At 69.8% G+C, this 46,927-nt stretch carries 50 protein-coding genes (1 of these 50 cut by a window edge); 32 read left to right on the top strand and 18 right to left on the bottom strand.

Translation table 11 applies throughout. The features are described 5' to 3' along the window. Nucleotides 1–56: 56 nt before the first annotated feature. Nucleotides 57–587, bottom strand: a complete 531-nt coding sequence (locus AB0B61_RS31670; protein ID WP_358439549.1) for an N-acetyltransferase — start codon at nt 585–587, stop codon at nt 57–59. Between the two features lie 521 nt (nt 588–1,108). On the opposite strand from AB0B61_RS31670, the gene AB0B61_RS31665 reads away from it, so the two are divergent. From AB0B61_RS31665 to AB0B61_RS31650, 4 genes are all read left to right on the top strand, one after another. Then, complete coding sequence (locus AB0B61_RS31665) at nt 1,109–2,338, top strand: transposase (protein ID WP_358439546.1); 1,230 nt, start codon at nt 1,109–1,111, stop codon at nt 2,336–2,338. An 86-nt stretch (nt 2,339–2,424) separates the two neighbouring features. Beyond that, complete coding sequence (locus AB0B61_RS31660; protein WP_358439544.1) at nt 2,425–3,654, top strand: Tm-1-like ATP-binding domain-containing protein; 1,230 nt, start codon at nt 2,425–2,427, stop codon at nt 3,652–3,654. Nucleotides 3,655–3,708: 54 nt separating this feature from the next. Continuing rightward, nucleotides 3,709–4,530 (top strand): phosphoenolpyruvate hydrolase family protein, encoded by an 822-nt coding sequence (locus tag AB0B61_RS31655; protein WP_358439541.1) that lies wholly within the window; start codon nt 3,709–3,711, stop codon nt 4,528–4,530. Between the two features lie 9 nt (nt 4,531–4,539). Beyond that, the gene (locus AB0B61_RS31650) at nt 4,540–4,947 is read left to right on the top strand and encodes a cupin domain-containing protein (RefSeq protein WP_358439539.1); all 408 of its coding nucleotides are present in this window, start codon (nt 4,540–4,542) and stop codon (nt 4,945–4,947) included. 126 nt (nt 4,948–5,073) lie between these two features. Here the strand turns inward: AB0B61_RS31650 and AB0B61_RS31645 are convergent, their stop codons facing one another. Beyond that, nucleotides 5,074–5,958, bottom strand: coding sequence for a CAP domain-containing protein (locus tag AB0B61_RS31645; protein ID WP_358439536.1), 885 nt, complete (start codon nt 5,956–5,958; stop codon nt 5,074–5,076). A 447-nt stretch (nt 5,959–6,405) separates the two neighbouring features. On the opposite strand from AB0B61_RS31645, the gene AB0B61_RS31640 reads away from it, so the two are divergent. Next, nucleotides 6,406–6,771, top strand: coding sequence for an ArsC/Spx/MgsR family protein (locus AB0B61_RS31640; protein ID WP_358439534.1), 366 nt, complete (start codon nt 6,406–6,408; stop codon nt 6,769–6,771). 6 nt (nt 6,772–6,777) lie between these two features. Here AB0B61_RS31640 and AB0B61_RS31635 read toward each other — a convergent pair whose 3' ends face one another. The 3 genes from AB0B61_RS31635 to AB0B61_RS31625 are packed head-to-tail and all read right to left on the bottom strand — an operon-like array spanning nt 6,778 to nt 8,630. Then, nucleotides 6,778–7,347: a hypothetical protein gene (locus AB0B61_RS31635; protein ID WP_358439531.1), complete on the bottom strand. Its 570-nt coding sequence runs from the start codon at nt 7,345–7,347 to the stop codon at nt 6,778–6,780. A gap of 3 nt (nt 7,348–7,350) precedes the next feature. Next, nucleotides 7,351–8,253, bottom strand: a complete 903-nt coding sequence (locus AB0B61_RS31630; protein ID WP_358439528.1) for a hypothetical protein — start codon at nt 8,251–8,253, stop codon at nt 7,351–7,353. Between the two features lie 14 nt (nt 8,254–8,267). Continuing rightward, complete coding sequence (locus AB0B61_RS31625) at nt 8,268–8,630, bottom strand: YbaB/EbfC family nucleoid-associated protein (RefSeq protein WP_358439526.1); 363 nt, start codon at nt 8,628–8,630, stop codon at nt 8,268–8,270. Nucleotides 8,631–8,908: 278 nt separating this feature from the next. Between AB0B61_RS31625 and AB0B61_RS31620 the strand changes: the two genes are divergently transcribed. From AB0B61_RS31620 to AB0B61_RS31610, 3 genes are read left to right on the top strand one after another with little or no spacing between them, the layout of a single operon-like run. Beyond that, the gene (locus AB0B61_RS31620) at nt 8,909–10,051 is read left to right on the top strand and encodes a sugar ABC transporter substrate-binding protein (RefSeq protein WP_358439523.1); all 1,143 of its coding nucleotides are present in this window, start codon (nt 8,909–8,911) and stop codon (nt 10,049–10,051) included. Beyond that, on the top strand, nt 10,044–11,012 hold the full coding sequence (locus AB0B61_RS31615; RefSeq protein WP_358439520.1) for an ABC transporter permease: 969 nt from the start codon (nt 10,044–10,046) through the stop codon (nt 11,010–11,012). The genes AB0B61_RS31620 and AB0B61_RS31615 overlap by 8 nt, the downstream gene beginning before the upstream one ends. Beyond that, nucleotides 11,009–11,770, top strand: coding sequence for an ATP-binding cassette domain-containing protein (locus AB0B61_RS31610; protein WP_358439517.1), 762 nt, complete (start codon nt 11,009–11,011; stop codon nt 11,768–11,770). Before AB0B61_RS31615 ends, AB0B61_RS31610 begins: the two co-directional genes overlap by 4 nt. Before the next feature lie 70 nt (nt 11,771–11,840). On the opposite strand, the gene AB0B61_RS31605 is transcribed toward AB0B61_RS31610, so the two are convergent. From AB0B61_RS31605 to AB0B61_RS31595, 3 genes are read right to left on the bottom strand one after another with little or no spacing between them, the layout of a single operon-like run. Next, nucleotides 11,841–12,623: a CPBP family intramembrane glutamic endopeptidase gene (locus tag AB0B61_RS31605; RefSeq protein ID WP_358439514.1), complete on the bottom strand. Its 783-nt coding sequence runs from the start codon at nt 12,621–12,623 to the stop codon at nt 11,841–11,843. Beyond that, nucleotides 12,620–13,213, bottom strand: coding sequence for a YciI family protein (locus AB0B61_RS31600; protein ID WP_358439511.1), 594 nt, complete (start codon nt 13,211–13,213; stop codon nt 12,620–12,622). Before AB0B61_RS31600 ends, AB0B61_RS31605 begins: the two co-directional genes overlap by 4 nt. A 38-nt stretch (nt 13,214–13,251) precedes the next feature. Next, on the bottom strand, nt 13,252–13,722 hold the full coding sequence (locus AB0B61_RS31595) for a VOC family protein (protein WP_358439508.1): 471 nt from the start codon (nt 13,720–13,722) through the stop codon (nt 13,252–13,254). A gap of 82 nt (nt 13,723–13,804) precedes the next feature. On the opposite strand from AB0B61_RS31595, the gene AB0B61_RS31590 reads away from it, so the two are divergent. The 4 genes from AB0B61_RS31590 to mmsB all read left to right on the top strand — a co-directional run bounded on the left by AB0B61_RS31590 (nt 13,805) and on the right by mmsB (nt 18,832). After that, the gene (locus AB0B61_RS31590) at nt 13,805–14,773 is read left to right on the top strand and encodes a WYL domain-containing protein (protein ID WP_358439506.1); all 969 of its coding nucleotides are present in this window, start codon (nt 13,805–13,807) and stop codon (nt 14,771–14,773) included. A gap of 120 nt (nt 14,774–14,893) precedes the next feature. Then, nucleotides 14,894–16,030 carry a multiple monosaccharide ABC transporter substrate-binding protein gene (gene chvE / locus AB0B61_RS31585; RefSeq protein WP_358439503.1) on the top strand — a complete coding sequence of 379 codons (1,137 nt, stop codon included), beginning with the start codon at nt 14,894–14,896 and terminating at the stop codon, nt 16,028–16,030. A 4-nt stretch (nt 16,031–16,034) separates the two neighbouring features. After that, nucleotides 16,035–17,573: a multiple monosaccharide ABC transporter ATP-binding protein gene (mmsA, locus tag AB0B61_RS31580; protein ID WP_358439500.1), complete on the top strand. Its 1,539-nt coding sequence runs from the start codon at nt 16,035–16,037 to the stop codon at nt 17,571–17,573. Next, a complete protein-coding gene (gene mmsB, locus AB0B61_RS31575) occupies nt 17,570–18,832 on the top strand; it encodes a multiple monosaccharide ABC transporter permease (RefSeq protein ID WP_358439498.1) in 1,263 nt (420 codons plus the stop codon). Before mmsA ends, mmsB begins: the two co-directional genes overlap by 4 nt. A 42-nt stretch (nt 18,833–18,874) precedes the next feature. Here mmsB and AB0B61_RS31570 read toward each other — a convergent pair whose 3' ends face one another. Further along, nucleotides 18,875–19,714: a PaaX family transcriptional regulator C-terminal domain-containing protein gene (locus tag AB0B61_RS31570; RefSeq protein WP_358439561.1), complete on the bottom strand. Its 840-nt coding sequence runs from the start codon at nt 19,712–19,714 to the stop codon at nt 18,875–18,877. Between the two features lie 118 nt (nt 19,715–19,832). Between AB0B61_RS31570 and AB0B61_RS31565 the strand changes: the two genes are divergently transcribed. Then, complete coding sequence (locus tag AB0B61_RS31565) at nt 19,833–21,332, top strand: long-chain fatty acid--CoA ligase (RefSeq protein WP_358439495.1); 1,500 nt, start codon at nt 19,833–19,835, stop codon at nt 21,330–21,332. Between the two features lie 84 nt (nt 21,333–21,416). Then, nucleotides 21,417–21,701 carry a winged helix-turn-helix domain-containing protein gene (locus AB0B61_RS31560; RefSeq protein WP_358439492.1) on the top strand — a complete coding sequence of 95 codons (285 nt, stop codon included), beginning with the start codon at nt 21,417–21,419 and terminating at the stop codon, nt 21,699–21,701. A 67-nt stretch (nt 21,702–21,768) separates the two neighbouring features. Here AB0B61_RS31560 and AB0B61_RS31555 read toward each other — a convergent pair whose 3' ends face one another. After that, the gene (locus AB0B61_RS31555) at nt 21,769–22,590 is read right to left on the bottom strand and encodes a hypothetical protein (protein WP_358439489.1); all 822 of its coding nucleotides are present in this window, start codon (nt 22,588–22,590) and stop codon (nt 21,769–21,771) included. A 220-nt stretch (nt 22,591–22,810) separates the two neighbouring features. Here AB0B61_RS31555 and AB0B61_RS31550 point away from each other — a divergent pair, with 220 nt between their 5' ends. Beyond that, nucleotides 22,811–23,698 (top strand): AfsR/SARP family transcriptional regulator, encoded by an 888-nt coding sequence (locus AB0B61_RS31550; protein WP_358439486.1) that lies wholly within the window; start codon nt 22,811–22,813, stop codon nt 23,696–23,698. A 29-nt stretch (nt 23,699–23,727) separates the two neighbouring features. On the opposite strand, the gene AB0B61_RS31545 is transcribed toward AB0B61_RS31550, so the two are convergent. Next, nucleotides 23,728–24,726: a helix-turn-helix domain-containing protein gene (locus tag AB0B61_RS31545; protein ID WP_358439483.1), complete on the bottom strand. Its 999-nt coding sequence runs from the start codon at nt 24,724–24,726 to the stop codon at nt 23,728–23,730. A gap of 71 nt (nt 24,727–24,797) precedes the next feature. Here AB0B61_RS31545 and AB0B61_RS31540 point away from each other — a divergent pair, with 71 nt between their 5' ends. Further along, nucleotides 24,798–25,112, top strand: coding sequence for a cupin domain-containing protein (locus AB0B61_RS31540; protein ID WP_358439481.1), 315 nt, complete (start codon nt 24,798–24,800; stop codon nt 25,110–25,112). Nucleotides 25,113–25,131: 19 nt separating this feature from the next. Beyond that, nucleotides 25,132–25,575, top strand: coding sequence for a protein-tyrosine phosphatase family protein (locus tag AB0B61_RS31535; protein ID WP_358439478.1), 444 nt, complete (start codon nt 25,132–25,134; stop codon nt 25,573–25,575). Between the two features lie 9 nt (nt 25,576–25,584). Here the strand turns inward: AB0B61_RS31535 and AB0B61_RS31530 are convergent, their stop codons facing one another. The 3 genes from AB0B61_RS31530 to AB0B61_RS31520 form a co-directional block, all read right to left on the bottom strand. Continuing rightward, entirely contained in the window at nt 25,585–26,178 is a 594-nt protein-coding gene (locus AB0B61_RS31530; protein WP_358439558.1) for a DUF305 domain-containing protein, read from the bottom strand. A 110-nt stretch (nt 26,179–26,288) separates the two neighbouring features. Next, complete coding sequence (locus AB0B61_RS31525) at nt 26,289–27,452, bottom strand: histidinol-phosphate transaminase (protein ID WP_358439475.1); 1,164 nt, start codon at nt 27,450–27,452, stop codon at nt 26,289–26,291. Between the two features lie 115 nt (nt 27,453–27,567). After that, nucleotides 27,568–29,082, bottom strand: coding sequence for an FG-GAP repeat protein (locus AB0B61_RS31520; RefSeq protein ID WP_358439472.1), 1,515 nt, complete (start codon nt 29,080–29,082; stop codon nt 27,568–27,570). Between the two features lie 108 nt (nt 29,083–29,190). On the opposite strand from AB0B61_RS31520, the gene AB0B61_RS31515 reads away from it, so the two are divergent. From AB0B61_RS31515 to AB0B61_RS31470, 10 genes are read left to right on the top strand one after another with little or no spacing between them, the layout of a single operon-like run. Then, nucleotides 29,191–29,958, top strand: a complete 768-nt coding sequence (locus AB0B61_RS31515) for a GntR family transcriptional regulator (RefSeq protein ID WP_358439469.1) — start codon at nt 29,191–29,193, stop codon at nt 29,956–29,958. Nucleotides 29,959–30,011: 53 nt separating this feature from the next. After that, on the top strand, nt 30,012–31,301 hold the full coding sequence (locus AB0B61_RS31510; protein ID WP_358439466.1) for a substrate-binding domain-containing protein: 1,290 nt from the start codon (nt 30,012–30,014) through the stop codon (nt 31,299–31,301). A 2-nt stretch (nt 31,302–31,303) separates the two neighbouring features. Further along, nucleotides 31,304–32,215, top strand: coding sequence for a sugar ABC transporter permease (locus tag AB0B61_RS31505; RefSeq protein WP_358439463.1), 912 nt, complete (start codon nt 31,304–31,306; stop codon nt 32,213–32,215). Further along, nucleotides 32,212–33,012: a carbohydrate ABC transporter permease gene (locus tag AB0B61_RS31500; protein WP_358439460.1), complete on the top strand. Its 801-nt coding sequence runs from the start codon at nt 32,212–32,214 to the stop codon at nt 33,010–33,012. Before AB0B61_RS31505 ends, AB0B61_RS31500 begins: the two co-directional genes overlap by 4 nt. Beyond that, entirely contained in the window at nt 33,009–35,009 is a 2,001-nt protein-coding gene (locus tag AB0B61_RS31495; RefSeq protein ID WP_358439458.1) for a hypothetical protein, read from the top strand. The genes AB0B61_RS31500 and AB0B61_RS31495 overlap by 4 nt, the downstream gene beginning before the upstream one ends. Beyond that, a complete protein-coding gene (locus tag AB0B61_RS31490; protein ID WP_358439455.1) occupies nt 35,006–35,860 on the top strand; it encodes an ROK family protein in 855 nt (284 codons plus the stop codon). Before AB0B61_RS31495 ends, AB0B61_RS31490 begins: the two co-directional genes overlap by 4 nt. Continuing rightward, on the top strand, nt 35,857–36,621 hold the full coding sequence (locus AB0B61_RS31485; protein ID WP_358439452.1) for a sugar isomerase domain-containing protein: 765 nt from the start codon (nt 35,857–35,859) through the stop codon (nt 36,619–36,621). Before AB0B61_RS31490 ends, AB0B61_RS31485 begins: the two co-directional genes overlap by 4 nt. Beyond that, nucleotides 36,618–37,310 carry an SDR family oxidoreductase gene (locus tag AB0B61_RS31480; RefSeq protein WP_358439449.1) on the top strand — a complete coding sequence of 231 codons (693 nt, stop codon included), beginning with the start codon at nt 36,618–36,620 and terminating at the stop codon, nt 37,308–37,310. The genes AB0B61_RS31485 and AB0B61_RS31480 overlap by 4 nt, the downstream gene beginning before the upstream one ends. Next, a complete protein-coding gene (locus AB0B61_RS31475) occupies nt 37,307–38,524 on the top strand; it encodes an FAD-dependent oxidoreductase (RefSeq protein ID WP_358439447.1) in 1,218 nt (405 codons plus the stop codon). The genes AB0B61_RS31480 and AB0B61_RS31475 overlap by 4 nt, the downstream gene beginning before the upstream one ends. Then, complete coding sequence (locus AB0B61_RS31470; protein ID WP_358439444.1) at nt 38,521–39,465, top strand: hypothetical protein; 945 nt, start codon at nt 38,521–38,523, stop codon at nt 39,463–39,465. Before AB0B61_RS31475 ends, AB0B61_RS31470 begins: the two co-directional genes overlap by 4 nt. Here AB0B61_RS31470 and AB0B61_RS31465 read toward each other — a convergent pair. Further along, nucleotides 39,462–40,289 carry an alpha/beta hydrolase gene (locus AB0B61_RS31465; protein ID WP_358439442.1) on the bottom strand — a complete coding sequence of 276 codons (828 nt, stop codon included), beginning with the start codon at nt 40,287–40,289 and terminating at the stop codon, nt 39,462–39,464. The two genes, AB0B61_RS31470 and AB0B61_RS31465, sit on opposite strands and share 4 nt — an antisense overlap. 75 nt (nt 40,290–40,364) lie before the next feature. Here AB0B61_RS31465 and AB0B61_RS31460 point away from each other — a divergent pair, with 75 nt between their 5' ends. Continuing rightward, nucleotides 40,365–41,663: a M28 family peptidase gene (locus AB0B61_RS31460; RefSeq protein ID WP_358439439.1), complete on the top strand. Its 1,299-nt coding sequence runs from the start codon at nt 40,365–40,367 to the stop codon at nt 41,661–41,663. 25 nt (nt 41,664–41,688) lie between these two features. On the opposite strand, the gene AB0B61_RS31455 is transcribed toward AB0B61_RS31460, so the two are convergent. Next, nucleotides 41,689–42,318 carry a helix-turn-helix domain-containing protein gene (locus tag AB0B61_RS31455; protein WP_358439436.1) on the bottom strand — a complete coding sequence of 210 codons (630 nt, stop codon included), beginning with the start codon at nt 42,316–42,318 and terminating at the stop codon, nt 41,689–41,691. 100 nt (nt 42,319–42,418) lie between these two features. After that, on the bottom strand, nt 42,419–45,052 hold the full coding sequence (gene rph / locus AB0B61_RS31450; RefSeq protein WP_358439432.1) for a rifamycin-inactivating phosphotransferase: 2,634 nt from the start codon (nt 45,050–45,052) through the stop codon (nt 42,419–42,421). Nucleotides 45,053–45,209: 157 nt separating this feature from the next. Here rph and AB0B61_RS31445 point away from each other — a divergent pair, with 157 nt between their 5' ends. Further along, nucleotides 45,210–45,815, top strand: a complete 606-nt coding sequence (locus tag AB0B61_RS31445; RefSeq protein ID WP_358439429.1) for a TetR/AcrR family transcriptional regulator — start codon at nt 45,210–45,212, stop codon at nt 45,813–45,815. A 112-nt stretch (nt 45,816–45,927) separates the two neighbouring features. Here AB0B61_RS31445 and AB0B61_RS31440 read toward each other — a convergent pair whose 3' ends face one another. Continuing rightward, nucleotides 45,928–46,200: a hypothetical protein gene (locus tag AB0B61_RS31440; protein ID WP_358439426.1), complete on the bottom strand. Its 273-nt coding sequence runs from the start codon at nt 46,198–46,200 to the stop codon at nt 45,928–45,930. Between the two features lie 2 nt (nt 46,201–46,202). Between AB0B61_RS31440 and AB0B61_RS31435 the strand changes: the two genes are divergently transcribed. The 3 genes in view from AB0B61_RS31435 to AB0B61_RS31425 are tightly spaced (at most 41 nt apart) and all read left to right on the top strand, a layout consistent with a single transcriptional unit that may run on beyond the window. After that, nucleotides 46,203–46,481 carry a hypothetical protein gene (locus tag AB0B61_RS31435; protein WP_358439423.1) on the top strand — a complete coding sequence of 93 codons (279 nt, stop codon included), beginning with the start codon at nt 46,203–46,205 and terminating at the stop codon, nt 46,479–46,481. Then, nucleotides 46,478–46,834 carry a metalloregulator ArsR/SmtB family transcription factor gene (locus AB0B61_RS31430; RefSeq protein WP_358439420.1) on the top strand — a complete coding sequence of 119 codons (357 nt, stop codon included), beginning with the start codon at nt 46,478–46,480 and terminating at the stop codon, nt 46,832–46,834. Before AB0B61_RS31435 ends, AB0B61_RS31430 begins: the two co-directional genes overlap by 4 nt. Before the next feature lie 41 nt (nt 46,835–46,875). Continuing rightward, on the top strand, nt 46,876–46,927 hold the 5' portion of the coding sequence (locus AB0B61_RS31425; protein ID WP_358439417.1) for a hypothetical protein. 95 nt of this gene lie beyond the right edge of the window; the window shows 52 of its 147 coding nt (coding positions 1–52); the start codon lies at nt 46,876–46,878; the stop codon falls past the right edge of the window.

Raw genomic sequence — 46,927 nt, 5'->3', positions numbered from 1 at the left:
CGTACCAGCTGAACTGGTACGGCGGCGCGGCTTTTTCGTGCCGGCTCAGCGCGGGATCACACGCCGAACGGCGGCGCGTAGCGGATCGTGCCCGCCGGTAGCGGGCTCCCATCCAGCGACATGGCCATCAACGCCTCGTCGGGCACGTCGAAGGACACGCCGATGCCGTGCCCGGAGGCGATCGTGAACCCGAAGCGCGGGTAGTACTCGGGATGCCCGAGCACGACCACGACACTCTCGCCCAGCTCGCGGGCCGCCTGGAGCGCCGCCCGGGTGACCACCGCGCCCGCCCCCTGCCTCTGTACGGCCTGCGACACGGCCACCGGCCCGAGGGCCAGCGCGGGCGCCTGCCCGACGTGGCAGCGGGTGAGGAGGGCGTAGGCGACGATCTCCCCGTCAGGGGCGACCCCCACCCAGGACAGGCCCGGAATCCAGGCCGGGTCGAGGCGCAGCGCCTCGACGAGGTCGGCTTCCAGCGGGGTGGGGAAGGCCGACAGGTTCACCGCGCGGATGGCAGCGGCGTCTTCGGGCGCTTCCGCCCGCGTGGAGATGTTGAACGGCATGATGTCGAGCGGTGTGGTGTTCAACGGAACCCTTCATCGGAAGAGAGGGCTCCCGCGGAGAACGGCCGAGCTCAGCGGCAGTGACCGGCTCCCGGGCAGCCCGGAAGGACAGAGGAGGAGATGCCGCGCACAACAGCGGCCACCCAACGGGCGGTCATACGCTCCTCGCTCCCTTCCTGCTCAACCGGCATACAAGCCGTCGTTTCCACCGACGTCGATCAAGGTACCGCATGGCTACCCGATGTGTCGCCCCGCACGGCCGAGGTCATCCGCTCTTCGCCGGATGTCGGGGGTTCGTCGTCCTGCAGGGTTCGCATCGGTGACGTCGAAGCTCAGCTCACCGGGCACATCGATGCGGGGCTCAACGTGGGCCGCACGCCAGTGGGATCGTCCAGGTGATCATTCATCTGAATAGTGGCGCGGAGACCCGATCCTTCAGGGTCAGGAGGGGAGCGCCACCCCTCCTTTCGAAAACAGTATGGAAACTATCGGTCACGTTCGGTAACGTGTGCGGTGGGTGAGAGCGCTGTTACAGGAGGTGCGCGATGGCGATCCGCCGCTCCGCCACCAAACGCCACGGCCTGCCCACGGTCGTGCAACTGCGGCTCGCGCCCGCCCCGGCTCAGGCCGAGGCGCTGGCCGCGGCGGTGCTGCTGTGCAATCAGGCGGCCACCGTCGTGTCCCGGCTGGCCTGGCAGCACCGCGTCTTCACCGTGCTGGAGCTGCATCGGCTGGCCTACTACGAGGTGCGCGGGCAGCTGGCCGGGCTCGGCGCGCAAGCCGCCATCCGCGCGATCGCCCGGGTCGCCGGCGCCTACGCCAACCGGCGCGCCAGCAAGAAACGCGCCCACATCTTCCGCCCGTACGGCGCTGTCCCCTATGACGCCCGGCTGATGAGCTTCAACCGGGACGCCCGCACGGTGTCGCTCTGGACCCCCACCGGCCGCGTCACCGTCCCCTACACCGGCCGGCCAGAAGACCTCAAAGCCATCGAGGCACTGCCTTTCGGCGAGGCCGACCTGATCTGCCGGTGCGGCGTGTGGCTGCTGCAGGTCGCGGTCACGCTGGCGAAGCCGGTGGTGCGTGAGCCGGTCGGCGGCTTTATGGGGGTGGATCAAGGGGTGGCGAACCTGGCGGTCACCTCCGATGGCGTGGTGCTGCCCGGCCCGGCGCTGCCGGGGCCGGTCGGCGGCAACGGCCACGTCCGCACCCTGCGGCAGCGCCGCCACCGCCAACGCCGACGGCTGCAGAAGAAGGGGACGTCTGCGGCGCGGCGGGTGCTGCGCCGCCTTGCCGGGCGTGAGCACCGGATGATGACCGACCTCAACCACCAGATCAGCACGTTCGTGGTGCGTGAAGCCGAACGCACCGGCCGCGGCATCGCCCTGGAGGACCTGCAGGGCATCCGCGGCCGGGTAAGGGCTCACCGGTTCCAGCGGCGCACCCTGCACAGCTGGGCATTCGCCCAGCAGATCACGTTCACTCGCTACAAGGCCGCCCGGGCCGGGATCGCCTTCCTGCTGGTCGACCCCGCCTACACCTCGCAGACGTGTCCGGAGTGCGGGCACATCAGCAGGACGAACCGGCCGGCGCGGGGCCGGTTCGTCTGCAAAAGGTGTGGCCTCGCTGGGCACGCCGACCACATCGCAGCCCGCAACATCGCCACACGCGGCATAGCGGGCTGGGCTGACATCAACCAGCCACACGCTACCGGCCTCCCCTCAGCCAGACGGGACCGTGAGAGCAAACCACCAGCTTCAAACGGTGGTAGTTGATTGCGTCCAGTACGCGGGCTTCCCAAGGGCGATCAACGCGATCAATGTGGCGAAGAAGGTCTTCGAACAGAGGGGTGTGGCGTGAGATGCCGACCGTCGTACTGATCGGGACGCTCGACACCAAGGGCGAGGAGTACGCCTGGCTGCGCAACCGGCTGGTGGAGCTGGGCAGCGACGTGCTCGTGGTCGACGCCGGAGTGAACGAGCCCGGCGAGCCGCTGCTCGCCGACGTCTCCAACGCGCGGGTGGCCGAGGCGGCGGGAGGTGACCTGCGGGCGCTCCAGGAGGGGGGCGACCGCGGGGCCGCCGTCACCGCCATGGGCGAGGGCGCGGCGGCGATCATGGCCGGGCTGTACGCCGAGGGCCGGGTCGACGCGGTGCTGGCCGTGGGCGGCAGCGGCGGGTCGTCGATCGCCGCGCGGGCCGTCCGCGATCTGCCGATCGGCCTGCCCAAGCTGATCGTGTCCACGATGGCGTCGGGTGATGTGTCGCCTTATGTCGGGGCAAGGGACGTCACGCTGATGTACAGCGTGGTCGACATCGCCGGCGTCAACCGGGTCTCCCGGGCGATCCTCGGCAACGCGGCCGCCGCGTCAGCGGGCATGGCCAAGGCACACCAGCTGGCCAGGGCGGTGCGTACGACGCAGAGCGACGAACGGCCGCTGATCGGCGCGTCGATGTTCGGCGTGACCACGCCCGCCGTGGACGCGGCGCGCGAGCGGCTGGCCGAGCTCGGCTACGAGGTGCTGGTCTTCCACGCGACCGGATCGGGCGGCCGGGCGCTGGAGGGGCTGGCGGCGAGCGGGCTGCTGGCCGGGGTGCTGGATCTGACCACCACCGAACTGGCGGACGACCTGGTCGGCGGGGTGCTGTCGGCCGGCCCGGACCGGCTGACGGCGGCGGGCGCGCACGGCGTGCCGCAGGTGGTCGCCCCTGGCGCGCTGGACATGGTCAACTTCGGCCCGCGCGACACCGTGCCCGAGCGGTTCGCGGGCCGGCTGCTGTACGTGCACAACCCGACCGTCACGCTGATGCGCACCACGCCGGAGGAGATGGCCGAGCTGGGCGCCCGGGTGGCCGCCAAGCTCGGCGCGGCGAGCGGTCCGACGGAGCTGTTCGTCCCGCTGGGCGGCGTGTCCGCCCTGGACGCGCCGGGCATGGACTTTCACGATCCCAAGGCCGACGCGGCCTGCTTCGAGGCGCTGGCCGCCTTTCCCGCGACCACGCGGTTCGACCTGCACATCAACGATCCGGAGTTCGGCCGGGCGATGGCCGAGCGGCTGCATCGCCTGATCTCGGGAGAGGATTCCGCATGACCAGGCAGCTCGGAGGGGATGCCTCGTGACCAGGCAGCTCGGAGGGGATGCCTCATGACCAGGCAGGAGGTGCTGGCCAGGCTGCGCCGCACCGTCGCGGAGGGGCGGCCGGTGATCGGCGCGGGCGCGGGCACCGGCCTGTCGGCCAAGTGCGCCGAGGCCGGCGGCGTCGATCTGATCATCATCTACAACTCCGGCCGCTATCGGATGGCCGGGCGCGGCTCGCTGGCCGGGCTGCTGCCCTATGGCGACGCGAACCAGATCGTCGTCGAGATGGCCGCCGAGGTGCTGCCCGTCGTCGCCGACGCCCCGGTGCTCGCGGGTGTCTGCGGCACCGACCCGTTCCGGGTCATGCCGCGCTTCCTCGACCAGCTGGCCGCGATGGGCTTCGCGGGCGTCCAGAACTTCCCCACCGTGGGCCTGTACGACGGCGTCTTCCGGCAGAACCTGGAGGAGACCGGCATGGGCTACGAGCTGGAGGTGGAGATGGTCCGGCTGGCCCACGAGCGCGACCTGGTGACGGCCCCGTACGTCTTCGACGAGGACCAGGCCCGCGCCATGGCCGAGGCCGGCGCCGACGTGCTGGTCCCGCATGTCGGGCTGACCACCAAGGGCAGCATCGGCGCGGGCACCGCCCTGACCCTGGACGAGGCCGTGACCCGGGTGCAGGCCATGCGCGACGCGGCGGCGGCCGTCCGGCCCGACATCCTCGTGCTCTGCCACGGCGGCCCGATCGCCGAGCCCGCCGACGCGGCCCATGTCCTGTCGCGTACCGAGGGCGTGGTGGGCTTCTTCGGCGCCTCGTCCGTCGAGCGGCTGCCCACGGAGCGGGCCATCACCGAGCAGGTACGAGCCTTCAAGGCGCTGAACTTCTGAGGAGCTGCCATGCACGTCAGTCCGGACGCCGTGCCCACGATGGCCTTCGACTGGGGGTCCATCAAGTGGTTCGTCACCCCGTCGGCCATCGAGGGGGCGAGCAGCACGCTGGGCGAGGTCATCATCAATCCCGGGCAGGGACACGCCCGGCACAACCACCCGACGGCCGAGGAGATCATCTACGTCATCTCGGGTGAGGCGTCGCAGATGGTCGACGACGGTGAGCCGTTCGCGATCAAAGAGGGTGACACCGTGCACATTCCGGCGGGGGCCTACCACTCGACGTTCAACTCGACCTGGCGGCCGTTGCGGCTGATCGTCACGTACACGCCCGGTGGCGAGGAGAAGGCCCTGGAAGGGGCCCCCGACCTGCACCTGCACGAGCCCGGCAGCGTTGCGGAGTGGCGTCAGGCCTGACGAGCGCCCAGCCGGGTGGCCCGGCGAGCACTGACACGGCGAGCACTGACACGGCGAGCACTGACACAAGGTGATGCCCCGCGGCCGGGCGGCCGGCCGCGGGGCATCGTTCTGCTCGGGCGGCCGCTACTTGGCGGCGAAGTCCTGGGTCCAGTAGATCTGGCCCTTGGAGTTCTTGGCCGCGCCGACACCTATGAGGTTGTACTTGCAGTTCATGATGTTGGCCTTGTGGCCCGCGCTGTTCATCCAGCCGGTGACCACCGAGGCCGGGGTCGGCTGGCCCATGGCGATGTTCTCGGCCCAGCCCGTTCCGCCGGTGAAGCCCGCCCCGCGGATGCGGTCCATGAAGCTGCGGCCGTCCTGCGAGGTGTGGCTGAAGTAGTTCTTGGTCGCCATGTCGGAGGAGTGGCCGAAGGCGGCCTTGTGCAGCTGCGCGTCGTGCTTGAGCGGCTTGCAGCCGCCCTTCGCCCGCTCCGCGTTGGTCAGCCGCAGGACCTCGTTCTCGTCGGCCGTTCCCACCGCGTCAGTCGGCGGATTGGTCGTGTTGGTGGGAACGGGAGTGGGAGTGGTGACCGTCGGCGACGGTGATGGCGTCGGCGTGGTCGTGTCGGTGGGAGTCGGAGTCGGCGTGGTCGGCGTGCAGGACGACAGCCGGACCGGCCGCGACTTGCCGGAGTTGCCGGCGTAGTCGGTGGCGACCGCGTAGTAGACACCGGGAGCGCACAGCATCGAGACCGTGACCCGGGGGCTGATGCCCCTGCCTGACGCGCTCTTGACGACCCGGTCGGGACCGGCCACCGCGCGCATGACGCGGACGCGGACGAGGGCGCTGCCCTCGCAGCCGCGCCTGGTGGCGGATGTCTGGATCTTTCCGGCGGCGGTGACCTGCGGCTTGGCCACGGTCACGCGGCATGCGGGTTGCGGCACCGTCGCGGCGTGAGCCGTGGCGACCGGCGCACCGAGGGTGGCCAGGCTCACGACACACGCGAGTACCCCTAGGGGTCTACGCATATGGGTGTCCTCCGTATGGATGGACGGCGGGTGGGCGTTCCGCATTCTGTCGGTGCTAGGCACCCTTTGTCATGAAATTTCGGACATCAATGTGTGATGGGGGTAAACCAGAGGGAGGCCTGAGGCGTCGGGAGCCCCTGCTCGGCCGGGGATTTGCGGCCGTAAGAGGTGGTTTGGGATTTTACTTAAGTGACGCCCGTTTTGTCACTCTCTGTGACCGAGGTGCTCTATGCCGTGGTGGGCGAGGCGGCTGAACCCCGGCTCGACGCGGCGCGTATCCGGGTTGCGGAAGCCGTACAAGCGGTGTCGCAGATTGACGTGGTAATCCGTATGGCTAACACTTGCTAGTGAAATAGGGGGTTGGCCACGTCCAGTGCGCCCCCTGTTTCTCCATGGGACGCCTTGCCGGATGGCTCCGCGCTCCTCGCATCCCCAAAGGAAGTCAGCATGGAGATCTGGATCAACCCCGACTGCTCCAAGTGCACCTCCGCGCTCGAACTCCTGGACACCGAGAACGCCGAATACACCATCCGCCGCTACCTCGACGACCCGCCCAACGAGCTCGAACTGCGCGAGGTGCTCACCAGGCTGCGCCTCGAACCGTGGGACATCACCCGGTTCGGCGAGGCCACGGCCACCGATCTCGGCATCGCCGGTTGGCCCCGCGACGCGGCCAACCGCAACCGCTGGATCAAGGCGCTGGCCAGCCACCCGATGCTCATCCAGCGCCCGATCATCACCGCCGGGGACGGGGCGGCCGTCGTCGGCCGTACCCCGGAGGCCGTCCGCTCGGTGCTGTCGCGCTCGTCCTGACCGCCGTTAACGGTGTGGCTCGCCCCAGACCGGCTGATCGGGGTCGGGGGTGGGGAGTGCCGCGAGGACGGTGGTCACGTTCTCCCAGTCGGTGACCTCGGTCCGGTCGGCCACGAGCCGCAGGCGCTTCGGGATCTCGTGATGGGCGTCCTGGAGGGCGTCGATGCCCTCGATGATCTGACCTGACACGGCCTCGTAGCCCACGCGGCCGCCTTCGCCCTTGAAGAAGGTGGTCCCCAGTTTGTCGTCGCCCCAGAAGTTGCCGATGGCGTTCAGCTCCGCCGCCGCGGCGTTGACGAATTCGCCGAGGTCGTGTTTCTCGGTGTCGAAGCCCGTGGCGGCGGACCTGATGTGACCTGGGTAGATCTCCATCGGAAGGCGGAGCCGCATGCCCGGCCGCACGTCGTGGGGGCTGTCGAGGATGTCGCGGTTCGCCTGGTAGATGCTCTCCCAGCGTGAGGGGTCCTCGAAGAGCCGCTCGGCGATCTCCCAGAGTGAGTCGTAGTCCCCGCCGGGCGGCGTGATGGTGACGGTCTCCGGCCGCTCCGGCGGCTTGGGGTCAGGTTCAGGAGCCATGCGTCATCCCGCTGGTTTGTGGGCCATCGTGAAATAGAGCAGCACCCTGCCGAGCGTCTGTTTCCAGGTGGGGACGAGGTCCCCGCCGCTCTCCCCGTTCAGGGCGTCGTACGTGGGGCCGTAGGTGGATCCGCCTACCATCCGGCTGATGAAGTACTGCACATCGGCGTTCTTGCTCACCGCTCTGGCCGCCGGCATGGCGGCGTCAAAGGCGCCGTAGAACGCGACCGACGCGGTGAACTCCTTCAGCATCTGCTTCCCGTTGTCGCCCCACGAGCCCGGGTCCTCGCCGCGCAGCGCTTTGACCCCGGCCACCACGCCCACGTCGCCGACCGCGAAGAAGGCGCTGCCGATGCTGTACTCGGTGAGCTTGCTCAGCACGATCCGGGCGATGTTGTGTTCGAGCAGTTTCGCCAGCAGGCCCGCCTCGGCCCGCCGCATGAGGAACTGGGTGAGCTGGTAGGCGGCCCCGGCCTGCCAGGGAAAGGTGGTGATGAACATGAAGCTGGCGAGGTTGGCCAGGGCGAGGGTCCAGTACGCGTGCTGCGCCTTCTCGATGGCCTCCGCGTACTCCAGGCACGCCTCGCTGTTCTGCCGGCAGCGCTGGGCGAGCTTGTCGGCGTAGCCCAGCGCGGGCGGGTTCGGATAGAGCCCGGCGGTCACGGCCTTCTTGTAGGCCTCGATCCCTTCGCCGCCGTTGCGCTTCCACACCGCCTCGGCGAACGGGTAGGTCCGGTTCTGGCTCTGCTCGAGCCGGTCCGCGAGCCGCGCCCAGACGGCGGCGGCCTGCCGGGTCTTGGCCGGATCGCCGTCCGGGTAGTCGACCGCGAGCATCTTGAACACGAAGGCGCCGATGCCGACCGCACCGACGCCATAGATCGCACCGCGTGCGGGACTGATGGCCATGGGAGATCAGCCGGCTACCGGCTGTCCCGGGGGCGACGGGTCGACCCCAGCACGGTGTCCGCGATGAACGGATCGACCAGGTCGGTCATCTCCTCCTCCGCGTTCCGCGCCGCGGCCCCGGCCGCTTCGAGGATCGCGGCGGCCAGCTCGTCGGAGCCCAGCCGCATGGCGCGCGGATCGATCGTGAGGCCCACGAGCGCGCCGGTCGGCGCGGTCTCGGCGACCACCCGCCCGTCCGCCGCCTCACCCCGGCCGCGCACCTCGGTGATCCGGTCCCTGAGCTGCTCCACCTGCGCGACGTCCGCGTTGAACTGCGCGAGCAGCCGCTCGATCTCCGGATCTCCGCTTCCCCGGAGCGCGTCTGCGGGCGATGTCATCGGGTCTCCCAGAGGTCGGTGCGCGTCGGCAAGGCATGACATGAGTACGTCCCCACGAGGCTCGTCTCACACACCCGCCTCGCGTGTCACGTAGATCGTAGCCCCTACAAATGGAAGGTTAACGGTCGGAAATAAAGGATTTACCAACGCTCCCGGCAGGTCAGTCCAGGATGACCCATTGACACCCTCCTAAAACCTTTTAGCTTTTTCATTGGGCGTGCTGACGGGGGGAAGCGACCACCCCTGGACCCATCCGTCAGGAACTAGAGGTCGAGCACATGGAAAAGATCCCTCCCAAGGTCGAAGAGGCAGTCGAAACCCTCAACCTCAACCCGGTCGCCCGGCGGCGCCTGCTCTCCGGCGCCGGTCTGGTCAGCGCCTCGGCCGCGGCGTCCGCGCTGCTCGCAGCGTGCACCTCCAGCCAGGGCAAACCCGCCGCGTCCGGCGGCTCGGGCGCTTCCGGGGACTTCCCCGCGACGCCCAAGTGGAAGTTCGTGCTCGTCTGCCACGTCACCACGAACCCGTTCTTCACCCCCACCCAGTACGGGGCGCAGGACGCGTGCGCGCTGCTCGGCACCGACTTCCAGTGGACCGGCTCGAAGGACTCGATCGTGGCCGAGATGGTCAACGCCTGCAACACCGCCATCTCGGCCAAGGCCGACGGGCTCGCGGTGGCGGTGGTGGACAAGGCCGCCTTCCGCGAGCCGGTCGCCAAGGCGCTGGACGCGGGGATCCCCGTGGTGTCGTACAACGCCGACGGCGCCCGTGACGACAAGGGCAGCGCGCGGCTGGCCTACATCGGCCAGGGACTCTACGAGTCGGGGTACGCCCTCGGCCAGCGGGCCCTTCAGCAGGTGGACTCCGGCGAGATCGCCGGATTCATCGCCACCCCCGGCGCGCTCAACATCCAGCCGCGGATCGACGGCGCCCAGCAGGCGATCAAGGACTCCGGGAAACCCGTCAAGTTCACTCCGGTCGGCACGAACGCCGACATCACCAAGGGCCTGTCGATCATCGACGCGTACGCCCAAGGCCACGCGAACCTGGCCGGGATGCTCGCCGTCGACGCCGGATCCACCCAGTCGATCGGGCAGACGGTCAAGAAGTACGGCATGCGGAGCAAGGGGCTCAAGGTCGCCGGCGGCTTCGACCTCGTACCCGAGACCCTGACGGCGATCAAGAACGGGGACCTCGACTACACCATCGACCAGCAGCCCTACCTCCAGGGCTTCCTGCCCGTGCTCTACCTGTACCTCTACAAGCTGTCCGGCGGGCTGCTCTTCCCCTCCGAGACCAACACCGGCCTGCTCTTCGTGACGAAGGACAACGTCGGCCCCTACCAGACCACCAAGACCCGCTTCGAGGGCTCCGACACCGCGCAGAAGCTCGTGCCACGCTCCGGTGCCATCCCTCATGCGTAGGATCCGCGAGGAGTTCCTGCGGCACCGGGAGGCCAGTGTCCTGGTGGTCGCGATCGGCCTGGGACTGTACTTCGTGTCGGTGACGAACGTCTTCGTCTCCTACGACAACCTGGTCAACATCTCCCAGGCCACCGCTCCCGCGGCGATCGTCGCGTGCGGCACGGTCCTGCTGCTGGTCAGCGGCGAGATCGACCTGTCGGTGGGGGTGGTGGCGGCGCTGGCGCCGTTCATGATGCACTACGCCATCGACTTCTGGGGGGTGCCCGCGATCCCGGCGATCCTGCTGGCGCTGCTGACGGGGACCGCGATCGGGTTCGGGAACGGGTTCGTCACCGTCGTGCTGCGGGTGCCGTCGTTCGTGACCACGCTGGGCACCTTCTACGCGGTGACCGGTGTGGTGCTCACCACCTCGCACGCCTATCCGGCCGAGATCCCCGCCGCCGTGGACGGGACGATCGGGCAGTGGCTCGGCGCGGCGAACTGGGCGCACCTCGGCTGGGCCCTGGCCATCGTGACCGTGCTGCACATCCTGCTGACCAGGACCCGGTGGGGGCTGCACACGATCGCGGTCGGCGGCAACCCGCTGGGCGCCTCGGAGGCGGGCGTGCGCACCGGCCGCATCAAGATAGGAAATTTCATGATTGGCGGGACGTTGGGAGCGTTCGCCGGGCTGATCGAGGCGTTCCGCATCCACACCATCGATCCGAACATCGGCGGCGGCACCGGACTGATGTTCACCGCGGTCTCGGCGGCGGTGATCGGTGGCACGGCGCTCGCGGGCGGGTCCGGGACCATCATCGGCTGCGCGCTCGGGGCGCTGGTGCTGGCCGAGCTCCAGAACGGGATGAACCTCATCGGCATCTCCGCCAACCCGTACTTCCTCATCCTGGGTGCCGCGATCCTGCTGTCCATGATCGCGAACGTCTCGTTGACCCGGTTGCGAAGGGCGGGACGGACATGACCGCGATCCTTCGTACCGAGTCCCTGTCCAAGCGGTTCGGCGCGGTCACCGCGCTCCAGGAGGTCAGCCTGACCCTGGAGCAGGGGGAGGTGCTGGGGCTCATCGGCGACAACGGCGCGGGCAAGTCCACGCTGGTCAAGCTCCTGTGCGGGTTTCACCAGCCCGACTCGGGCCGCATCCTGCTCGACGGCGAGGAGATCGCGCTGAAGTCCGTACGGCAGGCGCGATCGCTGGGCATCGACATCGTCTACCAGGACCTCGCCCTGATCAACGAGCTCAGCGTCTACCACAACATGTTCCTGGGCCGCGAGCACGTCGGGTTCGGGCGGCTGCTGAGCAACCGGCGCATGCGCCGGCTGGCCGCCGAGCACCTGGAGGCCATGGGGGTCCGCATCCCCTCGGTCGACGTCGAGGTGGCCAAGCTCTCGGGCGGGCAGCGGCAGGCGATCGCCGTGGCCCGCTCGGTTTACTCGCGATCGAGGATCCTGCTGCTCGACGAGCCGCTGGCCGCCATGGGCGCCAAGGAGGGCGCGCTGATCCTCGACCTGGTCAGCGATCTCAAGGCGCGTGGCGAGGTGTCCATCGTGATCATCGCCCACAACTACGCCCAGATCCTGGAGGTCTGCGACCGGGTCAACCTCCTCCAGCACGGCACGATCACCTTCGACAAGCCCACGGCGCGGACCTCGCTCCAGGAGCTCACGGACCTGGTCGTGGCGGAGTATCGCCGAGCCCGCACGAGAGGAGCACCGCAGTGACGCCCGCACGGCAAGGTGAGCGGGCTCAGGGGAGCCGGCTCGCCCCCGCTCGGGTGAGCGGGTTGCCCGCTCAGGGGAGCCAGCTCACCTTGCCGTGCAGGGCGGCGTAACCGGCGAAGGCGACGGCGTCGATGAGCGTGTGCGCGACGACGAGCGGCATGGCCCGCCCCCAGCGCTGGTACAGGCGGCCGAACACCAGCCCCATCACCACGTTCCCGACGAAACCGCCGAACCCCTGATAGAGGTGGTACGAGCCGCGCAACAGCGCCGCCACCACGACGGAGCGCCAGGGCGTCCATCCCGCCTGCTCCAGCCGGTGCAGCAGGTAGCCGCTGACGAGCACCTCTTCGAGCACGCCGTTCTGCGCGGCGGCCAGCAGCAGGACCGGGATCCGCCACCACACGTCGGGCAACTGCCCGGCGACCACCGAGAGGTTGATCCCGATGGCGTACACGACCAGGTAGAAGGCCAGCCCGGACCCGCCGATCGCGGCCGCCAGCAGGGCGCCGCGCACCAGGTCGCGGCGCGGCTCGCGGAGGTCGACGCCGATGGTCCGCATCGACTCGCCGGAGCGGACCAGCAGGTAGGCGACGAGCGCGACCGGGGCCACGCTGATCGCGATGTCGACGAGCTGCAACGTCAGGTCCAGCCAGGGCCGCCCCGGAGCCAGCGACCGGACGAGCACGGCCTGCTGGCCCTTCAGCTCCTCGGGCGCCGTGAGCGCGCCGATCAGCCGGACGAGCGCCAGGAGGCCACTGGCCCCCAGCGAGACGGAGAACACCACGATGATCTCGGCCTTGATCAGCCTCGGCCCGAGAGTCGGCAGTGGTGTGGCGGGGGACTGCGCGGTCATGGCCGCGATGCGGGAGGTTGAGGATCCGTCGGCCAGCTGTCCGGCCGCCCGCCGAAGTCATAGTCGTGGACCTCGATGTCGGCGTACCGGTCCGGGGTCAGGATGGCGCGTGCCGCGTCCTGGTCCGGCGCCCGGAGCAGCGCCGCCGTGCCCAGCCAGGTGGTGCCGTCGTCGGCCAGCAGCGGCCCGTACGCGATCAGCTCGTCCCGGCCGGGCGGCACGGTGAGATCGGCGGCCTGCCCTGAGCCCAGGCCGAGCACCAGGTATTTGCCGCCATCGGTCCGGCCACCGGGGAAGTCCCACATGGTGCGCCCCAGCAGGTTGCGCCACCGGCGCACCAGCACGTCACGGTAGACGCCGGCCTGGTAGTTGGGCTCGTCGAAGGCGAACGCGCGGGCGGCGGCGGCATCCGGCAGGTCGAGGATGTGCACGCTGCCGGTGGGCGTCTCGTCGTCGCCGGCGGCGAAGGTCGGGCCGCGGGCGATCATCTCCTTCGCGTACCCGTCCATGTACGACCAGTGCTCCTCCAGCAACTCGTCGCGCAGCGCCACCGAGCCGGGCCGATCGCGGTGGTAGCAGAAGAACTCCATCCCCACAGTGTGTACTACCTGGATCCCGGCGATAGCCGTCAGCGCGGGAAGAAGTCGGCGCTCTGGACATACTCCATCGCCTTGGCGAACGCCGGGTCGCTGAGGCGCGCCTCGAGCTCCTCCGGTCCGACCTCTTCGACGCGGGTCTGGATCCACCACAGGTTGCCGAGCGGGTCGCGCACCCGTCCCACCTTGTCGCCCCAGTACAGGTGGGTGACCTCGGTCACCGAGGTGCCGCCGGCCGCGACGGCCCGCCGGTGCACGGCGTCGGCGTCGTCGACGTACAGGCGCAGGAACGCGGGCGTCGGCGGCCAGTCCGGCACCGCGTCGAACAGCATCACCACCGCGTCGCCGATCCGGACCTCCGCATGACCGATGCGGCCCTCCTCGTCGGTCACCCGGCCGAGCTCCTCGGCGCCGAACGCCTCCTTGACGTAGTCGATGAACCGGGCGCTGTCGCGGCAGGCGACGAACGGCGTGACGGTGGTGTAGCCCTCGGGAACGGCCATGATGTCTCCTTCGAAAGCGGGTAATGCCACGCTAGAGGGCATGTAGGTCAATTCCTGTCCCACATGCGGGCATGCTGGATCCATGGCGTCCTCACGGCTGCTCGACCTGCTGTCGCTCCTGCAGATCCCGCGCGAATGGCCGGGCGGTGAGCTGGCCGAGCGGCTCGGCGTCAGCCGCCGTACGATCCGCCGCGACATCGACCGGCTACGCGGCCTCGGCTACCCGGTGGACGCCACGATGGGCGCCGACGGGGGCTATCGCCTGGCCGCGGGTACGGCCATGCCGCCGCTGCTGCTGGACGACGACGAGGCCGTGGCCATCGCGGTCGGGCTGGCCACGGCCGCCAGGAACCCGGTGCGGGGCATCGCGGAGGCGTCGGTGCGGGCCCTGGCCAAGCTGGGGCAGGTGCTGCCCGCCCGCCTGAGACATCGGGTGAGTTCGCTGACCTCCGCCACCGTCCCGCTGCCGGCCGCGGACGGCCCCGACCTCGATCCGGAGCAGCTGACCACGCTGGCCGCGGCGATCGCCAACCGCGAGCGGGTGCGGTTCGGCTACCCGTCCGCCGACGGGGCCGACGGTTCGCGGCTGGTCGATCCGTACCGGCTCGTCCCCGCCGGTCGCCGCTGGTATCTCCTGGGCCACGACAACGACCGTGACGACTGGCGGATCTTCCGCATTGATCGGATCTCCCGCCTGACGGCGACCGGCGCGCGCGTCACGCCGCGTGACCTGCCCGCCACGGACGCGGCGGCTTATGTCGCCGACCGGCTCTACTCGCTGACCCCTACCTACGAGGCGGTCGTCACCCTGCACGCCCCGGCCGCGGACGTGGCCCGGCGACTGGGTGCCGGTGTGGGGGAGCTCACCCCGATCGACGAGCGGACCTGCCGGCTGCGCTGCCACGCCGACACCCTGGAGTGGCTGGCCTTCCGGCTGACACTGCTGGCCTGTGACTTCGAGGTTCACGAACCCGTCGAACTCACCGGGCATCTGCGCGTGATCGCCGCCCGATTGGCCCGCGCCGCAGGCCCAGGGCCACTTCAACTGTGAAGGTTGTGTTACGTCTACGTTATCGGCTGCGCTTGACACTGGAAATGTTAGCGATAACACTCGCGGGATCGGCTGTCTCCCGTGACGCACGGGCACCTCCCCATTTCCGCAAGGAGAAACATGAGATTTCCACGATTCGCGACCGTGGTCTCCGTCCTGGCGCTTGCCACGGTCGCGACCGCGTGCGGCTCGGCCGAGAAGACGGTCGACAAGGACGCCGCCGCGAGCGCATCGGCCGGCTCGGCCGGCGCCCTGGTGGGCGTGACGATGCCGACCAAGTCGTCGGAGCGTTGGATCCACGACGGTGACAACGTCAAGACCAGCCTGGAGAAGCTCGGCTACAAGGTCGACCTGCAGTACGCGGAGAACGACATCCCGACCCAGGTCAACCAGATCGAGAACCAGATCACCAAGGGCGCCAAGCTCCTGATCATCGCCTCGATCGACGGCACGGCCATCACCACGCAGCTCCAGGAGGCGGCCGACAAGAAGATCCCGGTCGTCGCCTACGACCGGCTCATCCGTAACAGCCCGAACGTCGACTACTACGCCACCTTCGACAACTTCAAGGTCGGCGTGCAGCAGGCAACGTCGCTGCTGGTCGGGCTGAAGCTGCTCAACGCCGACGGCTCCGCGGGCAGCGCCAAGGGCCCGTTCAACGTCGAGCTGTTCGCCGGTTCGCCCGACGACAACAACGCGACGTTCTTCTTCAACGGCGCCATGTCGGTGCTCAAGCCGTTCATCGACAAGAAGACGCTCACCGTCAAGAGCGGCCAGACCGACTTCAAGACCGTCGCCATCCTGCGCTGGGACCCGGCCACCGCGCAGAAGCGCATGGAAGACCTGCTGACCAAGACCTACAGCGGCGGCACCAAGGTCGACGGCGTCCTGTCGCCCTACGACGGCCTGTCGATCGGCATCCTGTCGGCGCTCAAGAGCAACGGCTACGGCACCTCCGGCCAGCCGTACCCGATCGTGACCGGTCAGGACGCCGAGCTCGCGTCGGTGAAGTCGATCATCGCGGGTGAGCAGTACTCCACCATCTACAAGGACACCCGGCAGCTGGCCGACGTGACCGTGAAGATCGCCGACACCGTGCTCAAGGGCGGCAAGCCCGAGGTCAACAACACCAAGGACTACGACAACGGCAACAAGGTCGTGCCGTCGTACCTGCTCCAGCCGCTGATCGTCGACAAGACCAACTACGAGAAGGAACTCGTCACCACCGGCTACTACACCAAGTCTCAGCTGGGCTGACGTCATGACTGATGACATCCTGCGGATGCGCGGGATCACCAAGACCTTCCCCGGAGTAAAGGCGCTGCAAGACGTCAACCTGTCCGTACGGCAGGGCGAGATCCACGCGATCTGCGGCGAGAACGGCGCGGGCAAGTCCACGCTCATGAAGGTGCTGTCGGGCGTCTACCCGCACGGTTCCTATGAGGGCGAGATCTTCTTCGAGGGAGATCCGTGCCGGTTCGCCGACATCCGTGACAGCGAGCACCGCGGGATCGTCATCATCCACCAGGAGCTGGCCCTGTGCCCGCAACTGTCCATCGCCGAGAACATCTTCCTCGGCAACGAGCAGGCCACTCGCGGCCTGATCGACTGGAACCGGACCAACCATGAGGCGGCTGAGCTGCTGAACCGGGTCGGGCTGCGGGAGAACCCCGTGTCGCTCATCTCCGACATCGGGGTCGGCAAGCAGCAGCTCGTGGAGATCGCCAAGGCGCTGTCCAAGCGGGTGCGCCTGCTCATCCTCGACGAGCCGACCGCGGCGCTCAACGACGAGGACTCGGCGCACCTGCTCGACCTGCTGCGCGGCCTGCGTGACGAGGGCATCACGTGCGTGATCATCTCGCACAAGCTCAACGAGGTCATCGACATCGCCGACTCGATCACCATCCTGCGTGACGGCCGGACGATCGAGCGGCTCGACATGGTCACCGACCACGTCACGGAGGACCGCATCATCTCCGGCATGGTCGGCCGCGCCCTGGAGAACCGCTTCCCGCCGCACGAGCCGAACATCGGCGAGGAGGCGCTGCGCATCGAGGACTGGACGGTGCACAGCCCGGCCCAGCGTGGCCGGGTGGTGGTCTCCAACGCCAACCTCACCCTGCGCAAGGGCGAGATCGTCGGCCTGGCGGGGCTCATGGGGGCCGGCCGTACGGAGCTGGCCATGAGCGTCTTCGGCCGCACCTACGGCACCGACATCTCCGGCCGCATCTACAAGAACGGCCAGCAGGTAGAGATCCGGTCGGTACAGGACGCGATCCGCCACGGCATCGCGTACGCCACCGAGGACCGCAAGAGGTACGGCCTCAACCTGATCGAGGACATCAAGCGGAACGTCTCCGCCGCCGCGCTCCCGAAGCTGGCCCGCCGTGGCTGGGTCAACGACAACGAGGAGCACCAGGTCGCCGAGGGGTTCCGCAAGAGCATGAACATCAAGGCGCCCAGCGTGCTGAGCGTCACCGGCAAGCTCAGCGGCGGCAACCAGCAGAAGGTCGTCCTGTCGAAGTGGATCTTCACGGACGCCGACGTGCTCATCCTGGACGAACCGACCCGGGGCATCGACGTCGGGGCCAAGTACGAGATCTACTCGATCATCAATCGGCTCGCCGACGACGGCAAGGCCATTCTGGTCATCTCATCGGAGCTGCCGGAACTACTGGGCCTGTGCGACCGGATCTACGCGCTGTCGGCCGGCCGGATCACCGGTGAGGTCCCGCGCGAGGAGGCCACGCAGGAGGGCCTCATGCAGTACATGACGAAAGGACAGGACGAGATCCGATGAGCAGCAGTACCTCATCCACCGCCGCGGGGCCGGCGCCCATCGGGCAGGAGCCGCCTCCGCCGCGGGAAGCGGGCAAATCATCGTGGCTGTCGTTCAACGTACGGCAGAGCGGGATCTATGTCGCGTTCGCGCTGATCGTCGTGCTGTTCGCCTTCCTCACCAACGGGGCGCTGCTCCAGCCGCAGAACATCTCCAACATCATCGTCCAGAACTCCTACATCCTGATCCTGGCCATCGGGATGATCCTGATCATCATCGCCGGGCACATCGACCTGTCGGTGGGCTCCGTCGTGGCCGTCACCGGGGCCATCGCCGCCGTGCTGATGGTCAACTACGGCGTGCCGTGGCCGCTGGCGCTGGTCATCACGCTGGTCGCGGGCGGGCTCATCGGCGCGTGGCAGGGGTTCTGGATCGCCTACTACGGCATCCCGGCGTTCATCGTGACGCTGGCCGGCATGCTGCTGTTCCGCGCGCTCACGCTGACCGTGCTGGGCAACCAGGGCATCGGCCCGTTCCCTGACGCCGTCCGTACGCTGTCGAACGGCTTCACCGACGGCTACTTCGGCAACGTCCCGCTCGGCCCGCTGGGCGGCGCCGACGCGTTCAGCCTGCTGCTCGGCCTGGTGGCGGTGGCCGGCATGGCCGCCAGCCAGTGGCGCAGCCGGAAGGCACGGCAGGGTTACCGCCAGAGCGTGGACCCGCTGCCGATCTTCCTGCTCCGCATCGTCGCGGCCGCCGCGGTGATCCTCGCCGTGGTGGTGCAGCTGGCCAGGTTCAAGAACCTGCCCTGGGTGCTGATCCTGCTCGCGGCGCTGGTGCTGGGCTACTCGCTGCTGACCAGCCGCGCCGTGTTCGGCCGGCGGATCTACGCCATCGGCGGCAACCTGCAGGCGGCGCTGCTGTCCGGCGTCAAGGTCAAGTCCGTCGTCTTCTGGATCTTCGTGAACATGGGCGTCCTGTCCGCGCTCGCCGGGATCATCTTCGCCGGCCGGCTGAACCAGGCGGGGCCCACGGCGGGTAACTCCTTCGAGCTGGACGCGATCGCGGCGGCGTTCATCGGCGGTGCGGCCGTACAGGGCGGCGTCGGCAAGGTGGTCGGCGCGGTGACCGGCGGTCTGATCATGGGCGTCATCAACAACGGCATGTCGCTGGTCGGCGCGCCGAGTGAGCGGGTCATGCTCGTCAAGGGCGCCGTCCTGCTGGCCGCGGTCGCCTTCGACGTGTGGACCAAGCGCCGGGCGGCGGCCGGCACCCGCTGATCGGTTCAGCTCACCTCGGCTGAGGTGAGCTGGGCTGGGTGGTCAGCGGGTCGCCGGTGCGGTGAGCGCCAGTTCGTCCAGCACGGTGTCGGCCAGCGCCCTGGCGCTCGGCGCGTAGTCGCGGGCCAGGGCGCGGAACACCTGCTCGGCCCGGATCGCCGGCCAGTCGGCCGGCAGGTGTTCGGCCGGCAGGTGCGGGTCCTGGCGGACCAGCTGCAGCCAGTCGGTGTGCAGGAGGAGCTGCCGGGCCAGGTCGTCGGCCGCGAAGGGGAGCGGGCGCGGGGTGTCCCAGCGGTCGAGGAAGGCCCGGTAGCGGGCGGCGATCCGCTCGGTGCTGAACGCCTTGCGTACGAGGTCGGCCGTCTCGGTCGGCTCGAACGCCCGCGCCGTCAGAACGGTGATGTGATCGCCGAGTTCGAGCGGCGCGAGGATGCCCGCGACGTCCTTGGCGCCCGGCGCGATCCACAGCCCGCTCTGCAGCAGCCCGAACCCGGCCCAGATGAGCTGAGAGCGGAGGTCGTGCCGGGTGCTGCGCAGGCTGTCGGGGATAGAGAAGCCCACCAGGGTCCAGGCGCCGTCCCAATCCCGGTTGACCGCGCCGGTCTCCCAGACCCGGCGGCGCCCGTCGTCGAGCACCTCCGCCGCGTGCTCGGTGAGCCCGAAGTACATCCTGCGCCCCTGACGGTGCCGGGCCAGCAGGCCCCGCTTGACCATGCGGGTGAGCGTCGAGCGCACGGCCTCCTCGGTGACGCCGAGCCGGGCGAAGACGTCGATGACGCTGCCCGAATAGACGGCGGTGTCGCGCCCCAGCACGTAGACGCCGAGAAAGCTGAACATCAGGGACTGCGGACGGGCCGTCAGAGCGTCTCCATCGCCGAGCATCACAGCACAGAGGGTAGACGGATCCGTCACAGTCGGCAAAACTCTGACTCAGGTTGAGAAACTGCCCCATGTGTATGGGGTAGGTATCGGACTGACCGATGCGAGAGGCCGTACGCCCATGGAGAACGCGGGAGTGGGAGGGTGGCCGGCTCGCCGGGCCCAGATGACGCCGGACCGTACGGCGTTCGTCTTCCAGGGCCGGGCGGTCACCTACGCCGAGGTGCACACGCGTACGACGAAGCTGGCCGCGCGCCTGCTCGAGGCCGGGGTGGGAGCCGGAGACCGGGTCGCCTACCTCGGCGCGAACCACCCCGCGCTCGCGGAGACCATGTTCGCCACGCACCTGCTCGGCGGGATCTTCGTACCGCTGAACTTCCGGCTGACCGCGCCCGAGATCGGCTACATGCTGGACGACTGCGGCCCGGCCGTCCTCATCTACGCGCCCGAGTGCGCCGAGGTGGTCCGGGCGCTCTCCGGCACCAACGCCCTGCTCGTGCCGCTGGAGCCGGACTTCGAGAGCTGGCTGGCCGAGGGGGATTCCGCGCCGATCGACGTACGCGTCAGGCTCGACGACCTCGCGCTCATCCTCTACACCTCCGGCACCACCGGGCGGCCCAAAGGCGCTCTGCTCAGCCACGCCAACCTGGTGTGGAACACCTTCAACATGCTGATCGGCGTCGACGTGACGAGCGACGTGACGACGCTGATCGGCGCGCCGCTCTTCCACGTCGCGGCGCTGAACCAGACGCTGCTGCCGACGTTCGCCAAGGGCGGCTGCTCGGTGATCATGCCGTCCTGGGACGTGGACGGGTGCTACGACCTCATCGAGAAGCACCGCGTCACCTGGATGTTCGGCGTCACCACGATGTTCGCCGCGTTCGCCCGGTCGCCTAGGTGGGCCACGGCCGACCTGTCGTCGCTGCGCAACCTGATGTCGGGCGGCGCGCCGATCCCGGCCGCGCTCATCCGTACCTACCAGGAGCGGGGCCTGGTGTTCTGCCAGGGCTACGGGCTCACCGAGACGGCGCCGGGCGCGACCTTCCTGGAGGCCGGGCAGAGCGTGCGCAAGGTGGGCTCGGCCGGGGTTCCGGTGTTCTTCACCAACGTACGCGTGGTCCGGCCCGACCTCACCGGCACGGCCATCGGCGAGCCGGGCGAGGTGCTGGTCCAAGGGCCGAACGTGACCCCCGGCTACTGGCAGAACCCCGAGGCGACCAAGGCGGCGTTCGTGGCGGGCGGCTGGCTCCGTACGGGCGACATCGGCGCGTTCGACGGCGAGGGCCATCTGTACCTCGTGGACCGGGTCAAGGACATGTACATCTCGGGCGGGGAGAACGTCTATCCGGCGGAGGTCGAAGGCGTGCTCTTCGAGCACCCGGCCGTGGCGGAGGTCGCCATCGTCGGGGTGCCGGACGCCACCTGGGGCGAGGTCGGGCGGGCCTTCGTGGTCTGCCGGGCGGCCGTCACCGGCGAGGAGCTGCGGGAGTTCCTCGACGGGCGGTTGGCCAGGTACAAGATCCCACGCTACTTCGACCTGGTGGACGACCTGCCCCGGACCGGCTCGGGGAAGCTCCAGAAGGCCGAGCTGCGGGGCCGCCCGCTCAACCGGCCCGGCTGAGACGCGGATCACATATCCCGGACGGATGTCACACCTGGCAGGCCCACACGGCTCTATGGAGGTGATCGCACATAGATAGGCCCAGTGAAAGCGCTGGCCAACGACAAGCGACTGCTGATCCTCGAATGGCTGCGCGAACCTGAGCGGCACTTCCCGCCGCAGCGTGACGGTGACCTGGTCAGTGACGGGGTCTGCTCGCTGTTCATCGCGGAGAAGCTCGGTGTGAGCCAGCCGACCTGCGGCGGGCATCTGAAGGTGCTCAGCGTGGCGGGGCTGGTGCGCGGCAAGAAGATCAAGCAGTGGGTGTTCTACCAGCGGGACGAGGGGCGCATCGCGGCGGCCAAGGAGGCGCTGGGCGGCGACTGGTGAGGCGCTTGGACAGGGGGCAGGGAGCACGGGCCCTTGGCCGATGCTCCCTTTTGCGTGCGGCACTCCGTTACGGGCACGGCACGATCTGGTCGGCGGGACCGCCGATCTGAGTCCAGTTGGTGCCGACTCCGGTCCACTTGTAGACGGCGTTGCGATTGGGTGACAGGCCGTAGATGGCGTTGTTGCTGACCGCCCAGCTATAACCGGGGCCGCCTATGTGCTGCCAGTTGAAGGGCGAGTTGAGGTAGGCCCAGATGCTGCTGCCGTTGGGCGAGGTGGCGAATACCCCGAAGCCTCCCCCGTACAGCCAGTTGGCCGGGCCGCCGATCTGGGTCCAGTTGGTGCCGACTCCGGTCCATCTGTAGACGGCGTTGCGGTTGGGTGAGAGGCCGTAGATGGCCTGGTTGGTGACCGCCCACGTAGCGCCGGGGCCGCCTATCTGTTGCCAGTTGAAGGGCGAGTTGAGGTAGGCACGGATGCTGCTGCCGTTGGGCGAGGTGGCGAATACCCCGAAGCCTCCCCCGTACAGCCAGTTGGCCGGGCCGCCGATCTGGGTCCAGTTGGTGCCGACACCGGTCCATCTGTAGACGGCGCTGCGGTTGGGTGAGAGGCCGTAGATGGCCTGGTTGGTGACCGCCCACGTAGCGCCGGGGCCGCCTATGTGCTGCCAGTTGAAGGGCGAGAGGTAGCGGTGAATGCTGCTGCCGTTGGGCGACGTGGCGAACAGGCCGATGCCTCCGCCGTACAGCGTCCCAGCCGGGCCGCCGATCTGGGTCCAGCTGGTGCCGTAGCCGTTGTAACGCCACACGGACGTGCCGCCTGGAGCCAGCGAGCAGATGGTGTTGGTGGCGGCGGCGGCCGGCGTCGCCACCAGTCCCACCATGGCCATGACCAAGGCAAAGAGCCCGGCAAATGTCCGGATAGTGCGTGTCTTGCCCGAAGCTCGACCGGGGTTGAATGTCACGCTCATGCTGATCCTTTCTGGTTGGAAACTCCGTCAGGTTGGCATCACGGGCTGTAACGGGGCTCCAACCAGGCTGGAACGCGTTATGTCACCGACGACGTAGCGCGAGAAGGCCGACGGGGTTGGCGTTGGAGAGGGGATCGGAATGCGGGTGAGACTGCTGGGGCCGGTCGACGTGCTGGTCGACGACGTCCCGCGACCGGTGCGGGGACTTCGCCGCACGGCCGTGCTCGCCGCGCTCGCGCTGCGGCCCGGTGCGGTGGTCAGTGTCGACCGGTTGGTCGAGGCGGTCTGGGGTACGGCCGCACCGGCCTCGGCCGCCACAACGGTGCAGTCCCATGTCTCGTACCTACGCGGCGTGCTGAACCGCCGGGAGGCGATCACGGCCCGCAGGCCCGGCTATCTGCTGGACCTCGACGAGCTAGAGCCCACGGACGTCCAGGCCGCCGAGCGCCTCATCCGGCAGGGGATGGAGTCTGCCGCGGCGGACGCGCGGGCCAGCCGGCTGCAGGCCGCGGTGGCGTTGTGGCGGGGGGCGCCGCTGGCGGAACTGACCGGGCTGGCCTGGTTCGACGAGCAGGCCCAGCGGCTGGAGCAACTGCTGTTGCAGGCACGGCACGCGCTCATCGACGCCCGGATGGCTCTCGGACAGCATCTCCAGCTCGTCCCCGAGCTGTCAGATCTGAGCAGGCAGCACCCGCTGCACGAACAGGTTCATGCGCAGCTGATGCTCGCGCTGTACCGGGCCGGCCGGCAGTGCGAGGCTCTGGCCGTGTACCAACGGCTGCGCCGTACCCTGGCGGACGAGCTGGGCATCGATCCCAGTCAGCCGCTGCGGGAGCTGGAGATCGCTGTGCTGAGACAGGATCCGGCCCTGGACCTGCCTTCTTCGCCGTCGCCCGCCTACTTGACGCGAAGCCACCCCACGGCTGCCAACCGCTCCGGTCGTCCTGGTGATCTCGGGCACGGCTGGGGCCGGAAAATCCGCCGGTGCCCCCGTGGACGCGGCCAGGGTCATCCGCACCCTTCGTGACGCGAGCGGATCTCGTCCGGTATAGGGGCTCAGGTTCGGTCTCCCCGGTCGGACAGCGGAATGGTCTCAGACTCGGTACGCGTGCGCAGACGGAAGGCGCGCCGGTAGGCGGCGGGGGTGGTGCGCAGGACGTCGTGGAAGCGGCGGCGCAGGTTCGTGGCCGAGGAGAGGCCCATCCGGGCGGCGATCGCGTCCACGGACAGGTCCGTCTCCTCCAGCAGCGCTCGCGCCCCGGCGATCCGCTGCGCGAGCACCCACTGACCGGGACTGACGCCGAGCTGGGCGGCGAACATCCGGGCCAGCGTCCGGGCCGACACCCTGGCGCGGGCCGCCAGGTCGTCGACGGTCAGCGGTTCGCCGAGCCGTTCCGCGGCCCAGGCCAGCAAGGGGGCGAGGGAGTCGGGCACCCGGTCCGGCGATGGCGCGATGGCGTACTGGAGCTGCCCGCCCTCCCGGTGTGGCGGCATGACCATGTGGCGGGCCACCTTCGCGGCGTACGCGGCCCCATGGTCGGCCCGGACGAGATGCAGGCACAGGTCGATCCCCGCGCTGGTGCCGGCGCTGGTGGCCACGTCGCCGTGGTCCACGTACAGCACGTCGGAATCGACGGTGACGGCGGGGAAGCGTTCGGCGAGCTCGGCCGCCAGCCGCCAGTGGGTGGTGGCCCGCCGTCCGTCGAGCAGCCCGGCCTGCGCCAGGACGAACGCGCCCGAGCAGATGGCGGCGATCCGCGCGCCGCGCGTGTACGCCCGGCGGAGCGCGGCGAGCACGGCCGCCGGGGCCGTACGGGCCTGCCAGCCCGGGATGACGACCGTGTCGGCGTTCTCCAGCGCGGTCAGGCCCTCGGTGACCGTGATCGAGTAACCGGCCAGGGTGGGCACCGGTCCCGGTGTCTCGGCGCAGACGCGGAAGTCATAGTGGCGGACGAGCCCCGGCCGTACGGTGGCGAACACCTCGGCGGCGCAGCTCAGCTCGAACGTCGCCTGGGGCGGGCTGGCCAGCGCGACGACGCGATGCTCTGACGACATGGCAGAAAAGTACTCTATGACGTCTTTTCTGGCACTGGGTGGGTGCCCGTCGCGCTCGCCAGGATGGTGGCATGGAAACGGACCGGCAGGCATTGCACATCGACGACGTGGAACCGGTGGAGGTGGCGCCCGGCATCATCAGGAGGCGGCTCACCGCGACCGGGCTGGCGCGGGGCTGGCTCATCGACTTCGCCCCCGGCACGCAGTGGCCCGAGGTGGACGTACACGAGGGGGAGGAGCGTTACTACGTGCTCAGCGGCGAGGTGATCGAAGGCGAGACGCGGTACGTGGCGGGCAGCTACGTGGTGTTCGCAGCGGGCAGCCGTCACCAGCCGCGGACCGAGACGGGGGCGCGCATGCTCGGTATCAACCTCCTGGTCAGCTGATAGCGGCAAAATGGGGGACATGACCGACTCGCAGCTTGTGGGAGCGATCTGCCTCCCCGATGGAACCCATGTTCGCGGCCGTGGCCTGTTGGCCGAGCCGCCTACGGGGCCCGCCCCCGACTACGGCCTCTACCTGGGAACCTCGAAGTTGCGGCGGCGTGGCGGGGCCGGGCTGTCGTGGCCGCACGACTGGATCGACTGGCCGGACTTCCTGCTGCCGCGCGACCGCGACGGCGCGGTCGGCCTGATCCGCTCGTTGCACGAGCAGGCCAAGGCCGGTCGCCAGGTAGAGGTGGCCTGTGGACATGGCGTCGGCCGGACCGGCACCGTGATCGCCTGCCTGGCCGTGCTGTCCGGACTGTCGCCGGACGAGGCGATCACCTGGACACGGGAGCATCACAACCGGCGGGCGGTCGAGACCCCGTGGCAGCGCAGGTGGGTGACACGCTTCCCGGTGGGATGAGCGCCCGGCTCAGAGGCGGTCGACGATCGTCTGGAGCTGGGCGACCTCGTCCCGCTGGTGGGTCGCCATGTGCGTGGCTACCTTCTTGACCTTGGGGTCGGCCCCCTCGGCCTCCTGGGTACGGACCATCTCGATCGCGCCGTTGTGGTGCACGATCATGTGCCGGGCGAACAGCTTGTCGAACTTCTTGCCCTTGGCCTTCTTGAGCTGCTCCATGGCCTCCTCGGAGATGAGACCCGGCATCTCATGACCCACATGGCTGGACATCGCGGGTTTGTTCCACGCCGTCAGCCAGCCCTTCATGGTCTGGATCTCCGGCTCCTGGGAGGCCTTGATCTTCTCGGCGAGCTCCGTGACCTCGATGTCGCTCGCCCGCGACGTCGCCAGGCCGGCCATCTCCACCGCCTGCTCGTGGTGCGGGATCATCATCTGCGTGAACATGACGTCGGCGTCGTTGAACACGACCGACGGTGACGCGGCCGTCGTGGCGGCGGCGAGCCCGCCGCCCGACCTGCCGTCCTGGCCGGTCATGTCGTTGCCTCCGCACGCCGTGAGCAGGGCGAGTGTGCCCGTGGCGGCGGTGTAGGAGATCTTGCGTTTCATGCGCACCGCGACGTGATCCCTTCTCGGTCCAGTCGGCTTACGGGTAGGGCGTGGTGCCGCGCCCGGGTGGACGGGCGCGGCACCACGAATGTGGGGTGATCGCCGGTGAGTCAGGCGGACAACGGGTTCACGGCCCGGTGGTGCAGCCCGGTGACGGGGATCTCGTGCAGGCTCCCGGAGTACAGATACTGGGTCATGCCGACCAGTAATCGCCGTACGTCCTCCTGCGGCCGGACCACCAGGCGAAGGAACTGGCTGGTCGTGCCCAGCTTGTTGCCGCACTCGCGGACGTACACGCCGTGCTCGGAGAGCAGGTGGTCGCGCAGCGGCACCCCGTCGTGCCCCGGGGGCAGCTTCACCAGCAGGAAGTTGCCCTGGGAGGCGTAGACGGTCAGCTCCGGCATCGCGCTGAGCTGGTGGAACATCGCCCGCCTGTCCTGGCCGAGCCGCCTGAGGCTCTCCTGGTACTCGGGCCGGCACTGCTTCATCATGAACACCACGACCTCGGCGAACGAGTTCAGGTTCCACTTGGGCAGCGCGTCGCGTACCTTCCCGGCCAGCGCCGGGTTGGCGACCATGTAGCCGAACCGGATGCCGTGCAGCCCGAAGTTCTTGCCCAGGCTGCGCAGCACGATCACGTTGGGCCGGACCGCGGCCTCCGCGGCCACGCCCGGGTACGGCTCGGCGTCCACGAACTCGCCGAACGACTCGTCGACGATCACCAGATCCAGGTCGATGAGCAGGTCGAGCAGGCGCAGGACCTCGTGCTTGGGCAGGTACCCGCCGTCGGGGTTGTTGGGGTTGCAGATCACCGCCACGCGGGAGCCGCGCATGCGGACGAAGCGCACGAAGTCATTGACGTCGAGGCCGAAGTTGTGGCTCTCCATCAGCGGGTACATGTCGACCCGCTTCCCGGTCTCCATCGGCTGGTCGGTCCAGCGGCCGAAGGTGGGGATCGGCACCGCCAGGCTCTCCTTCACCAGCAGGTGGTCGATCCAGGTGATCAGCTCGGTGGACCCGTTGCCCATGGCGACCGTCTTGGGGTGGAGTCCGAGGGTGGAGCAGAGCTCCGCCGTGATGGTGTCCGCGTCACTCGGATAGAACTTGAGGATCGTCTCCAGGTTCCTCCCCAGATGCTCGAATATTTCCGGGGTCGGGAAGTAAGGGTTACACGGGATGCAGAAGTCCACCGGGGCAAGCTGCCCCGATGAGCCGCGCAGCAGTGAGAAGTACGAAGGGCTGTGCGCCTGCGCTCGCAAAAGGCTGAGCTCCACGACACCTCCTGGGGCACGTGTCCGGACGTGAGTAGGTACGCGGGGCTTTGGGAGTCGGTTCAGCCGAAACTGATCTTTCGGCCCGCGCCTTCGTCGAGGAAGCCCGTTGTCGGCCCTATTTGGCGGACCACATTCCCAGGTGGGAGCCCGTGTCGGATGCCTGGATGGCGGCCGGGTCGAACGAGAGGCCGCCTTCGGCGGTCAAGCCGCCGGGTGAACCGGGCAGCACCCAGGCCGCTCCGGTCTCGGCAACTGTGCGGCCCTCTCCGGCGCTCGGCTTGGCCCGGCCGTCCTCTCCAGGGGAGCCGACGCCTGGCTTGGCCCCGCTGTCCTCTCCGGGGGCGCCCACACCGAGGTCGGCGCGGCCGTCGCCGTTGAGGTCGAGCAGGCTGACGGAGGCGCCGAACCGGTCTCCGTCCTCGGCGGTCCCGGGAACGCCTGGGCTGGCCTGGGTGAACAGCCGCGCCCCGGTCGGGCCGCCCCTGCCGCCTCTGAACAGCAGCACGGCGCCACCACCGGTCTTGCCGGGCACGCCCGCGGCGATGTCGGCGTACCCGTCGCCGTCCACGTCTCCGGTGGCGAGGTCGAAGCCGAACTGATCTCCTCGCGCGCCGATCCCCGGCACGCCGGGGCTGTCCTGGGTCAGGGTGCGGGTGCGGCGGCCGGGACCGTCCGCCGAGCCGTACAGGACCTTGATGGTGCCTTCGTCAGCCTTCAGGGTGTCGACGAAGCCGCTGGGGATGACGCGCAGCACCAGGTCGCCGTAGTGGTCGCCGTCGAGGTCGCCCACGCTGCCGGTGGCGGCCGCGTCCAGCCGCCTCGGCCGCCCGGCGAGCCCCTGCGGGCCGCCCTTCCAGAACAGGGACGGCTCGGCCGTCTCCTCCCAGGCGTGCGTGGTGACCAGGTCGTCCTTGCCGTCGCCGGTCAGGTCGCCGGCCACCAGCCTGGTCGGATGCTCGTAGGACCCGTCCAGGACGACCTTGCGGGCCGGGCGGCCGGCACGCGGGAACGGGCCGTGGAAGACGTTCACCAGCCCCCGCTCGCTGGTGGCGGCCAGGTCGTCCTTGCCGTCGCCGTCGAAGTCGCCGACCGCCAGCTCCTGGCCCTCGGTCCGGTCGACCAGGTCCGGCGGTACGTCGGTGCGCGGGGGGTCGATCAGCGGGGTGCCCAGCGCCAGCCCGTCCTTGCCGCCCCACAGCAGGGTGACGAACCGCCGGTCCAGCTCGAAGGGGTTGTACGAGCTGACCGCCAGGTCGGTGTAGCCGTCGGCGTCGAAGTCACCGGCGGCGGTGCGGGCCCCGAACGCGTCCCCGGCCACGGGATCGCCGGCCACGTTGGAGCTGTCGAGGTGCAGGATCCGGCGCCGGGCGGGATCGACGCCACCGGCCGCCCCATACAAGATGGCGATATATCCGGCTTTGAGGGTGTGGCCGACCGTACCCGCCGGGGCTGAGACCGCGTAGTCCTCGAATCCGTCACGGTTGAAGTCGACCTTGGCCGCGGTGAAGCCGACCGGGGTGGCGGTGCTCGGCGAGCTCGCGGCGGGCCGGGAGTCGCCCTCGTGGGGCCGGGATTCGGCGCCGCCCAGCACGAGGGACGCGCAGATCACCGTACACATGACGCCCCGCACAGATCCTCCACCGGCGCTCGACCTCAGCACGATACACAACGAGTGGTTGACACCATCCGGGTCGAGCGGAAAAGATACGGTCGTCCGTACAACTTAGGACGTGAGCGTATGACCGACTGGGAACGCCGGCTGGCCCTCGACCCGTCAGCCGTGGTGCCGCTCTACTACCAACTGCGCGAGCGCCTGCGGGCGGCCATCCGTGACTGCGAGCCCGACACGCCCATCCCCGCCGAGAAGGACCTCATGGCGTACGCGGGCGTGAGCCGGGCGACGGCCCGCCGGGCGATCGGCGACCTGGTGCAGGAGGGCCTGCTGGTGGCCAGGCAGGGCAGCGGCACCTACACCGCGCCGCTGGCCGTGGCCCCCGAGCTGGGCGCGGGCCCGGTCGGCTTCACCGAGACGATGGCGCGGCTCGGCCGCAGGCCGACGACGCAGGTGCTCAAGGCCCATCTGCAGCCGGCGGGCGCCGAGGTCGCCGTGGCGCTCGGTGTCCGGGAGACGGAGCAGATCGTCTTCATCGAGCGGCTGCGGCTGCTCGAAGGCGCGCCCTGCATGCTGGAGAGCGCCCACCTGCCCGCCGAGCTGGTGCCCGGCATCCTCGACGAGGACCTGACAGGTTCGCTCTACGACCTGCTGCGGGTGAAGTACGGACTGTCCCCCGCGAGTGGCAGGGAGACGATCGGCGCGGTCAACGCCGACTACCGGCTCGCCCAGCTGCTGCATGTCCCCATGGCCGCGGCCCTGCTCGCGACCGCCCGCAACACGTGCACCGAGAGCGGTGTCGCGCTCGAATACACCATCCGCCACGCGCGCGGCGACTTCGCCGTGTTCTCCGTGGAGCTCAACGACGCCAAGAACGCCCTGATGGGCCAGTAATACCCCCCAAACAGTCATCTACCTGGACGGCATCGCCGTTCCGGAGGTTGAGCATGTCCATGATGACCCGGCGCAACTTGCTCAAGACCGCGGCGCTGACCACGGCGTCCGGCCTGCTGGCCGCCTGCGGCTCCGCCGAACCGGTGGCCACGGTGCCCGCCGACGGGGTGCCGCGAGGGAAGATCTCCGTCTGGCTGCACCAGACCAAGGCGTACGACGCGGTGTTCACCCCGCTGCTGCGCAGTTACATGCAGGAGTTCGGCGGTGTCGACATCACCCCGCTCTACGTGCCGGTGGACAAGCTCGACGCCAAGCTGCTGACCGCCTTCGCCGGTGACGTGCCGCCCGACCTGTTCAGGATCGGCGGCTGGACCATTCCGGGTCACGCGCGCAAGGGCCGGCTCGCCCCGATCATCCCCAAGGCCATGGGCGTGGCCGACGAGAAGGCGCTGGTCCAGGACTACGACGAGCACGCGATCAGCTCGCTGTCGTACGAGGGCAAGCTGTACGGCGTCCCCACCGACTACACGATCTGCTACCTCTACTACCGCAAGGACAGGTTCGCGGCAGCCGGCCTCGATCCGGACAAGCCGCCCACGACCTGGGAGGAGGTCGCCGAGTACAGCAAGCGGCTGACCTCGGCCGACGGCAAGAAGGTGGGCCTGCAGTGGATCCTGGGCAATCCGCAGTGGACGCTGATGCAGCTGCTCGCCCTGGTCAAGGGGAAGGGCGGCACGATACTCAGCCCCGACGCCGGCAAGGCGACGCTGGCCACTGACGCGGGGGTCGAGGCGCTGCGCTACTACGGGAGCCTGGGCAACGCGAAGCTGTCGAACCCGCTGTCCGGCTTCGGGCTGTTCGCCACCGGCGAGGCGGCCATGCTGGTCTCCGGGCTGTTCGCGATGGACCTGTTCCCCTCGCTGAACCCCAAGCTGACCTTCGGCGACGTCTTCGACATCGCCCCGATGCCGCGCTGGGACGCGGGCAAGCCGGTCGCCCCGGCCTACACCTGGGGGTGGGCGGTGGCCAAGCAGTCGAAGCTGCCGTACACCGCCTGGCACTTCGTCGACTACCTCCAGCGCCAGGACGTCGCGGCCAAGCAGCTCAAGGACGCCAGCATCCTCACCCCGGTCAAGGGCTGGGAGAAGTTGTCAGGCGCCGACCAGAAGGCGCTGGACATCATGGCGGCCGCGGCCCCCTACGCCGACTTCGGCCCGCAGACACCGGTGTGGAACGAGATGGCCAAGGCGCTGACCGACGCGGCCGACGCGGTGGCCTTCGGCAAGAAGACGCCCGAGCAGGCGGCGGCGGACTTCGACCAGGCGATGCGGATGACGCTGTGACGGTGTCCTTACGCCTGGTGCCGCCCGTCACAAAGGTCTCGGGCAAGGGCCAGCGGTGGGCGGAGGCACGCACCGGCGGTCTGCTGGCCTTACCGGCGGCGGTCTACTTCCTGGTCTTCTGGCTCGTGCCGTTCGTCGCGGCCGTGTACCTCAGCTTCACCAGCTACGACTTCGCCGGGACGCCCGAATGGACCGGCCTGGACAACTACCGCAGAATGCTCGGCGACCCCGGCTTCTGGAACTCGGCCCGGGTCACCGCCGCCTACACGATCGGGTCCGTGGTCCCGTCGATCGTGCTCGGCCTGGCGATCGCGGTGCCGCTGAGCAAGCCGGGCCGCTACAACGCCTTCCTTCGCGGGCTGGTGATGATCCCGGCGGCGATGCCGCTGGTGGCCACCTCGATGGTGTGGTCGGTGATCTTCGCCGACAAAGGCCTGGCGAACGCGCTGATCGGGCTCGTCGGAGTGGAGCCGAAGCCGTGGCTGACCGACGAGGGGCTCGCGCTCTGGGCCCTGGTGATCATGACGACCTGGAAGCACCTCGGGCTGTTCGTGATCATCCTGACCGCCGGGCTGCAGGGGCTGCCGCTGAGCGTGTTCGAGGCGGCCGCGCTCGACGGCGCCGGTCCGATTCGGGTCTTCTACCGCATCACGCTTCCGCTGCTACGCCGAACGCTGCTGTTCGTGCTGGTCATCGCGGTGGTCGGGGCGATGCAGTCGTTCGTGCCCGCCTTCCTGCTCACCAAGGGCGGCCCCGCGGGCGCCACCGAGGTGCTGCCGCTCTACCTGTGGGCGACCGGCTTCGGGTTCGAGCGCATGGGCTACGCCTCGGCGATCGCGATGGTGCTGCTGGTGGCCATGCTGGCGCTCTCGCTCGTGCAGTTCAGGGTGCTCAGGGGAGGCGAGGACGGGTGAAGGTGGTCCGCAACACCCTGCTGACGCTGGTCGTGGCCGTCCTGCTGCTGCCGGTGTACGCGATGTTCGCGGTCTCGTCCGCGTCGGACGCGACCGATCTCGGCGGGTTCGGCTTCGACATCTCCCAGCTGGGCGCGCACGTCACGCAGCTGTTCGACCAGGGCGGCTTCCCCCTCTACCTGCGTAACAGCCTGATCCTCGCGCTCGGCATCGGCGTCCTCGAAGTGATCTTCTCCTCGGCCGCCGGATACGCGCTCGCGCAGCTCAGGTTCCCCGGCAGCCGGGTGCTGTTCGCGGTCATCGTGGGGACGCTGTCGCTGTCGCCGATCGTGGTGCTCGTGCCGATGTACCTCATCGTCAAGGAGCTGGGCTGGATCAACTCCTACCAGGGGATGATCGTGCCGTTCATGATGAGCGCGTTCGGGGTGTTCCTGGTCCGCCAGTTCGCCCTGGCCCTGCCGCATGAGCTGCTGCTGTCGGCGCGGGTCGACGGCGCGAGCGAGTTGCGGATCTTCGTCCGCATCGGGGTGCCGCTGCTGCGGCCCGCGCTGCTCACGCTCTTCCTGCTGCAGTTCCTCGCGCAGTGGGACAACCTGCTGTGGCCGCTCATCGTGGCCAACGATCCCGGCCTCTGGCCGCTGCCCGTGGGGCTCTCGCAACTCCAGACGGAGTACGACTTCAGCATCGGCCTGGTCAGCACCGCGGCCCTGATCACGGCGGTGCCGCCGCTGGTGCTGATGTTCCTGCTGCAGCGCTACTACGTGGCGGGGCTGACCTTGGGAGGGGTACGGAAATGAGCGCGTTCGGCGCATGGACCACCGCGTACGGGCTGCCCGCCTTCGCCTACACGATGGATCAGGACAGCGACCCGCGCGCGGAGTGGAACCCCGTCCTGGATCCGCTCACCCGGCGGCACTTCGTCCATGTCGGCAACCGGCGCATCACGCTGGTCGCGGACAACTACGGGCTCAGCGACCTGTTCGACGAGCACACCGGGCTGCTGTGGCTCACCCGTGGCACGGGGGTGACGCGCGTCGGCACCCTTTCCACCGATATTTCGGGATCGGAGCGGGTCTTCGGGCCGACGTTCGCGATCGTCCGGGTCGCCGACGACCGCGTGGCCCTGGACCGCACGGTGCTGTGCCCCGAGGGTGAGCATCCGTGGGTGCTGATCCGGCTGCACGTACGCAACCTGCTCGACGAGCCGGTACGGCTGGAGCTGACCGAGGAGTGGACGGCCGGGGCGGCCCGGGTCGAGCTCATCAGCGGCGCCAAGCCGAGCGAGGATCCCGGGCTGGAGCTGGAGCTCGTCGGCGGCCCGAGGACCGGGTCCGGCCGCCTGGCCATCCCCCTGGAACTGGCGGCGGGCGGAGAGCGGCTGCTGGAGCTGAGATACGGGCTGCTGGACAGTGCGACGGATGGCCGGATGGGTGAGGTGACCGGCTCGTTCGCCGGCAGCCTCGCCGCGCTGCGCGAGCGGCTGCCGAGGGCGGTCGCGGCGCGGGCGCCCGAGGCCGAGCGGGAGGTCCCGTGGCACGCGGCGCTGCTGACCGGCGCGGCCTGCGCCGACGGCGTGCTCGGCGGGCACACCCTCGACCAGGGCTCGTGCTACTCCTTCCGGCACGGCTTCAACGGCGCCGCGCGCGATCCGCTCCAGCACGCGCTGCCGCTGGTCTACATCGAGCCGGACCTGGCCCTGTCCGTGCTGCGCAACACGTGCGCGTGGGGCGGCCCCGACGGCGACCTGCCTTATGCGCTCGGACCGGACAAGCAGCCATGGACCGACCTGTTCCGGCCCTCGGACCAGAACCTGTGGGCCCTGTGGCTGGCGGCCGAATACCTGAGCGCGACGGGCGACCTGGCGGCCTTCGGCGAACCCGTGCCGTACCACCCGGTCCACAGGGCCACGCCGGTGTCGCTCGGCGCGAACCTGCGCCGGCAGTTCAGGTTCCTCACCGACGTGGTGGGCCGGGGAGAGCACGGCCACCTGCGGATACTGAACGCCGACTGGAACGACATGGCCATCACCGAGAGCGGGGTGGAGCGCGAGGTGATGATCTCCCACGGCGAGTCGGTCCTGAACTCGGCCATGGCCGCCTGGGTCCTGCCCCGCTACGCGGTCCTGGCCGAGCGGCTCGGCGACCACGCGACCGCCGCCGAGGCCCGCGAGCTCGGCGAGGAGCTGCGCGACCTGGTGGCGGGGGAGTGGAACGGCCGGTGGTACCGGCGCGCGTACGGCCCGGGAGCCGTCGTCGGGGAGTCCGACCTGTGGCTGGAAGTACAGCCTTGGGCGATCCTGTGCGGCGCCGCACCACCTGAGCGGGCTGTGGAGCTGTTGCACACGATTGAGCGGACTTCCGCCGCCGATTCGCCGCTGGGCGCCCGGCTGCGCTGGCCTGATAAGGGCGCCTATGGCCCCGGCGGGGTCGGCACGATCTGGTACGCGATCAACATGACGCTGATCTGGGCTGCCGCCGAGCACGCCCCCGAGCTGGGCTGGCAGTGGTGGCGCCGGATGTCCCTGGCCGCCCACGCGGCTGCCTATCCGGACGTATGGGAAGGCACGCTGTCCGGGCCCGACGCCTACCTGGCGCCCGAGACCGAGCGGCCAGGGCGCACCTGGGACCTGGCCGACCTCGGTGTGGCCATGCAGGCCTACCCCGTCGCCAACCTGCACAGCCACTCCCAGCCGCTGCTGGCCTACCTGCGGCTGCTCGGCGTCGAGCCGTTCCGCCCGGTCGCGGCGCCCGAGGACGCCGGATTCGCGTCGCGAGTCCTGAAGGTCGGGCTGTGACGCGGCTCGGGATCGACGTCGGCGGCACGTACACCAAATGGGTGGTTCTGGATGGCGAGACGGTGGTCGGCTCGGGCACCGTCCCCACGCCGCCGGACCCCGACGAGACGATGGCGTTCGTGGCCTCGCTGGCCGCCCGCCGGGTGGAGAGCATCGGCATCGGGCTGCCCGGCCACGTGGACCGCGACACCGGGACCGCGCTGTTCGTGCCGAACCCGCCCGGCGACTGGGACGGCTATCCGGTCGGCTCGCGGCTGGGCGCCCTGACCGGGGCGCCGGTGACCGTGGTCAACGACGCCCGCGCGTTCGGGCTCGCCGAGCTGCTCCTCGGGGCGGCGCGCGGGCTGCCCGACGTGCTGTTCGCGGTGCTCGGGACCGGGGTGGGCGGGGCGGTGGCGCTGCGCGGCGGGATACTCGTCGGCCCGCGCGACAATCTCGGCGAGATCGGGCACGTCACGGTCTCCCCCTGGGGGCCGGTGTGCTGCTGCGGCAACCGGGGCTGCGTGGAGACGTTCGCCGGCGGGCCGGGCATCGTGCGGGCCTTCGGCTCCGGCTCGCCCAAGGAGGTCGCCGAGGCCGCACGGGCGGGCGACGGGCGGGCCCTGGGCGCGCTGTCCAGGGCCGGCTGGGCGCTCGGCATCGCGCTGGGCGACGCGGCGGCGTTCTTCGGCGTCGGCACGGTGGTCGTGGGCGGCGGGGTCTCCGGCGCGCTCGATCTCATGCGATCCGCGCTGAACACGGAACTTGAGCGGCGACGTCCGCTCATCGGGGACATCGCGGTGCTACCTGCCGTACTCGGCCCGATGGCCGGGGCGATCGGCGCCGCGCTCTACGGGAGGAGATCTGGATGAAATGGATACGGCGCGCGATGGACCTGCTCGGCGAGATCGAGCGGACACAGGAGGACGCGCTCGCCGCGGCCGCTCGGACGGCCGCCTCGGCCATCGGCGGCGGGGGCGTGGTGCACACGTTCGGGACCGGACATTCGCGGATAGGTGTGGAGGAGATGTTCCCCCGCTACGGCTCCTATCCCGGCTTCCATCCCATCGTGGACCTGTCGACGACCTTCTACACCCAGGTGGCCGGGTCGAACGGGATGCGGCAGGCGATGTTCATCGAGCGGGTCCAAGGGCTCGCCGACGCCATCCTGGCCAACTTCGAGCTACGGCCGAGCGACGCGGCCATCGTGTTCAGCGTCAGCGGCCTGAACGCCGTGCCGATCGAGATGGCGATGGGGCTGCGCAAGGCGGGACTGTCCGTGGTGGCCGTCACGTCGATGCGGGAGACCACGGCCGTCGAGCCGGGTCACCCCAGCGGGACCCGGCTCGCCGACCACGCCGACGTGGTGATCGACCTGTGCACCCCGGTCGGCGATGCGCTGTGCTCCGTCGACGGGCTGGCCGAGCCGGTCGGTCCGGGCAGCACGCTGGCCGCGGTCTCCGTGGTCAACGAGATCAAGGTCCGTACCGCCGAGCTGCTCGTCGCGGGCGGCTGGGTCCCGCCGGTCATCTCCAGCGCCAAGCTCGTCGGCGGCCCGCGCTCGGAGGAGCTGTTCGAGGCCGCCTACCTCGAACACGCCCGCCGCGCCGCCGCCGTGCTCAGGAAGCCATGAGCGCCGTACTGGTGGCCGGCTCGGACGGCGGCATCGGCCGGGCCTGCGTGGCGGCGGTCGAGGCCACCGGCGGGGCCGCCTTCGGCGTGGACCTGGCCGGCGGCATCGACATCACCACGCCGGGGCACGCGGAGAAGGCCCTCGCCCAGGCGACGGCCGTGCACGGGGAGATCTCCGGCGTCGTGCACGCGGTCGGCATGTCGGGCCGCTCGCTCGGCGACGGCGGCGTGGTCGAGTGCACCGACACGGCCTGGCACGAGGTGCACCGGGTCAACCACGAGTCGGTGTTCCGGCTGCTGCGCGCGGCGATCCCCGCGATGCGGGAGGGCGGGTCGATCGTGGTGATCGGCTCGGCGCTGGGCTCCTCGCTCGACGACGACTTCCGCACCGTGGCCTACGCCTCGGCCAAGGGCGCGCTGATCCCGCTGATCAGGACCGCGGCCCGCGAGGCGGCGCCGCACGGCGTGCGGGTCAACCTGATCTCTGCCGGGCTGGTGGCCACGCCGATGAGCCGCCGCGCCCAGAGCTCCGAGGCGATCAAGGCCAAGCTGCCGTCGCTGATGCCGCTCGGCGCCGAGCTGTGCCAGCCGGAGGAGGTCGCCCAGGCCGTGCTGTGGCTGCTGTCCCCGTCGTCCGGACGGACCACGGGCGCGGTCATTCCCGTCGACGGAGGGTGGCACCTGCGATGAACGTCCTGTGGGAAGGCGATGTCGTGGTCGCGGGCGGAGGCAGCGCGGGATGCGCGGCCGCCGTCGCGGCGGCGCGTACCGGGGCGTCGTGCCTGCTGGTGGAGTCGGCGGGCTTCCTCGGCGGTACGGGTGCCGCGGTGCTCGACACCTTCTACGGCTTCTACGCCCCCGGTCCCGTCTCGCGGCGGGTCGTCGGCGGCGTCGGCTGGGAGGTGTGCGAGCGGCTCTTCGAGGCCGGGGCCGCCTTCGAGCGGCCCAACACCTATGGCGCGGGCACCGGGGTGACCTACGAGCCGGAGGAGCTCAAGCTGGTCTGGGACGCGCTGGTCCCGGACGCGCTCCTGCACGCCAGGGTCTGCGACTTCGTGCCGGGCACCGGCGTCGTCGTGGAGACCGTGGCGGGCCGGTTCCTGGTCAAGGCCCAGGTGGTGATCGACGCCACCGGGGACGCCGAGGTGGCCTGGCGGGCCGGGGCCACCCTCGAACGCCCCGGGATGCGGCTGCAGCCGATGACGGCCACGTTCCGGCTCGGCGGGGTCGATCTGTCCGCGACCAGCACGGCGGAGCTGCACGCGCTGATGGCCGACGCCGATCTGCCGAGGCGCGAGGGGTCCGTGCATCGGACCGTGAACGACGGGATCGTGCACACCAACCTCACGCGGGTTACCGGCCTCGATCCGACCGATCCGGTCGAGCTGGCGGAGGCCGAGCGGGTGGGGCGGCGGCAGGTCCGCGACTATGTCGCCTTCCTGCGGGCGAAGGTCCCGGGGTACGGCTCGGCCGTGCTGCTCAGCACGTCCGTACGTATCGGGGTACGGGAGTCACGCCGCCTGGTCGGACGATATGTCCTGACTTCTGATGATGTGTTGGCCGGGCGGGATTTTCCCGACACGATCGCGCGGTGCGGCGCGCCCATCGAGGACCACGACTCGGGGGCCGCCACCCGCTGGGAGTACGTCCACGACTTCGGCACCTACGGCATCCCCTACCGGTGCCTGCTCCCCGTCGAGGTGGACGGGCTGATCGTGGCCGGCCGCTGCCTGTCGGCCACGCACGACGCCCACGCCTCCGCCCGGTCCATGGGGCAGTGCATGGCGATGGGGCAGGCGGCGGGGACGGCCGCGGCGCTGGCCGTACAGGCCGGGGTGGAGCCCGCGGCGGTGGACGTGGAGCTGCTGCGCACGCGGCTGCGAGAAGAAGGAGCGCTTCTGTGACCGTCCGTACCGTGCTGGGGGATGTCGAGGAGCTGGGCATCACCTATGCGCACGAGCACCTGTTCATGACCGGTGGCTGGCCGGTGCGCAACGAGCCGGACTACCGGCTCGACTCCCTCGACGCGGCCGTGGTGGAGGTGACGGAGGCGCAGCGGCTGGGCCTGTCCGCGGTGGTCGAGATGACGCCGCTCGGGTTCGGCCGCAGTCCGTCCCTGATGAAGGAGCTGGCGGAGCGGACCGGGCTGCACGTGATCGCGGTGACCGGGTTCCACAAGAGCGGCTACTACAGCGACGCGCACTGGATGCACCGCTACTCGGTCGACGAGATCACGGAGCTCCTCGTGGCCGAGATCGAGCAGGGCATGGACGAGTACGGGCTGGTGGGGCCGCTGGTGCGGCGGTCGTCGGCCCGGGCGGGCGCCATCAAGATCGCCACGGCGTACCACTCGTTCGGGCGCGGTGTGGCGCGGCTGGTCGGCGCGGTGGCGGCCGCCGCCAGGCGGACCGGAGTGCCGGTCGTCACCCATTGCGACAAGGGCACGATGGGACACGAGCTGCTGGACGCGCTGGCCTCGGAAGGGGTGGCGGCCGATCGGGTGGTGCTCGGTCACATCGACCACAATCCCGACGCCGGATATCTCGTCTCATTGGCGGAGAGAGGGGCCTATCTGGCCTTCGACCGGCCGGGGCGGGTCAAGTACGGCCCGGACAGCGAGATCGTCGCGCTTGTCGCCGAGCTCGCCGAGCGCGGGCTGGGGGATCGGGTGCTGTTCGGGATGGATCTGGCGCGCAGGTCGTACTGGCCGAGCCTGGGCGGCGGGCCCGGCCTGACGTACCTCCTGGAGCGGTTCGTGCCGCGGCTGGAGGCCGCGGGGCTGGGTGAGGTGGCCAAGGCGGCGCTGACCGGCAACCCGCGCGCCGCCTTCGCGCTGCGTCGTTAGGGCAGGTTCTTCCCCACCTGGTTCTGCCAGTTGGTGTTGGTGTTGAGCTCCGGGGTGGTGCCGGCGAAGGCGCCTCTGGCGTAGGTGTCGCCCTGGAGCTGGTACATCAGCCAGGCCGTCACGTAGCCGAGGAAGCCGCCGCCCGTGCCCTGGACCGTGTTGTGGTCGGCGCCCTTGAGCTGCGCCTTCGCCGCCGCTCCTGGAACCTGGCCGTAGTACGTCTGGAGGGCCGAGTTGGGCGAGATGAGGGTGTCGTTGGCGCCGCTGACGAACAGCACCGGGCAGGCCAGCTGGTCGACGTAGAACTTGTCCCCCGAGCTCACCCAGATGGGGGCAGGCAGCGCGATGGGGACGACGGTGTCGATCAGGCCGCCGGACTTGGTCGCGGTGTTCACCGAACCGCCGGCGCCCTGGGAGTGGCCGACCGCGCCGACCTTCGTCACGTCGAGCTTGCCGTAGAAGACGCTGGAGCTGTCGGTGTTCCTGGCGATCAGGTACTGGGCGGCGGCGATCATCTCCGACCCGGTGCCGGTCGTCATGTCGGTCGAGGCGACCACGGCGAAGCCCCAGGAGGCGAGCTGGTTGAGCAGCCCGGAATACTGCGTGGGCACGGCGTTCGTGCCGTTGCCCCAGGTGATGATCGGATGCTTGACGCCGCCGGCGCCGAGGTCGGCCGGGTAGTAGAGCTTGTAGCCCGGGACGTCGGCGGTCGTGACCGCCCAGGGGCCCGCGACCTTGTAGTGCGCCTCGATGGTGTCCGCGGCCTGGGCCGGTCTGGCCATGATCCCCAGCAGGACCATGATGACGGCCACGACGAGCTTCATACAGCCTCCACAAGTTGTACGGATGACCGAAACTGTCGCTTCACAAATGACCGCTGTCAATGGTTGGATCAGCCCATGGATCACGTCCCTTCCGCCGCCGAGATGCTCGGCTGGATCGAGACCGTCGTGTCCCGGGGCATCCGGCGGCCGGGCTATCCGGCGGACGCGTGGACCGAGCGGTGGCTGGCCGAGCGGCTGACGGAGTTCGGGCTGGAGGTCTCGCTGGAGCCGGTGGAGGTGCCCCGCTGGCAGCCCGGCTTGGGGGTGCTCCGGCTCGACGACGGCACGGAGCTGACCGGGTTCCCGCTCCCGCACACCCTGCCGACGGACGGCCTGCGCGCCAGGATCGCGCCGCTCGCCGACGCGCGGCCCGGCGACATCGCGGTGGACGAACTGGCCTTCACCGAGCTGCCGCAGTCGTACGTCAGCACGCTGGCCACGTCGTCCTACGACCCGGAGGGCGTCTTCGACACGCTCGTCCAGACCCTCCCGTTCGGACCGCGGATGATGGAGGTCGTCGAGCCCGCGCTGGAGGCGGGCGCGGCCGGCTTCATCGGGGCGCTGACCGGGCTGCCGTGGGAGACACGCGACTACTACGTGCCCTATGACGCGATCGAGCGGCCGATTCCCGGTCTGTGGCTGTCCGGGGCCGATGCCCGGCGGCTGCTGGCCCGGCTGCCCTGTATGGGTGAGCTGGTGGCCCAGTCGGTCACCGACACGGTGACCACGTACAACGTGGTCGCCACGCTGCCTGGTAACTCGCCGCACACGGTCATTGTCGGCTCCCACCACGACGGGCCGTGGGCCTCGGCCGTCGAGGACGCTTCGGGCATCGCGCTCGTCCTGGCCGCCGCGCGTCACTGGGCCCGGGTGCCCGCCTCGGACCGGCCGCACAACCTGACGTTCCTGTTCACGTCCGGGCACATGGCGCACGCGGCGGGCACCAGGGCGTTCATCGAGCGCCATCGCCCGGCGCTGGCCGACGTGGTGCTTCAGGTTCATCTCGAACACGCGGCGCTGCGCTGCGAGGCCGTGGACGGTGAGCTCGTCCCCACCGCGGATCCCGAGGTCAGGTGGTGGTTCACCAGCCGGATGCCGCGGCTGGAGAAGCTGGTCGCCGAGACGCTGGCGGAGGAGGGGCTGCGGCGGTCCTTCGTGCTGCCGCCCGACGTGTTCTCGCCCATGCCGCCGACCGATGGGGCGTTCTTCCATCCGGAAGGGGTGCCGCTCGTGCACTTCCTGTCGGCGCCGATGTACCTGTTCGACTCGGCCGACACCCTCGACAAGGTCGATGTGGCGGGGCTGGAGCCGCTGGCCCGCGCGGCCGTGCGCATCGTGGCCGGGACCGCCGGGTGGTCGCCTCAGCTGGGCTGAGTCTCAGTTTTGGCCGCGCTGAGTCTCAGCCGCGCTGGTCGAGGGCGGCCTGGGCCTTGGCGGCGTCCTCCAGGCTGAGCATGGGATGCGAGTAGATGTCGATCAGGGTCTTGGCGAGCAGTTTGTCCCCCTCCTGGCTCAGCACCTCGACGCCCAGGGCCCGGGACATGTGGTGGCGCAGGACGGTCACCGACAGCGCCATCGCGGTGCCCACCGCCGCCCGTGCCTTGCGGGGCACCTGAGGGGGATCAGGCCGGCTCTTGTCGTACTCCTCGATCCACTCCTCGCTCAGCCGTACGAGCTCGTCGAAGACGGCCTCGGCCCGTCCCTCGGCCAGGGCCCGCCCCACATACGGCTGGTGGGGCCCCAGGAGGTTCCGGGCGACGGCCACATAGTTCACGTCACTCGGCATGGGGTCGTTCCGGACCTGGTCGTTGATCCGGCGGATCAACTTGGCCAGATAGTCGTCGCAGGCGTCGCGCAGCGCCTCTTTGGAGCCGAAGTGGTGGCGTACCAGCCCGGAGGACACACCGGCGGTCTCGGCGATGCCCCGGATCGTGGCCCGCTCGAACCCGTGCTCGCCGAAGTGCCGCAGCGCCGCGTCGCGGATCCGGGCGCGGGCGGTGAGGTCTTCGGGGTCCGGTGCGATCGTCACGCTGCCACCTTTTGTATAGCTCGCTGCCTGCTGAGAGAGCCTACTATGCGTGCGTATAGCGGTCGCAGGATCAGGACAGCGGCTACAACCGTTTTGACGATCAGGACAGCAGCTCCACGTAGCCCTCGCTGCCGTTCACCCGGATGAGCTGCCCGTCCTTGATGCGCTGGGTGGCGCCCTCCACGCCGACGACCGACGGCAGGCCGTACTCCCGCGCGACCACCGCGCCGTGCGTCATGACCCCGCCGACCTCCATGACGACGCCCTTCACCGAGACGAACAGCGCCGACCAGCTCGGGTCGGTGAAGACCGTGACCAGGATGTCGCCCTCCTCCACCTCGGCGTCCTCCATGCTCAGGACGACCCGCGCGCGGCCCTCCACGACGCCGGACGACACCGGGATACCCGCCAGCGCCCCCTCGGGCCGGTCGCCCGCGTCGTACTCACCGTTGATCACCTCGCCCTCCGAGGTGATCACTCGCGGCGGGGTCAGCTTCTGGTACGTCTCGTGCGCCTCCCGCCGCTCGGTGATCACGGCGTAGTCCAGCCGCCCGCTGTTGACCACCTGCCTGAACTCCTCCAGCGACAGGAAGTAGACGTCCTCCGGCTCCTTGATCACTCCCTGGGCCACCAGCTTCCTGGCCTCGCCCATCAACGCCTGCTTGTACAGGCCGTAGCGCTGCAGGCACGCGTGCTTGGAGTACTCCCGGTATCCGATGAAGTGGCGCACCAGGCTCATCTGCCGCGCCGCCTTCTTCGCCTTCCGGCCGCCCACCTTGCTTCTCAGCTGGTCCAGGAGGTCGTTCATCGAACGTTCGGCGTCCGCGCGCCCCTGCTCGACGCGGCGCTCGCGCTCGCCGGGCGGGAAGTTCTTGATGTTGCCGAGGATGAGGGGGATGAGCAGCGTCGGGTCCTCGCTCCAGCGCGTCCTGGTGATGTCGATGTCGCCCTGGCAGTGCATGCCGTACTTGTGCAGGTACTCCTCGATGGCCTGGCGGACGACGTCGCCGCCGTCGAGGCCGGAGAGCCCGGCGAAGAACGTGTCGCGCTCGGCGCGTGCGCTCAGATAGTCGACGACGGCTGGGTACTGCCGCACCACGTCGGAGACGTCCAGCAGGTCCAGCCCCATCGCCGCGACGACGTTGTGGGGGGCCGACTGTCCGACGGCGTCGGCGGCGTTCTTCACGCCCAGCCAGGCGTTCATGTGCTTGTTGACCCAGTTCACCGACTGGATGCCGAGGAACGCCGAGGCCACGCTCCGCGGCTCGAACATGATGTCGGTCAGCTCGCGATGGTCCTCGATGATGAACGCGAACACGTCGTCACCGGACTTGCCGACGATCGCCTCCCGGAGCCTGGTCACCGACTCCTCGTTCTGCTCGATGAGCTCGGGGACCACGCGGGGGTCGTCCTCGCGGGACAGCTTGAGGTATTGGCGGGCCATCGGCAGGGGCCCGCCCTTGCCGAAGTTCATCAGGCCCGTCTTTCCGTGGGCCAGTGACTTGACGAAGTCCTTCCTGCTCAGCACGGTGCGCAGGGCGTTGGCCATCAGCACGTCTACCTGGCCGAGGCTCTTGATCGTGAGCGGCCTGGCCCACGTCGACGAGAGCTCGTTGGACATGTCCTTGTAGAACCGGTTCCCGGCCACCGCCATCTTCGGGCGGCCGAGCCACTCGTCCAGCAAGAGGAAGAACGACAGGCCGAGCGGGGTGAACGCGTCGGTCATCATCTGGCGATGCCCGTACGAGATGTAGACGTGGTTCTTGCCGTCGTCCGAGGCCGGAACCGGGTACAGCGTGGTGATGGGACGGCTCTGCAGCACGTGGAACACACCGTCGGACAGGCCCCACTCGATGTCCTGCGGCCGGCCGAAGTGGGCCTCGATCCGCCGCCCGAGGGTCTCCAGCTGAAGGATCTGCTCGTCGGCCAGGGTCTGCGCGTTCTGCCGCGCGGCCTCCACCGGCCGCTCCTCCGTGCCGCCGTCCACCGAGGCGCGTAGCTCCATGGTCTGGGCGGAGACCACCTTGTCGATGATCTGTCCCGCCTTGACCCTGTACGTGTCGGCGTTGACCAGACCGGAGACCAGCGCCTCACCCAGGCCGTAGCCCGCGTCGATCGAGACCACCGTCCGGTTGGACGTGACCGGGTCGGCGGTGAACATGATGCCCGCCGCGTCGGGAAAGACCATCCGCTGCACGACCACCGAGACCTGGACCGCGCGGTGGTCGAAGCCGCTCCTGACGCGGTAGGCCACCGCCCGGTCGGTGAACAGCGAAGCCCAGCACCGCCTGACGTTGTGGACCACCGACTCGGGCCCGCGGACGTTCAGGTAGGTGTCCTGCTGGCCGGCGAAGGAGCTCGACGGCAGGTCCTCAGCGGTGGCGCTCGACCGTACGGCACAGGGGACGTCACCGAGCCCCGCCAGATGGGTGACGATGTCCCGCTCGATCTCCTCGGGTACGGCCAGCGCCTCGATGGCCGTACGAAGGCGGGCACAGGCGGCGGCGATGCCCGGACGGTCGTCGGCGCGCAGGCCGGTCAGCCCGTCGATCAGCGCGCTGACCGTGGGATCCCCCTCCACGACCGCCCGATACGCCGCAGTGGTGACGCAGAACCCGTCCGGCACGCGAACGCCGTCGATGCCGGACAGCTCGCCGAGGTTGGCGCCCTTCCCGCCGACCTGGGGGAGCAGGGTCTTGTCGATCTCGTGGAAGCCGAGTACGTAGGCGCTCATCGCTGAATCCCATCTGCCCTCTCGTACAGAGGGCTTCGAGCCACTACCAATACAGTACAGTACTGTATTGAAATGAACCCGCAGGAGGCCTCATGCCCTTCGATCACCCCGGCTGGCCGCTCGAGCCGGTCCGGCGCCGCGCGGCTAGAATGCGGTCGTGTCTCGCCCCTTCGACATGACCGGAACCTCGCAGCGGCCGGCCGGTCGGCCGCGCAGCCAGGAGGTGGACGCGGCCATCCTCGCCGCCGCGCTGGACCTGCTGATCGAACGAGGCGCCGTGCTCACCAGCATCGAGCAGGTCGCCCAGCGGGCCGGCGTGACCCGGGCCACCGTCTACCGGCGATTCCCCGACAAGACCTCACTGCTGATCGAGGCCATCGAGTCGGTCCACCAGGCCCCCGAGTCGGAGGTCCTCGACTGGCCGGACATCGACCGGATGCTGACCGACTGGGCCCTCTATCTGAGCATGCCCCGCAACCGCTGCATGCTCCGCCGGCTCTATGGCGCCGTGGACGACTACCCCGAGCTGCTCCAGACGTACCGCAACTCCCGCAGCGGCCCCCGCGCCTCAGCCGAGCTCACGACGCTGAGCCGGGCCCGCGACAACGGCCAGCTACCGCCGGACAGGGACCTGAACATCGTCCAGCAGGTGCTGACCGGCGCGATACTGCACCACCTCGGCGCCTACCCGGACTCGACGAGCACCGACGACGTCAAGACGTACCTCACGGCCGTACTCCAGCAGATCGGCTACCACCCCTGACAACCAAGGGCCTCCATGGGCGCTTCGCGTTACGGGGTCGGGCTGTGCTTAATGGGGGGCTGTCGCGCAGGACGAACCCGATGACCTCGCCGCTGTGGGGGCATCCGTACCGTCAGCGTGCCGGTGAGGTGGCGTCCGAGAGTCGGCCGGTCTGATCATCGGATCGGACCAATCGGCGTTCCCAGGCCAGGGCCGCGACCACGCCGGTGGCATGGGCGACCAGGTCCCATGGGTCGGGGAACGCGCCGACCAGGACTCCGCCGATGCCCGGCGGGGTCATGCCGACTATTTGGTAGAACTCGACGGCGGCGATCGCGGCCGTGGCCAGGGCGCGGCGTGCGGCGGTGGTACGCCACAACAGGCCCAAGAACGCGTAGACCAGCACGGTTGCGGGGCGCTACCGCGGCCGTCCGGGAGGCCGTCGCCGTGGTCTCCGCTCAGCACGGGCTGCGCGCTCCCGTCTCCGTCCCGTCCTGGGTCGTGGGCTTGGCGTTGCGCGTGCTGCCCTGGCTGCTCCCCTTCAACCTGCGCAGCTACCTGGAGACGCATCTCACGAAGGTGAGCGCGCAGACGCGGCTGATGCTGGACGGCTGGATCGCCGAAGGCGCCGCCAGGACGCTGCCGGTCGGCCATCTGTCCGCTCTGCGTGACTCATTGCCCGCATGAGCGGCGCGATCGAGGCCCAGGATGTCCTCGCGCTGTTCGCGCGGACCCGGCCGCTGTTCACCGCCCTGGGGGATGAGCGCAGGCAGGAGATCGTCGTCTTCCTCCTGGAGTCCGCGGCCCCACGCAGCGTCGGTGACATCGCCGCGCACCTGGAGCTGTCCCAGCCCGCCACCTCCTACCATCTCAAGATCTTGCGCGATGCGGATCTGCTGACGGTAGGGCGCAACGGCACCCTGCGCCTGTACGACCTCAACGCCAAGGCCTACCCGGACCTCTTGACCCCGATGCGCGACCTCATCACGTCGATCATCTCTTGTGCTTCCGGCCTGGAGGAACAGCCGAGCAGCCAGTAGCGACCTGCGCTGCTCATCATGTTGACCGGCTGGGTACGGGCATGGTCGCCGTACGGGCGACCCGCGGCGGCACACTCGGCGACCTGCCCGGCG

It is taken from the genome of Nonomuraea sp. NPDC049158, assembly GCF_040648335.1.
Taxonomy (GTDB): Bacteria; Actinomycetota; Actinomycetes; order Streptosporangiales; family Streptosporangiaceae; genus Nonomuraea.
Note: the sequence above shows the minus strand (reverse complement) of the source record. Positions and strands in the feature narration are given on the sequence as shown.

Coding starts and splice junctions, on each gene's coding strand:
- AB0B61_RS31605 (WP_358439514.1), bottom strand. CDS start 12,623: ATGACCGCGCAGTCCCCCGCCACACCACTGCCGACTCTCGGGCCGAGG.
- rph (WP_358439432.1), bottom strand. CDS start 45,052: ATGAGCGCCTACGTACTCGGCTTCCACGAGATCGACAAGACCCTGCTC.
- AB0B61_RS31620 (WP_358439523.1), top strand. CDS start 8,909: ATGGAAAAGATCCCTCCCAAGGTCGAAGAGGCAGTCGAAACCCTCAAC.
- AB0B61_RS31600 (WP_358439511.1), bottom strand. CDS start 13,213: ATGGAGTTCTTCTGCTACCACCGCGATCGGCCCGGCTCGGTGGCGCTG.
- AB0B61_RS31540 (WP_358439481.1), top strand. CDS start 24,798: ATGGAAACGGACCGGCAGGCATTGCACATCGACGACGTGGAACCGGTG.
- AB0B61_RS31660 (WP_358439544.1), top strand. CDS start 2,425: ATGCCGACCGTCGTACTGATCGGGACGCTCGACACCAAGGGCGAGGAG.
- AB0B61_RS31475 (WP_358439447.1), top strand. CDS start 37,307: ATGAACGTCCTGTGGGAAGGCGATGTCGTGGTCGCGGGCGGAGGCAGC.
- AB0B61_RS31625 (WP_358439526.1), bottom strand. CDS start 8,630: ATGACATCGCCCGCAGACGCGCTCCGGGGAAGCGGAGATCCGGAGATC.
- AB0B61_RS31655 (WP_358439541.1), top strand. CDS start 3,709: ATGACCAGGCAGGAGGTGCTGGCCAGGCTGCGCCGCACCGTCGCGGAG.
- AB0B61_RS31650 (WP_358439539.1), top strand. CDS start 4,540: ATGCACGTCAGTCCGGACGCCGTGCCCACGATGGCCTTCGACTGGGGG.
- AB0B61_RS31545 (WP_358439483.1), bottom strand. CDS start 24,726: ATGTCGTCAGAGCATCGCGTCGTCGCGCTGGCCAGCCCGCCCCAGGCG.
- AB0B61_RS31495 (WP_358439458.1), top strand. CDS start 33,009: ATGAGCGCGTTCGGCGCATGGACCACCGCGTACGGGCTGCCCGCCTTC.
- AB0B61_RS31460 (WP_358439439.1), top strand. CDS start 40,365: ATGGATCACGTCCCTTCCGCCGCCGAGATGCTCGGCTGGATCGAGACC.
- AB0B61_RS31645 (WP_358439536.1), bottom strand. CDS start 5,958: ATGCGTAGACCCCTAGGGGTACTCGCGTGTGTCGTGAGCCTGGCCACC.
- AB0B61_RS31665 (WP_358439546.1), top strand. CDS start 1,109: ATGGCGATCCGCCGCTCCGCCACCAAACGCCACGGCCTGCCCACGGTC.
- AB0B61_RS31635 (WP_358439531.1), bottom strand. CDS start 7,347: ATGGCTCCTGAACCTGACCCCAAGCCGCCGGAGCGGCCGGAGACCGTC.
- AB0B61_RS31640 (WP_358439534.1), top strand. CDS start 6,406: ATGGAGATCTGGATCAACCCCGACTGCTCCAAGTGCACCTCCGCGCTC.
- AB0B61_RS31550 (WP_358439486.1), top strand. CDS start 22,811: ATGCGGGTGAGACTGCTGGGGCCGGTCGACGTGCTGGTCGACGACGTC.
- AB0B61_RS31595 (WP_358439508.1), bottom strand. CDS start 13,722: ATGGCCGTTCCCGAGGGCTACACCACCGTCACGCCGTTCGTCGCCTGC.
- AB0B61_RS31565 (WP_358439495.1), top strand. CDS start 19,833: ATGGAGAACGCGGGAGTGGGAGGGTGGCCGGCTCGCCGGGCCCAGATG.
- AB0B61_RS31630 (WP_358439528.1), bottom strand. CDS start 8,253: ATGGCCATCAGTCCCGCACGCGGTGCGATCTATGGCGTCGGTGCGGTC.
- AB0B61_RS31430 (WP_358439420.1), top strand. CDS start 46,478: ATGAGCGGCGCGATCGAGGCCCAGGATGTCCTCGCGCTGTTCGCGCGG.
- AB0B61_RS31530 (WP_358439558.1), bottom strand. CDS start 26,178: ATGAAACGCAAGATCTCCTACACCGCCGCCACGGGCACACTCGCCCTG.
- mmsB (WP_358439498.1), top strand. CDS start 17,570: ATGAGCAGCAGTACCTCATCCACCGCCGCGGGGCCGGCGCCCATCGGG.
- AB0B61_RS31510 (WP_358439466.1), top strand. CDS start 30,012: ATGTCCATGATGACCCGGCGCAACTTGCTCAAGACCGCGGCGCTGACC.
- AB0B61_RS31570 (WP_358439561.1), bottom strand. CDS start 19,714: ATGCTCGGCGATGGAGACGCTCTGACGGCCCGTCCGCAGTCCCTGATG.
- AB0B61_RS31480 (WP_358439449.1), top strand. CDS start 36,618: ATGAGCGCCGTACTGGTGGCCGGCTCGGACGGCGGCATCGGCCGGGCC.
- AB0B61_RS31465 (WP_358439442.1), bottom strand. CDS start 40,289: ATGAAGCTCGTCGTGGCCGTCATCATGGTCCTGCTGGGGATCATGGCC.
- AB0B61_RS31610 (WP_358439517.1), top strand. CDS start 11,009: ATGACCGCGATCCTTCGTACCGAGTCCCTGTCCAAGCGGTTCGGCGCG.
- AB0B61_RS31555 (WP_358439489.1), bottom strand. CDS start 22,590: ATGGCCATGGTGGGACTGGTGGCGACGCCGGCCGCCGCCGCCACCAAC.
- AB0B61_RS31535 (WP_358439478.1), top strand. CDS start 25,132: ATGACCGACTCGCAGCTTGTGGGAGCGATCTGCCTCCCCGATGGAACC.
- AB0B61_RS31485 (WP_358439452.1), top strand. CDS start 35,857: ATGAAATGGATACGGCGCGCGATGGACCTGCTCGGCGAGATCGAGCGG.
- mmsA (WP_358439500.1), top strand. CDS start 16,035: ATGACTGATGACATCCTGCGGATGCGCGGGATCACCAAGACCTTCCCC.
- AB0B61_RS31590 (WP_358439506.1), top strand. CDS start 13,805: ATGGCGTCCTCACGGCTGCTCGACCTGCTGTCGCTCCTGCAGATCCCG.
- chvE (WP_358439503.1), top strand. CDS start 14,894: ATGAGATTTCCACGATTCGCGACCGTGGTCTCCGTCCTGGCGCTTGCC.
- AB0B61_RS31515 (WP_358439469.1), top strand. CDS start 29,191: ATGACCGACTGGGAACGCCGGCTGGCCCTCGACCCGTCAGCCGTGGTG.
- AB0B61_RS31615 (WP_358439520.1), top strand. CDS start 10,044: ATGCGTAGGATCCGCGAGGAGTTCCTGCGGCACCGGGAGGCCAGTGTC.